The 56,893-nt window shown below is 72.2% G+C and carries 50 protein-coding genes, 1 tRNA gene and 2 rRNA genes (2 of these 53 only partly in view); 19 read left to right on the forward strand and 34 right to left on the reverse strand.

Annotation, left to right across the window (positions count from 1 at the left end; genetic code table 11):
* The 4 genes from NI25_RS10320 to miaA all read right to left on the reverse strand — a co-directional run.
* Positions 1-1,224 carry the 5' portion of a RelA/SpoT family protein gene (locus NI25_RS10320; RefSeq protein ID WP_061442181.1) on the reverse strand. Its footprint begins 954 nt before the window's first position, so 1,224 of the gene's 2,178 nt are visible here — the first part of the coding sequence; its start codon is at positions 1,222-1,224; its stop codon lies beyond the left edge, outside the window.
* 291 nt (positions 1,225-1,515) lie between these two features.
* Positions 1,516-2,409: a diaminopimelate epimerase gene (dapF, locus tag NI25_RS10325; RefSeq protein WP_061442182.1), complete on the reverse strand. Its 894-nt coding sequence runs from the start codon at positions 2,407-2,409 to the stop codon at positions 1,516-1,518.
* A gap of 69 nt (positions 2,410-2,478) precedes the next feature.
* On the reverse strand, positions 2,479-2,979 hold the full coding sequence (locus tag NI25_RS10330) for a hypothetical protein (protein WP_061442183.1): 501 nt from the start codon (positions 2,977-2,979) through the stop codon (positions 2,479-2,481).
* Between the two features lie 107 nt (positions 2,980-3,086).
* Positions 3,087-4,025 carry a tRNA (adenosine(37)-N6)-dimethylallyltransferase MiaA gene (gene miaA, locus NI25_RS10335; RefSeq protein ID WP_061442184.1) on the reverse strand — a complete coding sequence of 313 codons (939 nt, stop codon included), beginning with the start codon at positions 4,023-4,025 and terminating at the stop codon, positions 3,087-3,089.
* A gap of 182 nt (positions 4,026-4,207) precedes the next feature.
* Between miaA and NI25_RS10340 the strand changes: the two genes are divergently transcribed.
* Together NI25_RS10340 and NI25_RS10345 are read left to right on the forward strand one after the other, a co-directional pair.
* A complete protein-coding gene (locus NI25_RS10340) occupies positions 4,208-4,495 on the forward strand; it encodes a hypothetical protein (RefSeq protein ID WP_061442185.1) in 288 nt (95 codons plus the stop codon).
* 24 nt (positions 4,496-4,519) lie between these two features.
* On the forward strand, positions 4,520-4,819 hold the full coding sequence (locus tag NI25_RS10345) for an antitoxin (RefSeq protein WP_061442186.1): 300 nt from the start codon (positions 4,520-4,522) through the stop codon (positions 4,817-4,819).
* 233 nt (positions 4,820-5,052) lie between these two features.
* Here NI25_RS10345 and NI25_RS10350 read toward each other — a convergent pair whose 3' ends face one another.
* Positions 5,053-5,766, reverse strand: a complete 714-nt coding sequence (locus NI25_RS10350; protein WP_061442187.1) for a class III extradiol dioxygenase subunit B-like domain-containing protein — start codon at positions 5,764-5,766, stop codon at positions 5,053-5,055.
* 49 nt (positions 5,767-5,815) lie between these two features.
* Positions 5,816-7,333, reverse strand: coding sequence for a tRNA (N6-isopentenyl adenosine(37)-C2)-methylthiotransferase MiaB (gene miaB, locus NI25_RS10355; protein WP_061442188.1), 1,518 nt, complete (start codon positions 7,331-7,333; stop codon positions 5,816-5,818).
* A gap of 131 nt (positions 7,334-7,464) precedes the next feature.
* Between miaB and NI25_RS10360 the strand changes: the two genes are divergently transcribed.
* The gene (locus tag NI25_RS10360; RefSeq protein ID WP_078884584.1) at positions 7,465-8,640 is read left to right on the forward strand and encodes a cellulose-binding domain-containing protein; all 1,176 of its coding nucleotides are present in this window, start codon (positions 7,465-7,467) and stop codon (positions 8,638-8,640) included.
* A 355-nt stretch (positions 8,641-8,995) separates the two neighbouring features.
* Here NI25_RS10360 and NI25_RS10365 read toward each other — a convergent pair whose 3' ends face one another.
* Together NI25_RS10365 and NI25_RS10370 are read right to left on the reverse strand one after the other, a co-directional pair.
* Positions 8,996-9,655, reverse strand: coding sequence for a response regulator (locus NI25_RS10365; RefSeq protein WP_059297894.1), 660 nt, complete (start codon positions 9,653-9,655; stop codon positions 8,996-8,998).
* Positions 9,655-10,743, reverse strand: a complete 1,089-nt coding sequence (locus NI25_RS10370) for a HAMP domain-containing sensor histidine kinase (RefSeq protein WP_061442190.1) — start codon at positions 10,741-10,743, stop codon at positions 9,655-9,657. The genes NI25_RS10365 and NI25_RS10370 overlap by 1 nt, the downstream gene beginning before the upstream one ends.
* A 123-nt stretch (positions 10,744-10,866) precedes the next feature.
* Here NI25_RS10370 and NI25_RS10375 point away from each other — a divergent pair, with 123 nt between their 5' ends.
* Both NI25_RS10375 and NI25_RS10380 read left to right on the forward strand, forming a co-directional pair.
* Positions 10,867-11,352: a cation:proton antiporter regulatory subunit gene (locus tag NI25_RS10375; RefSeq protein ID WP_061442191.1), complete on the forward strand. Its 486-nt coding sequence runs from the start codon at positions 10,867-10,869 to the stop codon at positions 11,350-11,352.
* A gap of 4 nt (positions 11,353-11,356) precedes the next feature.
* Complete coding sequence (locus tag NI25_RS10380; RefSeq protein ID WP_061442192.1) at positions 11,357-12,589, forward strand: cation:proton antiporter; 1,233 nt, start codon at positions 11,357-11,359, stop codon at positions 12,587-12,589.
* A gap of 67 nt (positions 12,590-12,656) precedes the next feature.
* Here the strand turns inward: NI25_RS10380 and NI25_RS10385 are convergent, their stop codons facing one another.
* Positions 12,657-13,151, reverse strand: coding sequence for a MazG nucleotide pyrophosphohydrolase domain-containing protein (locus NI25_RS10385; RefSeq protein WP_078884585.1), 495 nt, complete (start codon positions 13,149-13,151; stop codon positions 12,657-12,659).
* A gap of 73 nt (positions 13,152-13,224) precedes the next feature.
* Here NI25_RS10385 and NI25_RS10390 point away from each other — a divergent pair, with 73 nt between their 5' ends.
* Entirely contained in the window at positions 13,225-14,220 is a 996-nt protein-coding gene (locus tag NI25_RS10390; protein WP_061442193.1) for a TAXI family TRAP transporter solute-binding subunit, read from the forward strand.
* Here NI25_RS10390 and NI25_RS10395 read toward each other — a convergent pair.
* Together NI25_RS10395 and NI25_RS10400 are read right to left on the reverse strand one after the other, a co-directional pair.
* Entirely contained in the window at positions 14,217-15,653 is a 1,437-nt protein-coding gene (locus NI25_RS10395) for a sensor histidine kinase (protein ID WP_061442194.1), read from the reverse strand. The genes NI25_RS10390 and NI25_RS10395 overlap by 4 nt on opposite strands.
* Positions 15,650-16,348, reverse strand: a complete 699-nt coding sequence (locus NI25_RS10400) for a response regulator transcription factor (RefSeq protein WP_061442195.1) — start codon at positions 16,346-16,348, stop codon at positions 15,650-15,652. The genes NI25_RS10395 and NI25_RS10400 overlap by 4 nt, the downstream gene beginning before the upstream one ends.
* Before the next feature lie 318 nt (positions 16,349-16,666).
* Between NI25_RS10400 and NI25_RS10405 the strand changes: the two genes are divergently transcribed.
* The 8 genes from NI25_RS10405 (at position 16,667) to NI25_RS10435 (ending at position 23,103) form a co-directional block, all read left to right on the forward strand.
* Positions 16,667-17,443, forward strand: a complete 777-nt coding sequence (locus tag NI25_RS10405) for an amino acid ABC transporter ATP-binding protein (RefSeq protein WP_061442196.1) — start codon at positions 16,667-16,669, stop codon at positions 17,441-17,443.
* A 136-nt stretch (positions 17,444-17,579) separates the two neighbouring features.
* The gene (locus NI25_RS10410; protein ID WP_061442197.1) at positions 17,580-18,419 is read left to right on the forward strand and encodes a glutamate ABC transporter substrate-binding protein; all 840 of its coding nucleotides are present in this window, start codon (positions 17,580-17,582) and stop codon (positions 18,417-18,419) included.
* An 84-nt stretch (positions 18,420-18,503) separates the two neighbouring features.
* A complete protein-coding gene (locus NI25_RS10415) occupies positions 18,504-19,172 on the forward strand; it encodes an amino acid ABC transporter permease (RefSeq protein WP_061442198.1) in 669 nt (222 codons plus the stop codon).
* Positions 19,169-20,056: an amino acid ABC transporter permease gene (locus tag NI25_RS10420; RefSeq protein WP_061442199.1), complete on the forward strand. Its 888-nt coding sequence runs from the start codon at positions 19,169-19,171 to the stop codon at positions 20,054-20,056. The genes NI25_RS10415 and NI25_RS10420 overlap by 4 nt, the downstream gene beginning before the upstream one ends.
* A gap of 186 nt (positions 20,057-20,242) precedes the next feature.
* On the forward strand, positions 20,243-21,865 hold the full coding sequence (locus tag NI25_RS10425; protein ID WP_061442200.1) for an FAD-dependent monooxygenase: 1,623 nt from the start codon (positions 20,243-20,245) through the stop codon (positions 21,863-21,865).
* A gap of 130 nt (positions 21,866-21,995) precedes the next feature.
* Positions 21,996-22,067, forward strand: a complete 72-nt coding sequence (locus NI25_RS40625; protein ID WP_309544753.1) for a putative leader peptide — start codon at positions 21,996-21,998, stop codon at positions 22,065-22,067.
* 77 nt (positions 22,068-22,144) lie between these two features.
* Positions 22,145-22,690 carry a cysteine dioxygenase gene (locus NI25_RS10430; RefSeq protein ID WP_061442201.1) on the forward strand — a complete coding sequence of 182 codons (546 nt, stop codon included), beginning with the start codon at positions 22,145-22,147 and terminating at the stop codon, positions 22,688-22,690.
* On the forward strand, positions 22,687-23,103 hold the full coding sequence (locus NI25_RS10435; protein WP_061442202.1) for a rhodanese-like domain-containing protein: 417 nt from the start codon (positions 22,687-22,689) through the stop codon (positions 23,101-23,103). The genes NI25_RS10430 and NI25_RS10435 overlap by 4 nt, the downstream gene beginning before the upstream one ends.
* Positions 23,104-23,209: 106 nt before the next feature.
* Here the strand turns inward: NI25_RS10435 and recX are convergent, their stop codons facing one another.
* A complete protein-coding gene (gene recX, locus NI25_RS10440; RefSeq protein WP_061442203.1) occupies positions 23,210-23,992 on the reverse strand; it encodes a recombination regulator RecX in 783 nt (260 codons plus the stop codon).
* Between the two features lie 3 nt (positions 23,993-23,995).
* Positions 23,996-25,120, reverse strand: a complete 1,125-nt coding sequence (recA, locus tag NI25_RS10445) for a recombinase RecA (protein WP_061442204.1) — start codon at positions 25,118-25,120, stop codon at positions 23,996-23,998.
* A 278-nt stretch (positions 25,121-25,398) separates the two neighbouring features.
* Between recA and NI25_RS10450 the strand changes: the two genes are divergently transcribed.
* Complete coding sequence (locus NI25_RS10450; RefSeq protein ID WP_061442205.1) at positions 25,399-25,599, forward strand: type II toxin-antitoxin system VapB family antitoxin; 201 nt, start codon at positions 25,399-25,401, stop codon at positions 25,597-25,599.
* Between the two features lie 25 nt (positions 25,600-25,624).
* Here NI25_RS10450 and NI25_RS10455 read toward each other — a convergent pair whose 3' ends face one another.
* A complete protein-coding gene (locus NI25_RS10455) occupies positions 25,625-26,797 on the reverse strand; it encodes an AI-2E family transporter (RefSeq protein WP_061446857.1) in 1,173 nt (390 codons plus the stop codon).
* A 171-nt stretch (positions 26,798-26,968) separates the two neighbouring features.
* On the reverse strand, positions 26,969-27,163 hold the full coding sequence (locus tag NI25_RS10460) for a DUF3046 domain-containing protein (RefSeq protein ID WP_031037914.1): 195 nt from the start codon (positions 27,161-27,163) through the stop codon (positions 26,969-26,971).
* An 81-nt stretch (positions 27,164-27,244) separates the two neighbouring features.
* Between NI25_RS10460 and NI25_RS10465 the strand changes: the two genes are divergently transcribed.
* On the forward strand, positions 27,245-28,222 hold the full coding sequence (locus NI25_RS10465; protein ID WP_061442206.1) for a hypothetical protein: 978 nt from the start codon (positions 27,245-27,247) through the stop codon (positions 28,220-28,222).
* Between the two features lie 47 nt (positions 28,223-28,269).
* On the opposite strand, the gene NI25_RS10470 is transcribed toward NI25_RS10465, so the two are convergent.
* The 3 genes from NI25_RS10470 to NI25_RS10480 are packed head-to-tail and all read right to left on the reverse strand — an operon-like array spanning position 28,270 to position 30,190.
* On the reverse strand, positions 28,270-28,578 hold the full coding sequence (locus NI25_RS10470) for an AzlD domain-containing protein (RefSeq protein WP_061442207.1): 309 nt from the start codon (positions 28,576-28,578) through the stop codon (positions 28,270-28,272).
* Entirely contained in the window at positions 28,575-29,327 is a 753-nt protein-coding gene (locus NI25_RS10475) for an AzlC family ABC transporter permease (protein WP_061442208.1), read from the reverse strand. Before NI25_RS10475 ends, NI25_RS10470 begins: the two co-directional genes overlap by 4 nt.
* Complete coding sequence (locus NI25_RS10480) at positions 29,324-30,190, reverse strand: AraC family transcriptional regulator (protein WP_061442209.1); 867 nt, start codon at positions 30,188-30,190, stop codon at positions 29,324-29,326. The genes NI25_RS10475 and NI25_RS10480 overlap by 4 nt, the downstream gene beginning before the upstream one ends.
* A gap of 273 nt (positions 30,191-30,463) precedes the next feature.
* Here NI25_RS10480 and NI25_RS10485 point away from each other — a divergent pair, with 273 nt between their 5' ends.
* On the forward strand, positions 30,464-35,545 hold the full coding sequence (locus NI25_RS10485; RefSeq protein WP_061442210.1) for an ATP-dependent helicase: 5,082 nt from the start codon (positions 30,464-30,466) through the stop codon (positions 35,543-35,545).
* Positions 35,546-35,563: 18 nt separating this feature from the next.
* A complete protein-coding gene (locus NI25_RS10490) occupies positions 35,564-36,418 on the forward strand; it encodes an Fpg/Nei family DNA glycosylase (RefSeq protein WP_061442211.1) in 855 nt (284 codons plus the stop codon).
* A gap of 46 nt (positions 36,419-36,464) precedes the next feature.
* Here the strand turns inward: NI25_RS10490 and NI25_RS10495 are convergent, their stop codons facing one another.
* The 12 genes from NI25_RS10495 to NI25_RS10550 form a co-directional block, all read right to left on the reverse strand.
* The gene (locus NI25_RS10495; protein ID WP_061442212.1) at positions 36,465-36,953 is read right to left on the reverse strand and encodes an SRPBCC family protein; all 489 of its coding nucleotides are present in this window, start codon (positions 36,951-36,953) and stop codon (positions 36,465-36,467) included.
* Positions 36,950-37,339: an ArsR/SmtB family transcription factor gene (locus tag NI25_RS10500; RefSeq protein WP_061442213.1), complete on the reverse strand. Its 390-nt coding sequence runs from the start codon at positions 37,337-37,339 to the stop codon at positions 36,950-36,952. Before NI25_RS10500 ends, NI25_RS10495 begins: the two co-directional genes overlap by 4 nt.
* A gap of 11 nt (positions 37,340-37,350) precedes the next feature.
* The gene (locus NI25_RS40125) at positions 37,351-37,668 is read right to left on the reverse strand and encodes a hypothetical protein (RefSeq protein ID WP_061442214.1); all 318 of its coding nucleotides are present in this window, start codon (positions 37,666-37,668) and stop codon (positions 37,351-37,353) included.
* 6 nt (positions 37,669-37,674) lie between these two features.
* A complete protein-coding gene (locus NI25_RS10510; RefSeq protein WP_061446858.1) occupies positions 37,675-38,145 on the reverse strand; it encodes a Dps family protein in 471 nt (156 codons plus the stop codon).
* 199 nt (positions 38,146-38,344) lie between these two features.
* Positions 38,345-38,725, reverse strand: a complete 381-nt coding sequence (locus tag NI25_RS10515; protein WP_007387871.1) for a helix-turn-helix domain-containing protein — start codon at positions 38,723-38,725, stop codon at positions 38,345-38,347.
* 109 nt (positions 38,726-38,834) lie between these two features.
* Positions 38,835-39,380 carry a CinA family protein gene (locus NI25_RS10520; RefSeq protein WP_061442215.1) on the reverse strand — a complete coding sequence of 182 codons (546 nt, stop codon included), beginning with the start codon at positions 39,378-39,380 and terminating at the stop codon, positions 38,835-38,837.
* Positions 39,377-40,192 carry a CDP-diacylglycerol--glycerol-3-phosphate 3-phosphatidyltransferase gene (pgsA, locus tag NI25_RS10525; protein WP_061442216.1) on the reverse strand — a complete coding sequence of 272 codons (816 nt, stop codon included), beginning with the start codon at positions 40,190-40,192 and terminating at the stop codon, positions 39,377-39,379. The genes NI25_RS10520 and pgsA overlap by 4 nt, the downstream gene beginning before the upstream one ends.
* Positions 40,189-41,670 carry a 30S ribosomal protein S12 methylthiotransferase RimO gene (gene rimO, locus NI25_RS10530; RefSeq protein ID WP_061442217.1) on the reverse strand — a complete coding sequence of 494 codons (1,482 nt, stop codon included), beginning with the start codon at positions 41,668-41,670 and terminating at the stop codon, positions 40,189-40,191. Before rimO ends, pgsA begins: the two co-directional genes overlap by 4 nt.
* A gap of 91 nt (positions 41,671-41,761) precedes the next feature.
* On the reverse strand, positions 41,762-42,625 hold the full coding sequence (locus NI25_RS10535) for a helix-turn-helix domain-containing protein (protein ID WP_061442218.1): 864 nt from the start codon (positions 42,623-42,625) through the stop codon (positions 41,762-41,764).
* Positions 42,626-42,910: 285 nt separating this feature from the next.
* Positions 42,911-45,664 carry a DNA translocase FtsK gene (locus tag NI25_RS10540; RefSeq protein ID WP_199560876.1) on the reverse strand — a complete coding sequence of 918 codons (2,754 nt, stop codon included), beginning with the start codon at positions 45,662-45,664 and terminating at the stop codon, positions 42,911-42,913.
* 191 nt (positions 45,665-45,855) lie between these two features.
* Entirely contained in the window at positions 45,856-46,530 is a 675-nt protein-coding gene (locus NI25_RS10545; protein WP_061442219.1) for a response regulator, read from the reverse strand.
* Positions 46,531-46,962: 432 nt separating this feature from the next.
* Complete coding sequence (locus NI25_RS10550; protein WP_061442220.1) at positions 46,963-52,449, reverse strand: HAMP domain-containing protein; 5,487 nt, start codon at positions 52,447-52,449, stop codon at positions 46,963-46,965.
* Positions 52,450-52,843: 394 nt separating this feature from the next.
* Between NI25_RS10550 and NI25_RS10555 the strand changes: the two genes are divergently transcribed.
* Positions 52,844-55,594 carry a SpoIIE family protein phosphatase gene (locus tag NI25_RS10555; protein ID WP_061442221.1) on the forward strand — a complete coding sequence of 917 codons (2,751 nt, stop codon included), beginning with the start codon at positions 52,844-52,846 and terminating at the stop codon, positions 55,592-55,594.
* Positions 55,595-55,686: 92 nt separating this feature from the next.
* On the opposite strand, the gene NI25_RS10560 is transcribed toward NI25_RS10555, so the two are convergent.
* The 4 genes from NI25_RS10560 to NI25_RS10575 form a co-directional block, all read right to left on the reverse strand.
* A tRNA-Thr gene (locus NI25_RS10560) sits at positions 55,687-55,759 on the reverse strand.
* 83 nt (positions 55,760-55,842) lie between these two features.
* Positions 55,843-56,505, reverse strand: coding sequence for a DegT/DnrJ/EryC1/StrS family aminotransferase (locus NI25_RS10565; RefSeq protein ID WP_061446860.1), 663 nt, complete (start codon positions 56,503-56,505; stop codon positions 55,843-55,845).
* Between the two features lie 113 nt (positions 56,506-56,618).
* A 5S ribosomal RNA gene (gene rrf / locus NI25_RS10570) occupies positions 56,619-56,735 on the reverse strand.
* Positions 56,736-56,820: 85 nt separating this feature from the next.
* A 23S ribosomal RNA gene (locus NI25_RS10575) occupies positions 56,821-56,893 on the reverse strand (it continues 3,050 nt past the right edge of the window).

A 56,893-nucleotide genomic window follows, 5' to 3' on the forward strand; every position in this document is an offset into this window, starting at 1 on the left:
GGCGCGCTCGCCGTCGCCCGCGCTCTGTTCCTCGGACGGCTGGGCGTACGGGTTGCCGAGCGCGACCACACCGGCCTCGGCGACCTTGTGCATCTGGTGGGTGCGGATGAGGACCTCGACGACCTGGCCGTCCTCCGCACGGGCCACCGCCGTGTGCAGCGACTGGTAGAGGTTGAACTTGGGAACGGCGATGAAGTCCTTGAACTCCGAGACGACCGGCGTCATACAGGTGTGCAGCTCACCGAGGACGGCGTAGCAGTCGGCGTCCTCCTGGACGAGTACCAGGAGGCGGCCGAAGTCCGCGCCGCGCAGCGTGCCGCGCTTGCGCGAGACGCGGTGCACGGAGACGAAGTGGCGCGGGCGGATGAGGACTTCGGCCTGGATGTCGGCCTCGCGCAGCACTCCGCGCACCTCGTCGGCGACCGCGGCGAGCGGGTCGTCCGTGCGGGCGGCGTTCTCGTGGACCAGCTCCCGGGTGTGCGCGTACTCCTCGGGGTGCATGACCGCGAAGACGAGGTCCTCCAGCTCGGACTTGAGCGCCTGCACGCCGAGCCGTTCGGCGAGCGGGATGAGGACGTCGCGGGTGACCTTGGCGATGCGTTCCTGCTTCTCGCGGCGCATGACGCCGAGGGTGCGCATGTTGTGCAGCCGGTCGGCGAGTTTGATCGACATCACCCGGACGTCGTTGCCGGTGGCGAGGAGCATCTTGCGGAAGGTCTCGGGCTCGGCGGCGGCGCCGTAGTCGACCTTCTCCAGTTTGGTGACGCCGTCGACGAGGTAGCGGACCTCGGCGCCGAACTCCTCGCCGACCTGGTCGAGCGTGACCTCGGTGTCCTCGACGGTGTCGTGGAGGAGGGAGGCGGTCAGGGTGGTGGTCTCGGCGCCGAGTTCGGCGAGGATCAGGGTGACGGCGAGGGGGTGGGTGATGTACGGCTCGCCGCTCTTGCGCATCTGGCCCCGGTGCGAGGACTCCGCCAGGACGTAGGCGCGGCGCAGCGGGTCGAGGTCGGCGTCGGGGTGGTGGGCGCGGTGGGCCTCGACCACGTGGCCGATGGCGTCGGGCAGCGCCCGGCTGCGGGTGGCGGAGCCGAGCAGGGCGGCGCGGCCCAGTCGGCGCAGGTCGATCCGGGGGCGGGCCTTCCTGCGGGGCGCCGGGGTCACGGCGCCGGTGGCCGCGGGCGGCACAGGGCCCGGGCTCGTCGGGTTCACGGCCTCCGCATTCATGGGCACCTCCGGCTGCGCGGACCGGCGGACGGGGAATCCCAGGGCGGACACGGCTCAGGGGATGGTGTCGGTCCCCCGTCCGGGCCGGTGCTTGATGCTATCGAGCCCATCACGTGCGGCCGACCGCCTCTCGCCGAGCGTGAAACGGATCACCCATTCGAGCGATGGTCCGAGGGTTTACGTTTTCGCACTGAGTGTCATGGACCGGGCTTCGGTTCACCGCGGTGGTGGTCACGTCAGTGGTGGTCACCGCGGTCGCGGTCACCGCGCGGTGGTTGACCGGGCTGTGGTTCAGGCGAGTACCCCTTCCAGCCAGGCGGAGTCGAACTCGCCCTCCGCCACGATCACCGCGGGGCCCGTCATCTCGATCTCGCCGTCGGGGCGCTCGGTGATCACCAGGGTGCCGCCGGGCACGTCGACGGTGTAGGTGACCGGGGTGCCGGTGACCGCCGGGTCGACGCCGTCCTGGCGGGCGGTGGCGACGGCGACGGCACAGGCGCCGGTGCCGCAGGAGCGGGTCTCCCCGGAGCCGCGCTCGTGCACCCGCATCGCCACGTGGGCGGGACCCCGGTCGACCACGAACTCGACGTTGACCCCGTCCGGGTAGGCGCCGGCGGGCTCGAAGGGCGGCGGAGCGTACAGGTCTCCGGCGTGGGCCAGGTCGGCGACGAAGGCGACCGCGTGCGGGTTGCCCATGTTCACGTTCCGCGCGGGCCAGGTGCGCTCGCCCACGCTCACCTCGACCTCGCCCTCGGGGAGCAGCGCGCGGCCCATGCCGACGGTGACGTCACCCTCGGCCGAGCCGCTGCCGGACCCCGCCTTGGCGATGTGCACGCGCTTGACTCCCCCGCGCGTCGCGATGGCCAGGTCGCCTTCGGAGACGTGCCCGGCGCGCTGGAGGTAGCGGGCGAAGACCCGCACGCCGTTGCCGCACATCTCGGCGACGGAGCCGTCGCCGTTGCGGTAGTCCATGAACCACTCCGCCTCGGCGGCCATGCCCCTGGCCTCGGGGTGGGCCGCGGAGCGCACCACGTGCAGCAGTCCGTCCCCGCCGAGACCCGCGCGGCGGTCGCACAGCGCGGCGACGGCGGCGGGGGGCAGGTCGAGGGCGTTCTCCGGGTCGGGAACGATCACGAAGTCGTTCTCGGTGCCGTGACCCTTGAGGAAGGCGATCCGCGTGCTCATTCCTCGATCGTACGGGGTGAGCACCCCGCGACGACGAGGGGCGGCCGGGCGCTCGGACGGGGCGGTCCGTCAGCTCCGCAGGCGGGCGACCCGCCACACGGCCAGGACGACGACCGCGGCGACCGCCAGGGCGTACACGAGGATCGTCCGCCACTCGGCACGGCGCTCCGATCCCCGCTGGGGCAGACCCGGCCAGGTGTAGCCGACCCGGCGGGCGGCCATCATGCCCCAGCCGGCCGCGCAGGAGCAGATCAGCAGGCCCAGCATCGCGATCACGGCGCCGCTGTCGCCGAAGTCGAAGGCGAGGGGGAAGGCGAACATCAGGGAGCCGACCGCGGCCAGACACACGATGGGGGCGAGCTGCCACAGCCGCAGCCGGCGCTGGGGACGCAGCTCGACCTCGACCTCGTCGCCGTACATCTCGTCGGGCTCGGGTCCGTCCGCGGTGACGCCCTCCGGCGTCTCGTCGGGACCGTCCGGGTTGAGGGCGCCGCCGTCCGGCTCCGGGCCGCCGCGGTCGGCGGTGCCGTGCTCGGTGCTCGGTGCGGTGTCGCGAGGGCCGGCCTCCATCGCCACGCGCCCTCCCAACTAGGACTCACTCGGTCGATCGAAGCTCGATGATGGCACGCCGCCGAAGGCCCCGATGACGGCCGGGGCGTCCCGATGCCATCACGTGATCAGGCTGTAACCGGTCGTTCGACCAACGACAGGGCGAGCCGCGGAAGTTCCGTGCGGTCCGCCACACCCCCACTCAGCCAGTGCACCCGCGGGTCGCGCCTGAACCACGAATCCTGACGGCGCGCGAAGCGCTTGGTGGCACGGACGGTTTCGTCGCGCGCCTCCTCCAGCGTGCATTCGCCGGCGAGGGCCGCGAGGACCTGCTGGTAGCCGAGCGCGCGCGACGCGGTGCGCCCCTCGCGCAACCCCTGCGCCTCCAGCGCCCGCACCTCGTCGACCAGACCCGCCTCCCACATCCGGTCGACGCGCCGGGCGATGCGCTCGTGCAGTTCGGGGCGTGCCACGTCGACGCCGATCTGCACGGTGTCGTAGACGGAGTCGTGGCCGGGGAGGTTGGCGGTGAAGGGCTTGCCGGTGATCTCGATCACCTCGAGGGCGCGCACGATGCGACGGCCGTTGCCGGCCAGGATGGCCCTCCCCGCCTCCGGGTCGGCCGCGGCGAGGCGGGCGTGCAGGGCACCCGAGCCGTACCGCGCCAGCTCCTCCTCGAGACGGGCCCTGACCTCGGGGTCGGTGCCGGGGAACTCCAGGTTGTCGACGGCACCGCGCACATAGAGGCCGGAGCCGCCGACGAGGACCGGCCAGCGCCCCTCGGCGAGCAGCGCGTCGATCCGTTCCCGCGCGAGGCGCTGGTACTCGGCGACGGACGCCGTGACCGTCACGTCCCAGACGTCCAGCAGATGGTGCGGGACGCCACCGCGTTCCCGGGGCGTCAGCTTGGCGGTGCCGATGTCCATCCCACGGTAGAGCTGCATGGAGTCGGCGTTGACGACCTCGCCGCCGAGCCGCTCGGCCAGGAAGACGCCCAGATCGGACTTTCCGGCCGCGGTGGGTCCGACTACGGCGATGACGCGGGGGGCGGGGGGTGCGCTGCTCACCGCTCCAGTCTCGCAAACCTCTCAGCCGGCCCTCGAACGAGTTACGTGACGGTCCGCGACCGGAGTCGTTGCCCGTTGCGAGGTTCCCGCTCCCCGGACCACCGGGTCATGGCCCCGGCCACGCAAACGGACGCACCGGACGCCGCGGGATTTCGCCCGCACGAGTAACGTATGGAGTTGATATGGGCGTTTTTGCACGGCTTTTTCGGAGGTCGAAGAACACCGAGGAGACGTCGGTCGCCGAGCCGCGGACCGACACCTCGGACACCCCGGACACCGAGGGTGCCGCGGAAGCGAGCACGGCCGAGGCGGCTGAGACGACCGACGCCGGTCCCCGGAACACGGCGGAGACCGACGACGCCGCCGGGGCCACCGCCGAGGGCGGCGACTCGGAGAGCGTCGGCATCCCCAAGCAGCAGTCGGCCGGGGAGGCCGTCGACAACGAGGCCGACAAGGGCGCCCGCACCTGACTGCCCCGCGAGGGAAGGCGAACCATGGGTCTCCTGGACAACTTGAAGGCCAGACTGGAACCGGCGAAGGGCAAGGTCTCCGACCTCGCGCAGCAGCACGGCGACAAGATCGACCGCGGTCTCGACAGGGTGGCGCGGACCGTCGACGAACGGACCAAGGGCAAGTACAGCGACCGCATCCAGACGGGCACCGGCAAGGCCAAGGGCGCCATGGACCGTCTCGCTCACAAGGATGCCGAGGGCGGCGAGGAGAGAGGCGGCGGCGCCCCCGGCGGAACGCCCGGCGGCACCACCCCTCCGGCGGGACCGCCTCCGGCTTCCTGACGGCGTCGGCACGTCGGCGCTTCAGCGCCTAGGCACGTGAGCAACTGGGCACGTGGGCGCGTGGGCAACGGTCCGGAGGCCGGATCGGGCCGGTCCGCCGCGTATGCCCGCGTGCCCACGGGCGCGTGAGCCTGCCCGTGGGGACGCCTTCGCGCCCGCGTGACCCGGCCCGCGCGGGACTGCACACTCCGCACGCGCGCGTGCCCACCCGGCGCTACGGCCACTCCCAGCCGCTAGGACCAAGTGGCCGCCACGTACCCGACCCCGTAGGGCGCGTCCTCGTAGAGCAGCGTGCCGGCGAGGTCCGTGCCCTCGGCCGCACCGGCCAGGACCTGCCAGGGCGCCCGGCCGGAAACCTTCAGCTCACGGGCCAGTGCGACGTCCAGGGCCAGGAGGGCGGCCGGGTCGGCCGCGCCCAGGGCCCGCCCCACCTCCGCGTCGAAGGGCGCCGCCCGCTCGTCGAGGTACCCGGGTGCCTTGAGCGTGCGGCAGGCGCTGGCGTCGCCCAGCACCAGCAGCGCGGTCCGTCCGGCCCGGGCGGCGATGTCCCGGCCCACGGCGGCACAGCGCTCGGCGGGCAGCGCTTCTCCCACCCCGATGCCCTCGACGGGGGCGTCGGTCCACCCGGCCCTGCCGAGCAGCCAGGCGCCCACGGCCAGTCCGTACGGCAGGACGGGACCGCGCGCGTCGCCGACGTCGGCGCCAAGGTACACGTCCAGCTCGACGCCGAAGCCGCGGAAGGAGCCCGGCGCACCCTGCGGGCAGACCTCGGGGCCGGCGGTGTCCGCGGGGCCGACGACCACGAGCCGGTCGGGCCGGGACGCGGCGAGCACGCCCAGCGCGTCCGCGCACGCGGCACGTGCGGCGTCCAGCTCGGGTGCGGCACCCGCGGCGACCTCCGGTACGAGGAGCGGCGGGCAGGGACAGACGGCGGCGGCGACAAGCATGATCGGCAGCGTATCCCCGTGCCGCCACCCCCGGCGGCACCCCCTGCGGTCAGTCGCAGCCGCAGCCGCCCGCCACGGCCGGCTGGGGCTCGGGAACGCCGATCTTCGGCAGCCCGAGGAGCACGCCGGCCGGCTTGGCCTGCTCGGCCGTGTTCCGCTTCTCCCAGGCGTCGCCCGCGCGCGTGCGGCGCACATCGAGCACCGCGCCCTCGGCGAGGAGATGATGCGGGGCGGCATAGGTGATCTCGACGGTCACCACGTCGCCGGGGCGCACCTCCTGCTCGGGCTTGGTGAAGTGCACGAGGCGGTTGTCGGGGGCACGGCCGGAGAGGCGGTGGGTGGTTCCGTCCTTGCGGCCCTCGCCCTCGGCGACCATGAGCTCCAGGGTGCGGCCGACCTGCTTCTTGTTCTCCTCCCAGGAGATCTCCTCCTGGAGGGCGACGAGGCGCTCGTAGCGCTCCTGGACGACCGCCTTGGGGATCTGGCCGTCCATCTCGGCGGCCGGGGTTCCGGGGCGCTTCGAGTACTGGAAGGTGAAGGCCTGGGCGAAGCGGGCCTCGCGCACCACGTGCAGGGTCTGCTGGAAGTCCTCCTCGGTCTCGCCGGGGAAGCCCACGATGATGTCGGTGGTGATCGCCGCGTGCGGGATGGCGGCCCGCACCTTCTCGATGATCCCCAGGTAGCGCTCCTGCCGGTACGAGCGGCGCATCGCCTTGAGCACCGGGTCGGAGCCGGACTGGAGCGGCATGTGCAGCTGCGGCATCACGTTCGGCGTCTCGGCCATGGCGGCGATGACGTCGTCGGTGAAGTCGCGCGGGTGCGGCGAGGTGAAGCGGACGCGCTCCAGGCCCTCGATGGTCCCGCAGGCGCGCAGCAGCTTGCTGAACGCCTCGCGGTCGCCGATGTCGGAGCCGTAGGCGTTGACGTTCTGCCCGAGCAGGGTGATCTCGCTGACGCCCTCGGCGACCAGGGCCTCGACCTCCGCGAGGATGTCGCCGGGACGGCGATCCTTCTCCTTGCCGCGCAGTGCGGGGACGATGCAGAAGGTGCACGTGTTGTTGCAGCCGACGGAGATGGAGACCCAGGCCGCGTAGGCGCTCTCGCGCCGGGTGGGCAGCGTGGACGGGAACGCCTCCAGGGACTCGGCGATCTCGACCTGCGCCTCTTCCTGCACGCGGGCGCGCTCGAGCAGCACCGGGAGCTTGCCGATGTTGTGGGTGCCGAAGACGACGTCCACCCAGGGGGCCCGCTTCACGATGGTGTCGCGGTCCTTCTGGGCCAGGCAGCCGCCGACCGCGATCTGCATGCCGGGGCGGCTCGCCTTCTTCGGGGCGAGGTGGCCGAGGTTGCCGTACAGCTTGTTGTCGGCGTTCTCCCGTACGGCGCAGGTGTTGAAGACGACGACGTCGGCGTCGCCGTCGGCACCCTCGGGGGCGCGGACGTAACCCGCGTCCTCCAGCAGACCGGACAATCGCTCGGAGTCGTGGACGTTCATCTGGCACCCGTAGGTGCGTACTTCGTAGGTGCGCGTGCCGCCCGCTGACTGGCTCCGGTCGATGCTGCTCATGGCAGTAAGGGTAGGCGGTCGCGGAGGCGGCGATCGCCGCCGCACGTATTGACAGTACACCGTCATACTCGGTGTGATGCATGGGAGCGCTCCCACACATCGACGTCCCTTCTCCTCACTGGAGGCACCCCGTGCTCACCCGAGTCCTGCGATTACCGCGCCGGCCCTGGACCGCCGTCGTGGCCGCCGTCGCGCTGGTCGTGTCGGTCCTGGCGGCCATGCCCGCGAGCGGTGCGGCGTCGGACGCCTGCCGCGTCGACTACACGGTCGACGCGTGGGCGGGCGGCTACACCGCCCAGGTCAGGATCACCAACCTCGGCCCCGCGGTCGGCGACTGGCGGCTGACCTGGACCTACACCGGCGATCAGCAGGTGACGTCGGCGTGGAACGCGACCGTCACCCAGACCGGCGCGTCCGTCGTCGCCGTCGACGCCGGCTGGAACGGCGCGATGGCCACGGGCGGCACCGCCGAGTTCGGGCTGCAGGGCACCTGGCGGTCCGCCGCCCCGGCGCCGGACGACTTCGCGCTCAACGGCCTGACGTGCGGCGGTGACGGCGGCACACCGCCCACGACGCCGCCGCCCACCACGCCCCCTCCGACCACTCCGCCGCCGTCCGCGGAGTGCGGTGACGCCGTGATCTGCTCGGGCTTCGAGGACCAGGCCGGTTCCGAGCCGTCCGGCGACTGGCGGTTCACCGCACCCGACTGTCAGGGCACGGGCTCGGTCGCCGTCGACTCGACGGTGGCGCACGAGGGCGGCAGGTCGCTCCGGGTGGACGGCCGGGCCGGCTACTGCAACCACGCCTTCGTCGCCCACACCGCGGACCTGTCGGCGGTCGGCCCGGTGATGTACGTACGCATGTGGGTACGGCACACCACCGCGCTGCCGGTCTCCCACGTCACCTTCGTGTCGATGCCGGACTCGGCCCAGGGCGGCCGGGCGCTGCGCGTGGGCGGCCAGAACGGCGCGCTGCAGTGGAACCGGGAGAGCGACGACGCCACCCTGCCCGCGCAGAGCCCGGCCGGGGTCGCGCTGAGCCGGCCGCTGGCGACGGACGGCTGGCAGTGCCTGCGGTTCGCGATCGACACGTCGGCCGGCCATCTGGACACCTGGCTCGGCGACGAGCAGGTTCCCGGCCTGCACGCCGACGGGGTGCCGACGCAGGACGTCGACCAGCAGTGGCTCGCCCGCGGCACCGCGCCCCGGCCGACCGCGCTGCGGCTGGGCTGGGAGAGCTACGCGACCGGCGACGACACGGTCTGGTTCGACGACGTGGCCGTGGGCTCCGCTCCGATCGGCTGCTGACGGGCGGCGGGGGCGCGGACGGGACCGCCGGGCGCGGCCCCCGGACGCCGCCCTCCGCCCGATGACGGCCCGCCCCCTCCCGGCCGCGCGGCCCACACCGCGGGCGCGGGGCGGGGCGCGGCTCACCACCTCCGGCGCGGGCGCGGGGCGGGAGCGCCGGGGACCGCTCCCCCGCGCGCTCCCCCGCCCGGCGCCACCGGCCCGTTCCGGCTGAGCCGCCCGCGCCCGCCGGACGACCGGCCCGAACGGGCACACTGCCGCGGGAACCGCGAGATCCGGGACAGCCCGGCTCACGGCCTCCGGCGCGGGCGCGACGCGGGAGGGCCGCGCCGCCCGACCTGGTGCGCGGACGCGGCTACGGCTCGATGAGCCCCGCGCGGATCGCGTACCGGGTGAGCTCCAGGCGGTCCCGCACCCCCAGTTTCTGCAGGAGGTTCGCGCGGTGGCGTTCGACGGTCTTGGCGCTGATGAACAGCAGCTCGCCGATCTCCTTGGAGGTGTGGCCCTCGGCGACCAGCTTGAGGATCTCCTCCTCGCGCTCGGTGATGGGCCGCTCGGGCAGACCCCCGCCGCCCTGCACGCGGTCGAGGTAGGAGCGGACCAGGGCCCGTTCGGCGCCGGGGTAGATGAACGGCTCGTCGCGCACGGCGGCCCGGCACGCCTCGACCAGGTCCCGGTCGGCGACGGACTTGAGCACGTATCCGCAGGCGCCCGCCTTGAGCGCCTCGAAGAAGTACTGCTCGTTGTCGTACATGGTCAGGATCAGGATGCGCAGCTCGGGCAGGCGGCGGGAGAGTTCGCGGGCCGCCTGGAGGCCGGTCATGCGGGGCATGGCGACGTCCAGGACGGCCAGGTCGACCTCGGTGGCCCGCGCGGCCGCGACCGCTTCGGCACCGTCACCGGCCTCCGCGACCACCGTGAGATCGGGTTCGCCGTCCAGGATGAGGCGGACGCCGCGGCGTACGAGGGTGTGGTCGTCGGCGAGCAGGACGCGGATCGGGGGCCGTGCTGACATCAGGGGCTGTCTCCGGTTCGGTCTGCGGAACGGTCCCCCGGCGGTGCGGGGACGCGCAGGCGTACGTCGGTGCCCCCTCCGGGGGCGGGTGCGAAGTTGATCTCGGCTCCTATCAGCAGGGCCCGCTCCCGCATCCCGCGGATGCCGGCGCCCTCGGGTGCCGTGCCGAGGCCGGTGCCGTTGTCGCGGACGAGGAGTTCGACACCCCCGCCCCCGTCCCCGGCCGGCGGCAGCGGGCGCAGTGTGAGCGCCGCGCGGTCCGCGGCGGCGTGGCGGGCGGTGTTGGTCAGGCCTTCCTGCGCGACCCGGTAGAGCACGAGTTCGGCCTCCGGGGCGAGCGGGGGCAGGTCGCCGGGGATGTGGTGCTGGACGGTCAGGCCGTGGTGGGTGAACTCGGCGGCGAGCGAGCGCAGGGCGCTGGCCAGGCCGAGTTCCTCCAGGACGCCGGGGCGCAGCCGGCGGGCGATGCGGCGGATCTCGTCGAGGCCGGCCCGGGTGGCCTCCTGGGCGAGGGACACCTCCTCGCGCAGTTCGCCGGGGACCCGGTCGGCGACGCGCTTGAGCTGGAGGAGGACGGCGGTGAGCGTCTGGCCGACCTCGTCGTGCAGCTCGCGGGCGATGCGGTGGCGTTCGCGTTCCTGGGCCTCCAGGGCCCGGCCGGCACCGGCGGCGCGTTCGGCCTGGAGCCGGTCCAGCATCGTGTTGTACGTCGCGATCAGCTGCGCCGCCTCGGCCGGTCCGGAGACCTCGGGACGGGTCCCCGGCACGAGCAGGTCGGCGGTGGCCATGGCCCGCCCCAGCCGGTGCAGCGGGGTGAGTCCGATGCGAAGCACGACCGCGTTGCCGGCGAGCAGTACCGAGAGGCCGGCCAGCAGGACGAGGGCCTCCCCGGCCAGCACGGGGGTGGACACGGTGACCGGTCCCAGCAGCAGTGCGGTGGCGACGACCAGGCCGGCGGCGTTGAGCGAGAAGATCCGCCAGAACAGCGACACGTTCCTCTTCCCGCTCCTCCCGGCCTTCTCGCACGACACCCCCGCGGCCAGCTTCACCGACCGCGACCGGCTGCGTATATCCGTCACGACACCCATATCGCCACCGTACGTGCGGATGGCAGCATGGCGAGGTCGCGGGCACGTCACCCACGTGCGCAAACGCAGCAAAAGCAGCAAGCCACGCGGCAGGCAAACGCAGGACGAATGAGGGGAAAGCACGTGTCAGCTCCACGCCTGAGGGCGACGCCGCTCCCGGGTATCGGGGTCCAGTACGACCTGGTGACCCGCGAGCACCGCCACCTGTCGGTGGTGGCCCACCGCGACGGGGCCCGCACGGTCAACGTGTACCGGTCCGACGACCCCGATTCCTGCGCCCACTCACTGCGGCTGACGGGCCCCGAGGCGGGCGCGCTGATCGACGCGCTGAAGCCCTCCCACCACAGCGCGAGCCTGCTCTACACCACCGATCTGGGGCTGGTCGCCGAGCGGATCGAGGTGGCCGCCACCTCCCGCTGGAACGGGCGGCTGCTGGGCGACACCCGGATGCGGACCGAGACGGGTGCCTCGATCGTGGCGGTGCTGCGGCGGGCCGAGGCGATCCCCTCCCCGGCGCCGGACTTCCGGCTCGTGGGTGGTGACACCTTGATCGTCATCGGCACCCGTGAGGGCGTCGACGCCGCCGCGGCGATACTCGGGCAGGAGTGAGCCGGTGCACTCCGCGGTTCTGCTGATCGAGTTCGGTTCCATCATCCTCGGGCTCGGGCTCCTCGGCCGGTTCGCCGGCCGCTACCGCCTGTCCCCCATCCCGCTGTACCTGCTGGCCGGTCTGGCCTTCGGCGAGGGCGGTCTGCTCCCGCTCGGTGCGAGCGAGGAGTTCGTCGCGACCGGCGCCGAGATCGGCGTCATCCTCCTGCTGCTGATGCTGGGCCTGGAGTACACGGCCAGCGACCTGGTCACCAACCTCAAGTCCCACTACCCGGCGGGCCTCGTCGACTGCGCGCTCAACGCCGTGCCGGGCGCGGTGGCCGCGCTGCTGATGGGCTGGGGCCCGGTGGCCGCCGTGGTCCTGGCCGGCGTGACGTGGATCTCGTCGTCCGGTGTGATCGCGAAGGTCCTCGGCGACCTGGGCCGGGTCGGCAACCGCGAGACTCCCGTGATCCTGAGCGTGCTGGTCCTGGAGGACCTGGCGATGGCGGTGTACCTGCCGATCGTCACGGCCCTGGTCGCCGGCGCCGGTCTGATGACCGGGAGCATCACCCTGGCGATCGCGCTGGCCGCGGCCGGTCTCGTACTCTTCGTCGCCGTGCGCTACGGGCGGCTCATCTCCCGCTTCGTCTCCAGCGACGACCCCGAGAAGCTGCTCCTGGTGGTGCTGGGCCTGACGATCCTCGTCGCCGGTGTGGCGCAGCAGCTCCAGGTGTCGGCGGCGGTGGGCGCCTTCCTGGTGGGCATCGCGCTGTCCGGGGAGGTCGCGGAGGGCGCGCACACGCTGCTGAGCCCGCTGCGGGACCTGTTCGCGGCGGTCTTCTTCGTCTTCTTCGGGCTGCACACGGATCCGGCCAGCATTCCGCCGGTCCTGCTGCCCGCGCTGGCGCTGGCGCTGCTGACCGCGTTGACGAAGATCGCCACCGGGTACTGGGCGGCGCGGCGGGCCGGGATCTCCGTCAAGGGCCGCTGGCGGGCGGGCGGCGCGCTGGTGGCGCGCGGCGAGTTCTCCATCGTGATCGCGGGCCTCGCCGTCTCGGCGGGCATCGAGCCGTCCCTGGGTCCGCTGGCCACGGCATACGTCCTCATCCTGGTCGTCCTCGGCCCCCTCACCGCACGCTTCACCGAGCCGCTGGCGATGCGCGTCTTCCGGCGCCGCGACAACCCCGACCGTCCCGGCGGCCCCGCGGAGGGGACGCCCCGGGCCGCGGAGGCGGAAGCCTCGGTCGGCGACTGACCCCGGCCCGGCCACGGCTCCCCCGCACGACCCCGGCACACGGTGCCGGGGTCGTCGTGCGCCTCGCTCAGGCGCCCGGCGTCGTCGCGGTCCCGGCCGTCGGAGGCGTCCACCCCTGCCGGCGCAGTACGCCCGAGACGTCCGGCGCCTCGTAGTGGTCGCCCTTGAGGACCTTGCCGTCGGCCCGGCGGCTGACGCGGCCGTCGGGGCCCAGCTTGGTCATGTTGGAGCGGTGGACCTCGGCGATCACCGCGTCCAGGTCGATGCCGTGCACGAGGGCCGTGCCGTAGGCGACGTAGACCACGTCGGCCAGCTCGTGCGCGAGCCGGTCGAGCGGGCCCCCGACCGAGACCTCGGCCACCTCGGCGGCCTCCTCGGCGAGCAGCTCGCCCCGGTGCGCGGCGAGGGCGGGCGGGACCTCGGTCGGAGTGCTGCGCGCGTCCAGGCCGAAGGCGAGGTGGAAGGCGCGGACCAGGTCGGCGGGCGACGTGCCGCTCCCTGCGGACGGCGTACCGCTCCCGGCGGGCTGGGTGCCGCTCTCGGCGGGCGGGGTGTTGCTCATGCCGACGACTGTAGCGACCGCCACTGACATGGGGCCCTGGTCAGGGTGGGTGCGGGCTGGCAGGATCGCCCCCATGTCCACGCTGCTCTCCCGTATCGGCAGGCGCCGGGCCGTCCAGGGGGCGGTCGCCGGTGCCGTCGTGCTCGGGCTGCTGCTGTGGTGGCTGCTGCCGCTGGGAGAGAAGCCGCCGAGCGGGTCGATCACGTTCAGCACGGGTACCCGCGCGGGCGTCTACCAGAAGTACGGCGAGCTGCTGCGCACCGAGCTGCGCAAGGACATGCCGGATCTGAACGTGCGGCTGATGACCAGCGCGGGTTCGCAGGAGAACGTCGAACGGGTGGCGTCCGGAGAGGCCGACTTCACGATCGCGGCGGCCGACGCGGTGGAGACGTACAAGCTGTCCGGCGGTCCGGGCGCCGAGGAACTGCGCGGGGTCACCCGGCTCTACGACGACTACGTGCAGCTCGTCGTACCGAGCGACTCGGACATCCAGTCCGTGGCCGACCTGCGCGGCAAGCGGGTGGCCATCGGGCTGCCCAACTCGGGGGTTCGGCTGATAGCGACCCGGCTGCTCAAGGCCGTGGGCATCGATCCGGAGACGGGCATCACGCCCCGGGCGGACGGGATCGACACCGGTCCCGGGCGCCTCGGCGACGAGCTCGACGCGTTCTTCTGGTCCGGCGGGGTGCCGACGGACGGCCTCGAGGAGATAGCGGAGAGTTCCGCGTTCCGGTTCGTGCCCATCGGCGAGGACCTGGTCACCGAGCTGCACGAGTCGGGCGGCGCGACCCGCTACTACCGCACCACCAACATGCCCGAGTCCGCCTACCCCACCGTGCAGAACGGTGCCGTGGTGCCCACCATGGCGGTCTCCAACCTGCTGGTGACCCGCGCGGACGTCGATCCGCGGCTCACCGAGTGGCTGACCCGGACCGTGCTCGACAGCCGCGACGGCATCGGAGCACACGTGCACTCCGCACAGCTGGTGGACCTGCGCACCGCGATCTACACCGACCCGCTGGAGCTGCACGAGGGCGCCCGGCGCTACTACCGGTCGGTCAAGCCCTAGGGACGCGGCTGCCGCGGCTCCACCGGGGCCGTGCCCGCCGTCCGGGGCACCCTGACCGTGACCCGAAGGCCGTGCGGCTCGTGGTGGCCGAAGGAGATCGAACCGTCGCCCGCCGCGAGCAGCGCCCGGCAGATGGACAGGCCCAGGCCGGAACCGTTGACGTTCTGGTGCCGCCCGCTGCGCCAGAAACGGTCCCCCACGCGCGCGAGCTCGTCGTCGGTGAGCCCGGGACCGTTGTCGGTGACGACGACGGTGGCGGCGTCCCCGGCGGAGGCGACCTCGACCCGCACCGTCTCGTCGGGCGGCGTGAACTTCACCGCGTTGTCGATGACCGCGTCCAGGGCGCTGGACAGGGCCACCGGGTCGGCCCAGCCCGTGGTCGGCGGGCAGTCGCCGACCAGTCGTACTCCCTTGGCCTCCGCCGTCGGCGCCCAGGCCGCCACCCGCTCGGCGGTCAGCGCGCCGACGTCGGTGACCTTGAGGTCGGCCTGGCTGTGCTCGGCCAGGGCCAGGTCGAGCAGGTCGTCCAGGACCCGGGCGAGCCGCTTGCCCTCGGTCTGGACGGAGGCGATCTCCTCGTTGCCCTCGGGCAGTTCGAGGGCGAGCAGCTCGATGCGGAGCAGCAGCGCGGCGAGCGGATTGCGCAGCTGGTGCGAGGCGTCGGCGACGAAGGCGCGCTGCTGCTCCAGCACGTCCTCCACGTGGTCGGCCATCTCGTTGAAGGACCCCGCCAGGCGCCGCAGTTCCGGTGGTCCCCCGGACGGTGCGACGCGGGACTTGAGCCGCCCGGTGGCGATGTCGTGGGTGGTGGCGTCGAGCACCCGTACCGGCCTGAGCACCCAGCCGGTCAGCCGCAGTGCGGCGCCGACGGCGAGCAGCATCGCGGCGAACTCCCCGGCGCCGATGAGCAGCCAGCCGCGCAGGGTGCTCGACCGCATGGAGTCCGTCGGCGACTCGGTGACCACGACCGCGACCACGTCGCCGTCCCGGATGACCGGGGAGGCCACCACCAGGCGGCCGTCCTGCCAGGGCCACACCTGCTCGGGGTCGTGGCTGCGGCGGCTGAGCAGCGCCTCGTCGAAGGAGTCGCGCACCTCGCCGGCCTGCGGCAGGAACCATGTCGTGGGCGCGTTGGCCATCGGGATGTGGTTGCGGTAGAAGACGCCCGCCTTGATGCCGTAGACCTCGTAGTAGCTGGTCAGCTCGGTCTGCAGGGTCGCCAGGCGTTCGTCCGTGTCCGTCCGGCGTGAGCCGCCCGACCCGTCCTCGGTGACGAACTGGGCGAGCGCGGCGAAGCGTGCGGTGTCGTCTATGCGGTCGATGACGACCTTCTGCTGCTCGGCGCGCGCGACGCTGACGCCGAGCGGCACACCGAGGGCGAGCAGTACGGCCGCCATCAGGACGATGAGCAGCGGCAGCAGGCGTGTGCTCACCCGGCCCCTTGGGCGGTGGGGGCGACGAGGCGGTAGCCGACGCCGCGGACGGTCTCGATCAGCGCGGGCATGTGGAGCTTGGAGCGCAGGGAGGCGACGTGCACCTCCAGGGTGCGCCCGGTCCCCTCCCAGCTGGTGCGCCAGACCTCGCTGATGATCTGCTCGCGGCGGAAGACCACGCCGGGGCGCTGGGCGAGGAGGGCGAGCAGGTCGAACTCCTTGCGGGTGAGCTGGACCACCGACCCGTTCACGCTCACCTGGCGGGTCGGCAGCTCGATGCGCACGGCCCCGAGGCGCACGACGGTCTCGGTGCTGCCGGTGGCGTCCTCGTGGACGGTGCGCCGGCTCACGGCGTGGATCCGGGCCAGCAGCTCCCCCGTGTCGTACGGCTTGACCACGTAGTCGTCGGCGCCGAGGTTGAGGCCGTGGATGCGGGAGCGGACGTCGGACCGCGCGGTGACCATGATCACCGGGGTGCTGGTGCGCTTGCGGATCTTGCCGCACACCTCGTATCCGTCCTGGTCGGGCAGGCCCAGGTCGAGCAGGACGACTCCGAAGCCGTCGACCTCGGGGACGAGCGCCTGGAGCGCCTCCTCGCCGCTGCGCGCATGGGTGACGTCGAAGCCGTGCCGTGCCAGGATCGCGGACAGGGCGGCGGCCACGTGGTTGTCGTCCTCGACGAGCAGCAGTCTCATCCGGGCTCCCTTCGGTTCATCGGCCGTACGCTCGGCGCGGGTAGGAATCGGGCGGGCAAGGGTTGCGGGCGGGTGGAACCACCGGCACGCGCGCGTGCGTCCTGTGCAGTGACTCCGATACAGGGGGACGGCGTCAAGAGGCTGCCGGTTGCGGCCGCTCGAAGTTATCCGGCCGATATGCGCCCAGCTCACAAGCGCTACGACTGGTGTCCGATCGCTACCGGATCGTGATGCTCAGATCTCGCTCAGATGTAGAGACGCGGCGTGGCCCGGGTCACTACTGTCCTCCGAAACCCAGGAGGACGGAGCCCGAGAGCGATGACCGAAGTATCGGTGGCCAAGGAAGACAAGGCTGCGACCGGCGATCTGGTCGTCCTGGACAGTGTCAACAAGCACTTCGGCGCGTTGCACGTGCTCCAGGACATCGACCTGACCATTCACCGCGGCGAGGTCGTCGTGGTCATCGGGCCCTCGGGGTCCGGCAAGTCCACTCTGTGCCGCACCATCAACCGGCTGGAGACCATCGACTCCGGTTCGATCACGATCGACGGCAAGCCGCTGCCGGCCGAGGGCAAGGAACTGGCCAGGCTGCGCGCCGACGTCGGCATGGTCTTCCAGTCCTTCAACCTCTTCGCGCACAAGACGGTGCTCGAGAACGTGACCCTGGGCCAGGTCAAGGTCCGCAAGGTCGACGCCAAGAAGGCCGAGGAGAAGGCCCGCGCCCTGCTCGACCGGGTCGGGGTGGGCGCCCAGGCGGACAAGTACCCCGCGCAGCTCTCCGGCGGTCAGCAGCAGCGTGTCGCCATCGCGCGGGCGCTGGCCATGGACCCGAAGGTCATGCTCTTCGACGAGCCGACGTCGGCCCTCGACCCCGAGATGATCAACGAGGTCCTCGAGGTCATGAAGCAGCTCGCCGAGGACGGCATGACCATGATCGTGGTCACGCACGAGATGGGCTTCGCCCGCTCGGCGGCCAACCGCGTGGTGTTCATGGCCGACGGCCGCATCGTCGAGGAGGCCACGCCGGACCAGTTCTTCAGCAATCCGCGCAGCGACCGTGCCAAGGACTTCCTGTCGAAGATCCTGCACCACTGAGACTTCGGAGCGGCTCCGGCGCCCCGCGCCGACCGCGCCGGCGGCCCGCTCCCGACGGCCGCACCCGATCGCCTGATCCTCTGATCGTCCGATCGCAGCTCGATTGCAGCTCGATCACAGCCAAAGGATGTTCCCCATGAAGCTTCGCAAGGTCTCCGCCGCCTCGGCCGCCGTGCTCGCCCTCGCCCTGACCGCCACCGCGTGCGGCGGCGACGACGGAGGCGACAGCGGTTCCTCCGGTGGTGGCGACAAGAAGATCACCATCGGTATCAAGTTCGACCAGCCCGGCCTCGGCCAGAAGACCCCGGACGGCTACGCGGGCTTCGACGTCGACGTCGCCACGTACGTCGCGAAGAAGCTCGGCTACACCGAGGACCAGATCGAGTGGAAGGAGTCGAAGAGCGCCGACCGCGAGACCATGCTGCAGCGCGGTGACGTCGACTTCATCGCCGCCACGTACTCGATCACCCCCGAGCGCTCGGAGAAGGTCGACTTCGCCGGCCCCTACCTGCTGGCCCACCAGGACGTGCTGCTCCGCGCCGACGACGACAAGATCAAGTCGCCGGAGGACCTGAACAACGCGAAGCTCTGCTCCGTCACCGGTTCGACCTCGGCCCAGAACATCAAGAAGAAGCTGGCTCCCAAGGCCCAGCTGCAGCCGTACCCGACGTACTCGGCCTGCCTGCCCGGTCTGCAGAACGGCGCCGTCGACGCGCTGACCACGGACGACTCGATTCTCGCCGGTTACGCCTCCCAGGCGCAGTTCAAGGGCAAGTTCAAGCTCGGCGGCTTCAAGCTGACGAACGAGAACTACGGGATCGGCGTCAAGAAGGGCAGCGACCTCAAGAACAAGATCAACGACGCGCTCGAGGCCATGGTCGCCGAGGGGGCCTGGGACAAGGCCGTCAAGGACAACTTCGGCCCGGCCAACTACAAGAACGAGCCGGCGCCGAAGATCGGCGACATCAAGAGCTGAGGCCGGGCCTGACGGGGTGCGCCGCCCCACGACAGGGGCGGCGCGCCGGATCGGGCGTCCCTACACGCGGAAGCGCGGGAGATCGTGTTCGACTTTCTCGACAAGTACGACCTGTTGGGAGCCTTCTGGACGACGGTGCAGCTCGCTGTGCTGTCGGCCGTCGGCTCCCTGATCTGGGGCACCATACTGGCCGCCATGCGGGTCGGCCCGGTGCCGTTGATGCGCGGCTTCGGAACCGCGTACGTGAACATCGTCCGGAACATCCCGCTGACCGTGATCATCCTGTTCGCGTCGCTGGGACTGAACCAGACGTTGGGGGTCACCCTCGGCGGAGGGAATGACTTCGAGACGATCAACTTCCGGCTCGCCGTGCTGGGTCTGGTCCTCTACACGTCGTCGTTCGTGTGCGAGGCGCTGCGCTCCGGCATCAACACGGTGCCCGTCGGCCAGGCGGAGGCGGCCCGGGCCCTCGGTCTGAGCTTCGGCCAGGTGCTCCGGCTGGTGGTTCTGCCGCAGGCGTTCCGCTCGTCCGTCGTTCCGCTGGCGAACGTGCTGATCGCCCTGATCAAGAACACCACGGTCGCCGCCGCCATCGGTGTGGCGGAGACGGCGCTGCTGATGAAGGAGATGATCGAGAACGAGGCCCAGCTGCTGCTCATCTCCGCGGTCATCGCTCTCGTGTTCGTGGTGTTGACGCTGCCGACCGGCCTGATCCTCGGCTGGGTGGGCAAGAAGGTGGCGGTGAAGCGATGAGCTCGGTCCTCTACGACGCCCAGGGCCCCCGCGCCAAGCGTCGCAACGTCCTCTTCACGGTCGTCTTCCTGGTCGCCCTGGCCGCCCTGCTGTGGTGGGTGTTCGGCACCCTCAACGACAAGGGTCAGCTGGAGTGGGCGCTGTGGAAGCCCTTCTTCACCGGCACCGAGGCGTGGTCGACGTACATCTGGCCGGGTCTGCAGAACACCCTGAAGGCCGCGGTGCTCGCGGTGGTCATCGCCCTGCCCCTCGGCGCGGCACTGGGCATCGCCCGGCTCTCCGACCACGCGTGGGTCCGGGTACCGGCCGCGGTCGTGGTCGAGTTCTTCCGGTCCATCCCCGTGCTGGTCCTGATGATCTTCGGGCTCGCGCTGTTCGCGGAGTACACCAACGTCAGCTCGGACGACCGCCCGCTGTACGCCGTCGTCACCGGCCTGGTGCTGTACAACGCCTCGGTCCTCGCCGAGATCGTCCGGTCCGGCATCCTCGCCCTCCCCAAGGGCCAGGCCGAGGGCGCCATGGCGATCGGGCTGCGCAAGGGCCAGGTCATGCGGCTGATCCTGCTGCCGCAGGCGGTCACCGCGATGCTGCCGGCCATCGTCAGCCAGCTCGTCGTGATCCTCAAGGACACCGCGCTCGGCGGCGCGATCCTCACGTTCCCGGAGCTGCTCGCGTCGGCCAACACCATGAGCGGCTACTACGGCGCCAACGTGATCGCGAGCTACACCGTGGTGGCCGTGATCTACATCGCGCTCAACTTCGCCCTCACCAGCTTCGCGGGCTGGCTGGAGCGCCGGCTGCGGCGGGCGAAGAAGTCGACCGGTGCGGTGCTCAAGGCGGACGACGTCGAGACCGCCGATGCCGGAACCGTCGGCAAGGTCTAGCAACACCTGACACTCGGTCATCTCGTATGACCATCAACGGAGGCCGTGGCGTGATCGCCACGGCCTCCGTCGCTTGACGCAAGCTGCGGCAATAGGTTGCATACGTTCTGTGACCGTGCACCCTGCTCAAACGTCCTGTTCACCCACGTCCCCCGGGACACCGCCACGGGCAGGGGGCGCCGCACCGTGGACCCGGTGATCATCACCGGAGCGGGGCCCGTCGGGCTCACGCTCGCCCTGGCGCTGGCGCGGCAGGAGGTGCCCTGCGTCGTCCTCGACGAGGGGCCGGGCAAGGACGAACCGCGCCCCGCGCGCACCGTCGTCCTGCGCGAGGAGGCCGTCGCGCTCGTCGAGCGGCTGACCGGCACACCGCTGACGGGGCTCGGCGCGCGTTGGGCCGGATGGCGGTCGATGCGGCGCAAGCAGGTGACGCGCGAGGTCGTGTTCGGCGACACCGACCCGGCCCCCCTGCACATCGCCCAGCACGAGCTGACCGGAGTCCTGCGCACGGCACTCGCCCGCGAACGGCTCGTCAAGATCTCCGTGGACAGCCGCCTGGACGGCATCGAACAGGAACGCTCCGGCGTCACGGCCCACACCCGCGGCCCCGCCGGCACCTGGTGGCGCGGCAGTTGGCTGGTCGGCTGCGACGGCCCCCGCTCCACCGTCCGCAAGCTCCAGGACATCCGCTTCCCCGGCCGTACGGCGGTGGAACGATACGCCGTAGCCGCGCTGCGCACCGAACTCCCGTGGCCCGACGAGGCGCTGCTCCACCGGATGCCGCCGTGGCGGACGACCGGGCCGTGGGCCGGCGAGGTGGTCGCCCGCCCGCTGCCGGACGGCGTGTGGCGCCTGGACTGGCTGCTGCCGCCCGGCAAGGACCTCGTCACGCCGGAGCTGCTGGTGAACCGCGTGCGCGAGACCCTCACCGGGTGGGCCGACGGCGCAACCCCGGCGTACGAGCTCCTCGACACCGGCGTCCACACGGTCCACCACCGTCTCGCCCGTCGCTGGCGGGTGAGACGCGTGCTGCTCGCCGGGGACGCGGCACACCTGCTGGGCGCGCTCGGCACGCAGGGTCTCGAAGAGGGACTCCTCGACGCCGACAACCTCGCGTGGAAGCTGGCCCTGGCCTGGCACCACGGGCCTCGCGAGGCGCTGCTCGACAGTTACCAGGAGGAGCGGCGGGCGGCGATCTCCGCGCGGCTGCGCGCCGCCGACCAGCTGCTTCCCCTGCTCCGCGGTGGCGGCGGGCTGCGCTCCTACGTCCCCGGCGCGGCCCGCGGCAACGACGCCCTGCTGACGGACGGTCACCTCGGACGCGGCACGCTGGGCTCGACGGGGTCCTACGCCGGTTCGCCGCTGGCGCCCGAGGGCGTCGCCGGGGAGGTGTCCGTCGGCACACCGCCGGGGACGCCCGTCACCGACGTGCGGGTCACGGCGGAGGACGGCACCTTCGTACGGCTCCGTGACCGGCTGGGGCGCGGGGCGCTGCTGGTGGTGCTGATCGCGCCGGGTACCGGGGTGTGGGAGCGCAAGCACTGGGTGACGGCCGGGGTCATGCCCCGACTGGCGGCCGCGGTGACGGCGCTGCCCCACCGCGCCGAGTTGCTGGTCGCCGAGAGCTATCCGGGCGCCGCGGCGCACACCGTGCTGCTGGTGCGGCCCGACGGTCACCTGGTCACGGCGCTGAACGGGGTGCGCCCGGCCGACCTCTACGCGGCTGCCGAGGCGGCGCTGGGCGGGGCGACGGCCGGGGCGGCATCGGAGGCCGAGGAGGGGGCGGGGGCGGCCGCCGGTTCCCGTTGAGCGGACCGTCGGCCGGCCGCCGTCGGGCCCGGTATCCGCTCCTCGGGTGTGCGGGCACTGTCCGCATGGTGACGCTGAGTTGACCGGCCCGCACCGTCATGGTCTACTCCGGACCGTGACCGACACCTGTGTGCGCCTGTGGCGGAGGGTCCATATGGACCTCGTCCGCTATGCGGGCTGCGTGTGTCGTCCGTCCTGCTGATTCGCCCTCTCCTTCGCGCCCGGCGCAGCTCCTGCCTGCCGCCGCGCGCTCCCTCGCGAACTCCCAGGACGGTACCCGTGTCCCTCCCCTCCTTCTCTTCCTCACCTTCTCCCGCCTCCGCTGCCACGTCTGCCCCGACGCAGGCCGAGCTTCTCGACTTCGTCCGTCGTGCGGCCGCCGACGCGGAACTGGTCGCCTCCCTGCCGCTCGACCCCGAGGGCCGCACATGGGTGCGGCTGGCCGGGCCCGGCGGCAGCGAGGCCTGGCTGATCGGCTGGCCGCCCGGCACGGGCACCGGCTGGCACGACCACGCCGAATCCGTGGGCGCCTTCGTCACGGCCGCGGGCGAACTCAAGGAGAACGCGCTCGCCGCCCGCCTGCCCGCCGACGGCTGGAAGACCCTCGAGCTGAGCGACGGTGTGGACCGGGAACGCCGACTGGCCGTCGGCCAAGGGCGCGCCTTCGGCCGGCACCACGTGCACGAGGTCCTCAACGAGTCGTCCGACCGCCACGCGGTCTCCGTGCACGCCTACTACCCGCCGCTGCCGCAGATCCGCCGCTACAGCCGCAGCGGGCAGACCCTGCGCCTGGAGCAGGTCGAGCGCCCCGGGGACTGGCAGTGAGCGGGCCCACCGGGATCGACGCCCTGCTGGAGCGCGTCCGCGCCGGATATCGGCGGATCGCGCCGGAGGAGGCGCACGACGCCGCGGAGGCCGGCACGGCGCTGCTGGTCGACATCCGGTACGCCGCTCTGCGCGAGGCGGACGGTCTGATCCCTGGCGCCCTGGTGGTCGAACGCAACGAGCTGGAGTGGCGGCTGGACCCGCAGGGCAGCCACCGTCTCCCCGAGGCGACGGATCACGACGTGCGGGTGGTCGTGGTGTGCAACGAGGGCTACGCCTCCAGTCTGGCGGCGGAGTCCCTGCACCGTCTGGGGCTGCACCGGGCCACCGATCTGATCGGTGGCTTCCAGGCCTGGCGCGCGGCGGGCCTGCCGGTGGCGGCGTCCGGCCCCGACAGCCGGCGGGTCCGGTAGCCCGATAGTCGGCGGGTCCGATGGGCGGCGGGCCCTGTAGACCGGCGCGCTCATCACCTGACCGGCCCGACCGCCCGGCCGCGGGTGCCCCGGGTCGGGCAGCGTCTCAGAACGCCTCGTCGCCGAGGTACTCCGTGTCCTCGCCCTCCTCCTCCAGTGCCTGGCGGACCACCCGCAGGGCCATGCCCTCGGGGTAGCCCTTGCGGGCCAGCATCCCGGCGAGGCGGCGCAGTCTCTTGTCGCGGTCGAGGCCCCGGGTGGCACGCAGCTTGCGGTCGACCAGGTCGCGCGCGGTCTCCTCCTCCTGCTCGGAGTCCAGCCGGGAGGCCGCCGCGTCGATGAGGGCGGCGTCGACGCCCTTGGTGCGCAGCTCTCTGGCGAGGGCGCGTCTGGCCAGCCCGCGGCCGTGGTGCCGGGACTCCACCCAGGCCTCGGCGAAGGCGCCGTCGTTGATCAGGCCGACCTCCTCGAACCTGGACAGCACCTCCTCCGCGGCCTCGTCGGGGATCTCCCGCTTGCGCAGGGCGTCGGCCAGTTGTCTGCGGGTGCGCGGGGTCCCGGTGAGCAGGCGCAGGCAGATCGCCCGTGCCTGCTCGACCGGGTCCCGCGGAGGCTCCCCCTTCTCGGCCCTCGACGAGGAAGTGGCACCTCCGTCCTCGGCCGACGGCTCCGCGCGCTCGCCCCGTCGGCGTCCGCGCGTGCCGCCCGCCCCTCGGCCCCGTCCGCCTCCGCGGCGCGCCTCGCCGTCACCGTGGTGCGCCCCGTCGTCCTCGCGGGGGCCCGTGGCGAAGGGGTCCGTCTCGTACGGGGCCGCAGCCGCCCCGTACGTGCCGTCGCCCGGTCCGGCGGAGCCGTCGGTGTACTCGGCCCAGTCGGTTCGTCGGGTCACGGGTCAGCTCTTGGCTGCCGCGGCCTTGGACTTGGTGGCCTTGGCGGTCGTGGGCGCGGGCACCGCGGGTGCGGCGTCGGCCGTGGCGGCGGGGGCGGCGTCCGCGCCGGGCTCGGTGGCCGGCTCCTCGGGACGCACGCCGACGCCCAGCTTCTCCTTGATCTTCTTCTCGATCTCGTTGGCCAGGTCGGGGTTGTCCTTGAGGAAGTTGCGCGCGTTCTCCTTGCCCTGGCCGAGCTGGTCGCCCTCGTACGTGTACCAGGCGCCGGCCTTGCGGACGAAGCCGTGCTCGACGCCCATGTCGATCAGGCCGCCTTCGCGGCTGATGCCCTGGCCGTAGAGGATGTCGAACTCGGCCTGCTTGAAGGGCGGCGCGACCTTGTTCTTGACGACCTTGCAGCGGGTGCGGTTGCCGACCGCCTCCGTGCCGTCCTTCAGCGTCTCGATGCGGCGGATGTCGATGCGCACCGAGGCGTAGAACTTCAGCGCCCGGCCACCGGTCGTGGTCTCCGGGGAACCGAACATCACACCGATCTTCTCGCGGAGCTGGTTGATGAAGATCGCGGTGGTCTTGGACTGGTTGAGCGCGCTGGTGATCTTCCGCAGGGCCTGGCTCATCAGGCGGGCCTGCAGACCGACGTGGCTGTCGCCCATCTCGCCCTCGATCTCCGCGCGCGGGACGAGCGCGGCGACGGAGTCGATGACGATGAGGTCGAGGGCGCCGGAGCGGACCAGCATGTCCACGATCTCCAGGGCCTGCTCGCCGTTGTCCGGCTGGGAGAGGATCAGGTTGTCGATGTCGACGCCGAGCTTCTTGGCGTACTCGGGGTCGAGGGCGTGCTCGGCGTCCACGAACGCGACCTGACCGCCGGCCTTCTGCGCGTTCGCCACGGCGTGCAGGGTCAGGGTCGTCTTGCCCGAGGACTCGGGGCCGTAGATCTCCACGACCCGGCCGCGCGGGATGCCGCCGACACCGAGGGCCACGTCGAGCGCGGTCGACCCGGTCGAGATGACCTCGATGGGCTCCCTCGACCGCTCGCCCATGCGCATGACCGCGCCCTTGCCGAACTGCCGTTCAATCTGTGCGAGCGCGGCGTCCAGGGCCTTCTCGCGGTCGGTTCCTGCCATGGGTTCCACCCGGTTTGCTTGATTCGATCGCTTCACGTCAAAGACGCTAATGCCTGCCACTGACAATGGGCCCCGATGCGGGTCCGGCCTGTGGATAACCCGGGTGCAACCTCACCCAAACCCACTCGAATCACCCGCCACGAGCCCTGCCCGAGCCTCCATAAGAATGGATGTTCGATTTTTGTGTCAAGCGCACCACACGGCACTTCCGAGCGTACGTCTCCCGGCCCGGCGGGCCGGGTGGTTGGATGCAGGGACGAGCCGGAAGAGGGGGCACCATGGCCAGGGTCAACATCAGTCTCGACGCCGAACTGGTGGTGGAAGTGATGGTTCTGGCCGGTATCGGCTCGCCGCAGGACGCCGTCGAGGCCGTGGTGCGCGACTACATCGCCCGCGGTCACCGCACCGAGACCCGCACCGAGTTCAAGGACCGCGGTCTGCGGGATGTCGACGCCAAGCCGCAGGAGCCCCAGGGCTGACCCCGTTCCCGCCGGCCCGCCGCCCTCACGAGGGCCCGCCGTCCCCGTCCCCTTCCGGGCCCTCCGGCCCCGGGCGGCCCTGCTCCGGACGCCGGGCCCACAGCTTGCGCAGCCGCGTGGACCGCGCGGGCCCCACCCGGCGGACCCGGCGCCCGTGCACCCGCGGATCGTCCGTGACGTCGTAGCGCTTGACGTACGCCCCGAGGAACGCCTGCAGCGTGGCGACCGCCGGGATGGCGATCAGCGCACCGACGGCACCGAGCAGGGCGGTGCCCGCGATGACGGAGCCGAAGGCGACCGCGGGGTGGATGTCCACGGTCTTGGACGTCAGCTTGGGCTGCAGCATGTAGTTCTCGAACTGCTGGTAGATCACCACGAAGACCAGCACCCACAGCGCGTACCAGGGGTTGACCGTGAACGCGATCAGCATGGGCAGGGCGCCCGCGAGATAGGTGCCGATGGTCGGGATGAACTGCGAGACCAGGCCCACCCACACGGCGAGCGCGGGGGCATAGGGCACCTCGAGGATCTCCAGGAGGATGTAGTGCGCGACGCCGGAGATCAGCGCCATCAGCCCGCGTGAGTACAGGTAGCCGCCGGTCTTGTCCACGGCGATCTCCCACGCGCGCAGGACCTCGGCCTGGCGGGCGGGCGGCAGGACGGAGCAGAGCGCGCGCCGCAGCCGGGGGCCGTCGGCGGCGAAGTAGAAGGAGAACAGCACGATCGTCAGCAGCTGGAAGAGGCCGCCGAGGACCTGGGCCGACACGTCCAGGACGCCCGTCGCGCTGTTCTGCACATAGTTGCGCAGCCAGTCCGAGCGGAGCAGGCCCTCCTGGATGTCGACCCGCCTCAGCTCGGTGTGGAAGTGGCCGTTGACCCAGTTGATGACGGAGTCCAGGTAGTCCGGGAACTCCTCGACCATCTTGACGATCTGGCCGGCCAGCATGGAGCCGAGCAGGGTGACGAACCCGGCGGCGGCGATCAGCACGGCGAGGAAGACGAGGAAGGTGGCGAACCCCCGGCGCATGCCGCGCCCGGCCATCCAGCTCACCGCGGGTTCGATGGCCAGGGCCAGGAAGAACGCGATGAGGACGTTGATCAGCAGCCCGGTGAGCTGGTGGAAGGCCCAGCTACCCAGCTGGAAGGCGGCGATGAGCGCGAGGGCCAGCACCATGGCGCGCGGGAGCCAGCGCGGCATGCGGGCGCCCGGCCCGGCGGGGGCGCCGTCGGCCGGGGGCCCGGTGGGCGGCACGGGGCCGGCCGGGGATGCGTGCCGGGCGGCCTGCCCGGTCTCGTCAGTGGAGGGCACGGAGCAAGTCTCACCCACATCGCCGACGGGCAGACCCCGCCGGGCGATCTTCGTGCGTCCTCACCGCTTCTCCCGCGGCACGTTCATGACGGTGCACACCACCCGCCACACGTCCTTGGCGTCCCAGCCGGCGTCCAGCGCCTCGTGCACCGTACGTCCGCCCAGCTCCGCCATCACGTGATCGCGCGCGAAGGTGTCGGCGTACCCCGGACCGAAGTGGTCCGTCATCCGCTCCCAGAAGACCGTCAACCGCATGCCACCAGTATCCCGCCCCTGAGAGTGGGCCTTGGGCCGGGACCACCTGACGGAACCGCTTTCCGGCCTACGGTCTGTCCCATGGCCGAAACCGGAGCGTCCGCACTCCCCGCGATCCCGCCACCCGCGACCCCCTGCACCCCCCGCACCCCCGACTCACGCTCACCGCTCGCCCGCGCGGAGCGCTTCGTGTGGCTCAACGCGCGCGTGCTGGAGCAGCGGCTGTTCGCGTACCACTTCCGCGGTGGCGACCCCGGCCCGGTGGAGACGGCGCTGGACGCCTACCGCAACGAGGACGGCGGGTACGGCCACGCGCTGGACCCCGACCTGCGCGGCCCGGTCAGTCAGCCGCTGCACACGGCACGCGCCCTGTGCGTCCTGGACGCCGTCGGCCGCTGCGGCGGGCAGCGGGCCGAGCGCGTGTGCCGCTACCTGACCTCCGCGTCCACCGCGGACGGTGCCCTGCCTCTGGTGCGGGCGGGCGGGGAGGCGGGTCCGGTCGCGCCCTTCCTTCCGGTCGTGGCCGATCCCCCCGGTGAGCTGCTCGCCACCGGTCCGGTGGTCGGCCTGTTGCACCGCAACGAGGTCTGGCACGCCTGGCTGTTCCGCGCCACCGACTTCTGCTGGCAGGCGGCGGAGTCACTGGAGTCGTCGCGCCCGGACGAGATCGAGGCCGCCGTGGCCTTCCTGGACACCGCTCCGGACCGTCCGCGCGCGCAGGCCGCGGCCGACCGGCTGGGCCGCCTGGTGCGCGAGCGGCGCCTCGCCGTACTGGATCCGGACGACCTCGGCGCGTCCCCGGCCTCCCCCGGCCATGCCCGGGGCGAGCACCGGTTCCCCCACGAGTACGCGCGGGATCCGCGTTCGCTCGCGCGCGCGTGGTTCACGGACGCCGAGATGGCCCGCTCCCTCGACTTCCTCGCGGCCGAGCAGGAGGACGACGGCGGCTGGCCCGTCCGCCGGCCGCGCTGGGCACCCGCCCCGGTGCTGGAGACCCGCGGCCGGGTGACGATCGAGGCCCTGCGCACGCTCCGGGCCCACGGCCGTCCCCTGGGCTGACCTGCCGGCCTGGGGCTCGAGGCCTGTTACCCGGGGCCTGGGGCAGCTCAGCCGCCCATGGCACGTACACCCGCGGTGACGACCACGGCGGCCGCGACGACGAGCAGGAACGGCGCACGCAGCAGCAGCGCGATGGCGGCCGCGGCGACTCCCGCCGCCCGCGCGTCCAGCACGAGCGCCTGTCCGTCGGCGAAGGTCTGCTGGGCGGTGAGCGCCGCGAGGAGGGCGACGGGCAGCAGCGCGGCGAGCCGCCGGACCAGGGGGCGTTCCAGGGCGCCCGCGGGCACCAGCAGCCCGAGAAGCTTGACGGCGTAGCAGCCCACCGCGGTGACGCCGATCGCGATCCATACGCTCATCGCTCTCCCGACTCCTCACCGGTTCCGGCGCCACGCGCGCGGCGTCCGCGCGCCCACAGGACGACGGGCGCCGCCAGCGCGGCCACCAGGACGGGCACGCCGGCGGGCAGCACGGGCAGCAGGCCGAGTCCCAGGAGGACGGCCACGGCGGCGACCGTGCGCTCGGTGGTGTCCTTGAGCATCGGCGCGAGCAGCGCGAGGAAGACCGCGGGGCCGGCCGCGTCGAGACCCCAGGCGTCGGTGTCCCCGATGGCCTCCGCGCCCAGCGCGCCGAGCAGGGTGGTGAGGTTCCACAGGACGTACAGGGTGAGTCCGGTGACGGTGAACCCGATGCGGACGGCGCGCCGCGTGGGCTGTGCGAGGGCCACGGCCGTCGTCTCGTCGATGACCCATTGCGCGGCGAACGGCCGCACCGCGCGCGGGAGGGCCAGCAGCTGCGACAGGCGCAGCCCGTAGAACGCGTTGCGCACGCCCAGGAAGAAGGCCCCCGCCGCCGCGGTGAGCGGATTGCCGCCGGCCGCGAGCGCGCCGACGAGCGCGAACTGGGACGCCCCGGTGAACACCAGGAGGCTGAGGGCGCAGGTCTGGGCGAGGGTGAGTCCGCTGCCGGCCGAGGTCACCCCGAAGGCGAACCCGGACAGTCCGACGGCGACTCCGACCCCGAGGGCGTCCCGCACGACGGCGGCGTCCGGCTTGCCGCCGGCGGCACCCGTTTCGGGAGCGTCGGAAAGGGCTGTCTGTTCGGTCACGCCTCGAACGGTAGGAGCGGCTTGCGCCGCGCGTCTTGTACGTTCTTGCGCTCCCGCTGGTAGGCGCCGGGCGGCACCCCGACGATGCGCGCGAAGTGCCGGTTGAGGTGCGGCTGGTCGGAGAACCCCACGGCGACGGCGGCCTCGGCAGGGGACGTCCCGGTGTCCAGCAGCCGCCGGGCCCGACGGACCCGGGCGTCCGTCAGCCAGGTGTGGGGCGGCATGCCGTAGGCGTCCCGGAAGGCCCGCAGCAGCGCGAACGGGCTGCTCCCCAGCTCCCCGGCGAGGCGCTCCAGGCTCGGCGGGTCGGCCATCCGTTCCTCCAGCACGGCACGCGCGCGTGCCGCCGTCCCGGCCCCGGCCGTACGCACCCGGCGCCGGGGCAGCGGGCCGCCGTTCAGCCGCAGCAGCCGGGTCACGGCCACGCGCAGCAGGGTGTCGGCGGCGAGCGCGTTCCCGTCGTCGGCGGCGCGCAGCACGCGGTGCACCAGTTCAACGGCGTACGGGTCGTCGAGCACCGGCCGGACGAACCCGGGCGTGCCGCGCAGGGTCGTCGTCTCGGCCGCGATCCGGGCGACCAGCTCGGGTGCCGGGTAGACGGCCCCGTACCGCCAGCCCTCCGGCACTCCGGCCCGTCCGGTGTGCGGGGTGTCCGGGTTGACCAGGGCGAGTGAGCCGGCTCCGGCGTACTGGTCGCTCCCGCCGTGGTGGAAGATCTCCACGCCGTCGGCGATGGCGGCGATGACGAAGTGCTCGTGCGTGTGGCGGACGAAGGTCTTCCGTATGTACTGGGCACGGAGCAGGTCGACGTCGGGCAGCTCCGCGTAACGCCAGTGCCGTGCCCGCTCACCCGATCCCGCCATGCCCCCATTCTCCGCCAACCGCGCCCGGCTGCCGGCGACGGCCGCGGCGCACCAGGCGCCCGGCCCGGCCGTGGGCCGGGCGCCTGGTGCACGGGGCAGGGGGTGTCCGACCCGGCCCGGGACCGGGTGTGCGAGGCCGGCCGCCCTTCACGAGCCGGGGGCGCGCGCCGGGTGGTCCGACCCGGTCGAGGGGGCAGGCCGTTCCGGAACCCCCCGCCCGCCCCGTACGCCCGGCGCGGGCCGATTGTCAGTGGCCGGGTGCACGATGGATCCATGGTCAGCTCCGCACACCGAGCCCTGGACGGCTTCTCCCCCGCGACCCGCGGATGGTTCACGGGGGCCTTCTCCGCGCCCACCTCCGCCCAGGCGGGCGCCTGGCAGGCCATCTCGCAGGGCTCGGACGTGCTGGTGGTCGCCCCCACGGGATCCGGCAAGACACTGGCCGCCTTCCTCGCCGCGCTGGACCAGCTGACCTCGACGCCCCCGCCCGCCGACCCCAAGAAGCGCTGCCGCGTCCTGTACGTCTCCCCGCTCAAGGCCCTGGCCGTCGACGTCGAGCGCAATCTCCGCAGCCCGCTGACCGGCATCCGCCAGGAGTCCGTGCGCCTCGGTCTGCCCGAGCCCGAGGTCAAGGTCGGCATCCGTTCCGGCGACACCCCGGCCGCCGAGCGCCGCGCCCTGTCCACCCGGCCGCCGGACATCCTGATCACCACCCCGGAGTCCCTGTTCCTGATGCTGACGTCGGCCACGCGCGAGGCGCTGACCGGCATCGAGACGGTGATCCTGGACGAGGTGCACGCGGTCGCGGGCACCAAGCGCGGCGCTCATCTCGCGCTCACCCTGGAGCGGCTGGACGAGCTGCTGCCGAAGCCCGCCCGCCGCATCGGTCTGTCGGCGACGGTCCGCCCGGTGGACGAGGTGGCCCGGTTCCTCGCTCCGCGCGGCCGGGTCGAGATCGTCCAGCCGGAGTCGGGCAAGCAGTTCGACCTGTCCGTCGTCGTCCCGGTCGAGGACCTCGGCGAGCTGGGCGGCTCCCCGGTCGCGGACGGCAACGAGGGAGCGGAGCGCCCCTCGATCTGGCCGCACGTCGAGGAGCGGATCACCGACCTGGTCCAGTCGCACCGCTCCACGATCGTCTTCGCCAATTCCCGGCGGCTGGCCGAGCGCCTGTGCAACCGGCTCAACGAGATCGCGTACGAGCGGGCCACCGGAGAGCCCCTGGACGAGCACCACTCCCCCGCGGAGCTGATGGGCGGTTCCGGTGCCGCCCAGGGAGCGCCGCCCGTGATCGCCCGCGCCCACCACGGCTCGGTCTCCAAGGAGCAGCGCGCCCTCGTCGAGGAGGACCTCAAGGCGGGCCGCCTGCCCGCCGTGGTCGCCACCTCCAGCCTGGAGCTGGGCATCGACATGGGCGCCGTCGACCTGGTCGTGCAGGTCGAGTCACCTCCCTCCGTCGCCTCCGGCCTCCAGCGCGTGGGCCGGGCGGGACACCAGGTCGGCGCGGTCTCCACCGGCGTGGTCTTCCCCAAGTACCGTGGCGACCTGGTGCAGTCGGCCGTGGTCACCGAGCGGATGCGCAGCGGAGCCATCGAGGCCCTGCGGATCCCCGCCAACCCGCTGGACGTGCTGGCCCAGCAGCTGGTGGCGATGACCGCGCTGGACACCTGGCAGGTCGACGACCTCCTGGCCACCGTCCGCCGCGCCGCCCCGTTCGCCTCCCTCCCGGAGTCGGCCTTCACCGCCGTCCTGGACATGCTCGCGGGCCGCTATCCCTCCGACGCCTTCGCCGAGCTGCGTCCGCGCGTGGTGTGGGACCGGGTCGCCGGCACGGTCACCGGCCGCCCGGGGGCGCAGCGGCTCGCGGTGACGTCCGGGGGCACGATCCCGGACCGCGGCCTCTTCGGGGTGTTCCTGGCCGGGGCCGATCCGAAGAAGGGCGGCGGCCGGGTCGGTGAGCTGGACGAGGAGATGGTGTACGAGTCCCGCGTGGGGGACGTCTTCACGCTCGGCACCAGCTCCTGGCGGATCGAGGACATCACCCGCGACCGGGTCCTGGTCTCCCCGGCGCCGGGCGTACCGGGCAGGCTGCCGTTCTGGAAGGGCGACCAGCTGGGCCGCCCGCTGGAGCTGGGCCGCGCGCTGGGCGCGTTCCTGCGCGAGGTCGGTTCCCTGTCCGAGGAGGACGCCCGGCTGCGTCTGGTCACCGCCGGCCTGGACGCCTGGGCCGCGGACAACGTGCTGGCGTACCTCGACGAGCAGCGCGAGGCCTGCGGCCACGTCCCCGACGACCGCACCATCGTCGTCGAGCGCTTCCGGGACGAGCTGGGCGACTGGCGGGTCGTCGTCCACTCCCCCTTCGGCGCCCAGGTCCACGCCCCCTGGGCCCTCGCCCTGGGCGCCCGGCTGACCGAGCGGTACGGCATGGACGCCCAGGTCATGCACGCCGACGACGGCATCGTGCTGCGCCTGCCGGACGCCGACCTGATGGGCTTGGACTTCCTCGACCAGGATCCCGCCAAGCCGGGCCTGGAGTACGACGCCGAGAAGGCACCGGTCGGCGCCGCCGACGTCGTCTTCGACAAGGGCGAGGTCGACCGGGTCGTCACCGACCAGGTGGGCGGCTCGGCACTGTTCGCCTCCCGGTTCCGCGAGTGTGCCGCCCGCGCGCTGCTGCTGCCGCGCCGCAGCCCCGGCAGGCGCACCCCGCTGTGGCAGCAGCGGCAGCGGGCGGCGCAGCTGCTGGAGGTGGCGAGCGAGTACGGCTCGTTCCCGATCGTCCTGGAGGCGGTCCGCGAGTGCCTCCAGGACGTCTTCGACGTACCGGGCCTGGTGGAGCTGATGGGGGACGTGGAGGCCCGCAAGGTCCGCCTGGTCGAGGTCACCACCCCGGAGCCCTCCCCGTTCGCCCGCTCCCTGCTCTTCGGCTACGTGGCCCAGTTCCTGTACGAGGGCGACTCACCGCTCGCCGAGCGCCGGGCCGCCGCGCTGTCGCTGGACTCGCGGCTGCTGGCCGAGCTGCTCGGCCAGGCGGAGCTGCGCGAACTGCTCGACGCCGAGGTGCTCACCGAGCTGGAGCGCGAGCTGCAGTGGCTCACCGAGGACCGCCGCGTCAAGGACTCCGAGGGCGTCGCCGACCTGCTGCGGGTGCTCGGCCCGCTGACGGACGCCGAGCTGGCCGAGCGGGGCGCCGAGCCGCAGTGGGCGCCCGAGCTGGCCGCGGCCCGCCGCGCGATCAGGGTGCGGATCGCCGGCGCCGACCACTGGGCGGCCATCGAGGACGCGGGCCGGTTGCGCGACGCGCTGGGCACCGCGCTGCCCGTCGGTGTGCCGGAGGCCTTCACGGAACCGGTCAAGGACCCGCTCGGCGATCTCCTGGCCCGTCATGCCCGCACCCACGGCCCCTTCACCTCGGTCACCGCGGCGGCCCGCTTCGGTCTGGGCGTCGCGGTCACCGAGGGCGCCCTCCAGCGGCTCGCCGGGGCGGGCCGGGTGGTGCAGGGCGAGTTCCATCCGGCCGGTATCGGCCAGGAGTGGTGCGACGCGACCGTACTGCGCAGGCTGCGCCGTCGTTCCCTGGCCGCGCTCCGGCACGAGCTGGAGCCGGTGGCGCCGGCCGCGCTCGGCCAGTTCCTCCCCCAGTGGCAGCACATCGGCAAGGGACACACGCTGCGCGGCATCGACGGGCTGGTCCGCGCCGTCGAGCAGTTGCAGGGCGCCTCCGTGCCCGCCTCCGCGCTGGAGAAGCTGGTCCTGCCCTCCCGGGTGGCGAACTACAACCCGGCCATGCTGGACGAGCTGACGGCCGCCGGTGAGGTGGTGTGGGCGGGGGCGGGTTCCCTGCCCGGCAAGGACGGCTGGGTCTCCCTCTACCTGGCGGACGCGGCTCCCCTGCTCCTGCCGCCCCCGCACCCGCTGGAGACGACCGCCCTGCACGAGTCCGTCCTGAGCACCCTCTCGGGCGGGTACGGCCTGTTCTTCCGCCAGATCGCCGACCAGGTCCGCGCCACGACCCACCCGGAGGCCACCGATCCGCAGCTGGCCGACGCGCTGTGGGACCTGGCCTGGTCCGGACGGCTGACCAACGACACGCTGGCGCCCCTGCGCTCCCTGCTGGGTTCCGGGCGCACCGCCGGCTCCACCGCCCACCGCGCCAAGCGCGCGGTGCCCCGGGGGCGGTACGGCTCGCTCACCGCCGCCGCCCGCCCGGCGTCCCGCACCGGCCCGCCGACGGTCGCGGGCCGCTGGTCGCTGCTGCCGGAGCGCGAGGCCGACGGGACGGTGCGGGCCCATGCCCTGGCCCGCACGCTCCTCGACCGGCACGGCGTGGTGACCCGCGGCGCGGTCGCCGCGGAGGGCGTGGAGGGCGGCTTCTCGGCGGTGTACCGGATCCTGGCCGCCTTCGAGGAGAGCGGCCAGGCCCGGCGCGGCTATGTCGTGGAGGGGCTGGGCGCGGCGCAGTTCGCCATGGAGGGGGCCGTGGACCGGTTGCGCGCGGTGGCGAACGCCCGTGAGCGCGGTGCCGACTCGCCCCCTCCGACGGACTCCACGGGCGACGTGTTCGACTCCGGCCCCGCATCCGGTGGCCCCGCCGGACCGGTCGCCGGTTCCCCCTTCGGCCCCTTCGGGGACTCGGGCAGCTTCGGCGGTCCCGGCGACTTCCGCGACTCCGCGTCCGGCAGCGGCCCCGGCGCCCCGGACCCCACCGGCGGCGCCGTCCCCGATCACCGGCGGGGTACCGGCCGCCCGGCCCCGGCGGGCCCCTTGGACGACTCCGACGACGTCTTCGCCGACCCCGACGGCCTGGGCCGTTCACCGTCCCGGGGCGACTACATCTCGCCGCGCGACTACGCCGAGCCGGGCGCCGGCGGTCCGCGCGGCGGCGGGCACGGGCACGGCGGCTACGGGGGCTCGCGCGGGCCGTACGACACCGGACTTTCCGGCCGGCGCGATCGCACCGCCGCCGGACCGCGGGCCGTCGTCCTGGCCGCAGCCGACCCGGCGAACGCCTACGGCGCGGCCCTCGGCTGGCCCGAGCCGCCGGCCGGTGCCACGCACAAGCCCGGTCGCAAGGCGGGCTCCCTGGTGGTCCTCGTCGGGGGCGAGCCCGCGCTCTACATGGAACGCGGCGGCAAGACCCTCCTGCTGTGGCCCTCCGACCCCGACCGGCTGCCCACCGAGGACCCGGGGCTGCGAGCGGCGGCGCAGGCCCTCGCGGAGGCCGCACGCGCCGGTTCCCTGGGCACGGTCACGGTGGAGCGGGTCAACGGCGCGGCGGCCCTGACCTCCCCCTTCGGGCCGCTGCTGGAGGGAGCGGGCTTCGTCGCCACTCCACGCGGTCTGCGCATCAGGGCGTGACCCTGTCACTCTTGAACCATGCCCGAAGGTGACACGGTCCTACAGGCCGCGCGACGGCTGCACGACGCCCTCGCGGGCAAGGTGCTGACGCGCAGCGACTTCCGCGTCCCCCGGTACGCCACGGTCGACCTGACCGGCCGCACCGTCCTGGACGTCACCCCGCGCGGCAAGCACCTGCTCACCCGTGTCGAGGGCGGCCTGACGGTGCACTCACACCTGCGCATGGACGGTTCCTGGAAGGTGTTCGCGCCCGGTCAGCGCTGGAGCGGCGGACCCGCGCACCAGATCAGGATCGTTCTCGCCACCGCCGACCGCACGGCCGTCGGCTACCGCCTCCCGGTGCTGGAGGTCCTGCGCACCGCCGACGAGCAGCGCGCCGTCGGCCATCTCGGCCCCGATCTGCTCGGCCCCGACTGGGACCCGGCGCGGGCGCTGGACAACCTGCGGGCGGATCCGGCCCGTCCGATCGGGGAGGCCCTGCTCGACCAGCGCAATCTGGCCGGCATCGGCAACGTCTACAAGTGCGAGCTCTGCTTCCTCCTCGGCGTCACCCCCTGGCTGCCGGTCGGGGACCTGCCCGCGGACCGCGCAGCGCGGCTCCCCGGGCTCGCGCGGGAACTCCTGGAGGCCAACCGCGACCGTCCGGTCCGCCGGACGACGGGCCTGCGCGGCCAGGACCTGTTCGTGTACGGCCGCGCGCCCCGCCCCTGCCTGCGCTGCGGCACGTCGGTCCGGGTGGCCGACCAGGGCGACGGCTCCCGCGAGCGCCCCACGTACTGGTGCCCGGCCTGCCAGGCGGGACCCGCGCCACGCCCGGGCGGCCCGGCGGACGCACGGGCACGGCACCGGTCGGCCCGCCGCGGAGGCCGCTGAGGAAACGGCCGGGGAGCCGTGGGAGCCGCGGGAGCCGCGGGACGGCTCAGCCGGCGGCGAGGATGGCGTCCATCTGGCCGGCCGCCTCGCGCATGCCCTCGTCCATGCCCATCGTCATGAGCTGGTCCATCTGCTCCCGGGTGTCGAAGACCGCCCGCATTTCCATGCGGGTGCCGCCGTCCCGCTCGGTGAGCGTCACGCGGTTCGCGGTCGTCGGCATCGCGGCGTTCGGCACCCCGTCCTCGTCGGCGAACCCGTCGGTGAACTCCAGCGACCGTGGTGCGTCGACCGTGGCCACCCGCCACCAGCCGCGGTACTTCTCGCCCTGCGGGCCGGTCATGAAGTACGTGACGTCCCCGCCGGGGGTCAGGTCGTGCTCCTCCACCGTCGCCGGGTGGGACGGCGGTCCCCACCAGCGTTCCAGCTGCCGGGGGTCGGCCCACAGCTGCCACACCCGTTCCGCGGGGGCGGCGAAGTCGGCGACCAGGGTGAGGGTCAGGTTGTCCGGATCCTTGTCCAGGCTGGTGACACTCATCGGCTCCGTCCTTCCGTCGATTGCTGCGCTTCGGATTCGGTTTCGGGTGCCTCGGCGAGCAGGCCGGACATGCGCTCCACGCGTCCGCGCCACGCGGCCTCGAGTCCGTCCAGGGCTCGGCGGGCCCGGCCCAGGGCGTCGGGATCGGCCCGCACGAGCTGTTCCCGTCCGCGGCGTTCCTTGACCACCAGGCCGGCCCGTTGCAGTACCGCGACGTGCTTCTGCACGGCGGCGAAGCTCATCGGGTAGGCCTCGGCCAGCCGTGACACCGACAGGTCCTCCCGCACACAGCGGCGCAGGATGTCGCGGCGGGTCGTGTCGGCCAGCGCCTGGAACAGGCGGTCCGTGCGCGCTTCCGCTTCTTCGACACCTTCATCTACAACCATTTGGTTGTATGTTACTCCCCCGGGCGTCCGCCGTGAAGGCCGGAGCCGCCCGGACGGGCCGGGTCCCACGTCGAGTCAGGCGCCGGGGCACGCCCTCGCGTCACGGCCCCGCGCAGAGCCCGCCGCCACCGTCCCGCACCCAGTGCCCCCACGGCCCGGCGCCGCGGCACACAGTGCACGGGCAGCACGCTCAGCCCCCAGCCGCCGACCGCGACCGCCCCTTCCAGTACCCCGGCACCGGGCTCCAGCGCCAGGCGCAGCACCGCCCACCACCACAGCGCACAGAGGCCCAGCGCGGCCGTCCGGCGGGCCGTGCGCGCCGCCGCCATCCCGTGTCATCCGTTCCCGGCCTGGAACATCCAGTGCTGCTTCTCGAGATCGGCCGTGATCTGGATGAAGATGTCCTGACTCACGGGATCGGGCTCGCCGCTCGCCGTGATCCGCTCGCGCATCCGCCCGATCACCGCACCCAGCGCGTCCACGATCGTCTGCACGGCGGCGGTGTCGTCGACCCAGCCCTCGGGGGTCACGTCGATCCCGCTGCCCACGGCGACGGTCGCGGCCCGTCCGTCCGGGGAGACGCCGAGCGCCGAGGCACGTTCCGCCACGGTGTCCGAGTGCGTACGGGCCGTGCCGACGAGTTCGTCCAGCTGGAGATGGACGGAGCGGAAGCGCGGGCCGACCACGTTCCAGTGGATCTGCTTCGCCACCAGGGCCAGGTCGACCAGGTCGACGAGGGCGCCCTGCAGCGCCTCGGAGACGGTCTTCAGGTCCGCGTCGGACAACGGGCTCTTCACGACGTACATCCACGCCTCCGTCGGTCGCCCCCCGGCCATCTCCTCCACGATGACCGCACCCGCCCGGACCGGCAAACCGGCGCCTGCACCGCCGACGGCGTGCACACTCACGCGCGGGACGCCCCCGGACACGCGAAAACCCCGACCGCGTCACTCCGGTCTCCCGGAGCGACCCCGGCCGGGGCCTCACACACACGTTCTCGGGCGCTCAGGCGGCGACGACGTCCACTGCCTCGGCGGGCGCCTTGATGGTCACCCGTTCCGGTGGCACACCGGTCACCGAGACGGAGCCCAGCATCGGACGCACCGGTGCCGGAACGGTCTCGCTGGGGGTGGCCGCAGCGGACTGGGCCAGCTCGGCGAGGGCGAGCTCGTCGCTCACTTCCCGCATGAGCTCGGACATCCGTACGTCCAGCGCGTCGCAGATGGCGGAGAGCAGCTCGGAAGAAGCCTCCTTCTGCCCCCGCTCCACCTCGGAGAGATAGCCGAGTGAGACTCGGGCGGACGAGGAGACTTCGCGCAGAGTACGGCCCTGGCGTTGGCGCTGCCGACGCAGCACGTCACCCAGCAGGCGACGGAGCAGAATCATCGGTGGCTCCCTCCTCGGACCGTGTAACCGCATCCTTCACGCCCCACCGTACCGCCTCGCGCCGCGGCCGTGCGGGGAGCGATGTCGTGTTCACTCAGGGCTGCAAACATCAAAACCCCCCGTTCCGTTCCGTATCCTGTGCCCGCTCATTCCCGGTCTGTTCGCTCGCAAGCTCCCTCAAAAGAAGTGCGAGTACGCTCCGTACACTCTCCATACGAATTTCCGCGCGGTCGCCGTTCAACCGCAGCGCCTCCACTTTTCCGCCATCGGCGCAACCCCGCCGCGCTCCCCGGGGTCCGTCCACGGCCACGAAGACCGTCCCCACGGGCTGTCCGTCCTGCGGGTCCGGGCCGGCGACACCCGTCGTCGCGATGCCCCAGTCGGCGCCCAGGCTCGCTCGTACACCTGCCGCCATCTGGGCGGCGACCTGCGGGTCCACCGCTCCGCGTGCTGCGAGCAGGTCGGCGTCGACGCCGAGCAGTTCCCGCTTCAGCACCGTCGCGTACGCGGTGACGGAGCCCCGGAAGGCCTTGGAGGCACCGGGGACCGCGGTGAGCGCGGCGGCGACCATCCCGCCGGTCAGTGACTCGGCGACCGCCAGGGTCTCGCCCCTGACGGTGAGTAGTCGCACCACGTCGGCGGCCGTGGAACTCAAGCTTCCGACTCCTTCGACGCATTCTTCAACGCCGCTCTGCGTTCGGCGATTCCCCGGCGGCGCAGCACAATGGCCTGCTTCACATAGTCCAGTCCGGTCGCCACGGTCAGGATCACCGCGGCGGCCATCACCCAGAACCTCAGGGTGGCCAGGGGACCCGTGAGCGCCAGGACGTACATGCCGACGGCGATGCCCTGGGTGAGGGTCTTCAGTTTGCCGCCCCGGCTGGCGGGGATGACGCCGTACCGGATGACCACGAAACGCAGGACGGTGATCCCGAGTTCCCGGCCGAGGATGACGGCCGTCACCCACCACGGCAGGTCGCCCAGCGCGGACAGGCAGATGAGCGCCGCCCCCATGATCGCCTTGTCGGCGATGGGGTCGGCGATCTTGCCGAAGTCGGTGACGAGGTTGTAGGTGCGCGCCAGATGCCCGTCGAAGAGGTCGGTGAACATGGCGACGGCGAAGGCGGCCCAGGCGAAGGAGCGCCAGGCCGGGTCGTATCCGCCGTTGCCGAGCATCAGCACCACGAAGACCGGCACGAGGAGCAGCCGGAACATCGTCAGCAGATTGGCGACGTTCCAGAGGCTCGCCTGGTTGACCGCGGCGGCCGCGATCTTGCCCCCGCGCCCGCCGGCACCGCCCTCGGTCGCGCCCCGCTCGGCCGTACCCCGCTCCGCCGCGTCCCGTTCCACGGTGCCCCCCGGAGTCGTACGCTCGGCCGGTCCGTGCGCCGGACCCACGGTGCCACGCGGCGCGGTCCTGCGCGCACTGGAGGAGCCGCCCGCCGCGGACGCCGGGACTCCGCTCATCTGCCGGCCTCCTCACTCCGCTCGGGCGAGCCCTGCAGCGGCTCGGCCACCAGGTCGACACCCTCCGTACCGACCACCTTCGCGTCGACCATACGACCGACACTCAGGCCTTCGCCGCTCGTGAGCAGCACCTGGCCGTCCGTCTCGGGCGCCTGGTGCTCCGCGCGGCCGCGGACGCCGTCGCCCTCGTCGGCGGGGTCCACGGACTCGACCAGTACCCGCACGGTCGCGCCGACGCGCTCGTCGGCGCGTTGCGAGACCAGTTCCTCGGCCAGCCGGGAGACACGTGCCAGTCGCTCGGCGACGACGTCCTCGTCCAGCTTGTCGCCGTAGGTCGCCGCCTCGGTGCCCTCCTCGTCGGAGTATCCGAAGACGCCGATGGCGTCGAGGCGGGCGTGGTTCAGGAACCGTTCCAGTTCTGCGAGGTCGGCCTCGGACTCGCCGGGGAAGCCGACGATGAAGTTGGAGCGGACACCGGCCTCGGGGGCCTTGCTCCGGATGGTGTCGAGGAGCTCCAGGAAGCGGTCGGTGTCGCCGAAGCGGCGCATCGCGCGCAGCACGTTCGGGGCGGAGTGCTGGAAGGAGAGGTCGAAGTAGGGCACGACCTTCTCGGTGGAGGTCAGCACGTCGATCAGCCCGGGGCGCATCTCGGCGGGCTGGAGGTAGCTGACCCGCACCCGCTCGATGCCGTCGACCTCGGCGAGGTTGGGCAGCAGCGACTCGAGGAGGCGGATGTCGCCGAGGTCCTTGCCGTAGGAGGTGTTGTTCTCGGAGACCAGCATGATCTCCTTGACGCCCTGCTCGGCCAGCCACCGCGTCTCGTTCAGCACGTCGCTGGGGCGGCGCGAGATGAAGGAGCCGCGGAAGGAGGGGATGGCGCAGAAGGAGCAGCGCCGGTCGCAGCCGGAGGCCAGCTTCACCGAGGCGACCGGGGAGCCGTCCAGGCGGCGGCGCAGGGGCGCGCGGGGCCCGGAGGCGGGGGCGACGCCCTCGGGGAGGTCGGCCGGGCCGTGTCCGGGCAGGGCGACCGAGGCGCCGGCCTCCTGCCGCTCGGCGGGGCTGATCGGCAGCAGCTTGCGCCGGTCGCGCGGGGTGTGGGCGGCGTGGATGCCGCCGCTGAGGATGGTCTGCAGGCGGTCGGAGATGTCGGCGTAGTCGTCGAAGCCGAGGACGCCGTCGGCCTCCGGGAGGGCGTCGGCCAGCTCCTTGCCGTACCGCTCGGCCATGCAGCCCACGGCCACGACGGCCTGCGTTCTTCCGTGGCCCTTGAGGTCGTTGGCCTCCAGGAGGGCGTCGACGGAGTCCTTCTTGGCGGCCTCGACGAAGCCGCACGTGTTCACGACGGCGACGTCCGCTTCCTCGGCGTCGTCGACGAGCTTCCAGCCGTCCGCCTCCAGACGGCCTGCGAGCTCCTCCGAGTCCACCTCGTTACGGGCGCAGCCAAGGGTGACGAGTGCGACGGTGCGGCTTTCAGGCATGGGCTCAAGACTACTTCGTCCCGCCGACAGCCCACGTCGACGGGGTTGGCCGACCCCGGCCGCCCCCGTGCCGAAGCACACGCCCGATCCGCTATCCGACCTGCGGATCGCCCTTCGTGTACGTCAGCCGCTCGACGGCGCCGGGCTGGAAGTCGTCCTCGATCTTCTTGCCGTTGACGTAGAGCTCTATGGCTCCGGCGTCACCGAGAACGAGGTTGACCTTCTCGTTGTCCTGGAAGGTCTTGGAGTCGCCCTGGTCGAGCAGTCCGTCGAAGAGCAGGCGGCCGTTGTGGTCCTTGGCGGAGATCCAGCTGCGCCCGTCGGTGGCGCTGACCTTGACGGTCACCTTGTCCGCGGGTGCGGCGGCGATGGCGCTGTCGCTCGGTTCCGGTTTCGGGTCGGCGGGCTTCTTGGGCTTGGCGCTCGGCGAGGCGGACTCGCCCGACGAGGGCTGGGCCCCCTCGGCGACGCTCGCTTCGTTGCCGCCGTCGTCGCCGCCCTTGACGAAGGTGAAGCCCACGAAGCCGATCACGGCGACGATGGCGGCGACCATGGCGGCGGTCCAGTTGGGTCCGCGCCGCTCGGGACGGATGCGCTCCGCCTCGAACAGGGGCGCGGTGGCGGTCGGCTCCGGGCGCCCGCCGTGCTGGGCCTCGTACTGCGCGAGCAGCTCGGCCGGGTCCAGCCCGACGGCCTTGGCGAGGGTGCGGATGTGGCCGCGCGCGTAGACGTCGCCGCCGCAGGGCGTGAAGTCGTCCGCCTCGATGGCGTGCACGATGGCGATGCGGACCCGGGTGGCGGTGGTGATGTCGTCGACGGTCAGCCCGGCGGCGATCCGTGCCTGCTGCAGGGCACGGCCGACGGAGGGCCGGGCTTCCTCGGAAACGTCTTCAGGGGCGTCGTGGGACACGTCTTCGATCGGACGCTCGTCTTCGGGGGAGTTGCCGTTGGACACGGGGGCGCCTTTCGAGCGTTTAGCCGCCTGTGCTGGGCGTTCAGTCTAGGAGGGGTGCCAAGGGGTGGGGCAACCGGGCGGTACGACCTTTACGCCATCGGAATGGCCCGGCACCCCGATGGTGGACTACCTGTTTGTCACTTCCCTCAACTTGACGTAGGGCATGGGGAAACGGTTGCTCAATGATCCCTAACGGGTGAGTCACGATCGGCCGCCCGGCCGCCGCGACCCTCCGCCGGAGGAATGCCGCGGGAACTCCGGCGGAACCGGTCGGCTACCCGTTCCCTAGCCTTCAGACTCCCCCCGGATCACCGCGAGCACTCCGTCCAGCTCGTCAGGCTTCACAAGAACGTCACGAGCCTTCGAACCCTCGCTCGGCCCGACGATGCTCCGCGACTCCATCAGGTCCATCAGCCGCCCGGCCTTGGCGAAGCCGACGCGCAGCTTGCGCTGGAGCATCGACGTCGACCCGAACTGCGTGGAGACGACCAGCTCGGCGGCCTGGCACAGCAGGTCGAGGTCGTCGCCGATGTCCTCGTCGATCTCCTTCTTCTGCTTGGTCCCGACGGTGACGTCGTCCCGGAAGACCGGCGCCATCTGGTCCTTGCAGTGCTGGACGACGAGCGCGACCTCCTCCTCCGTCACGAACGCGCCCTGCATGCGGGTCGGCTTGTTCGCACCCATCGGCAGGAAGAGACCGTCGCCCTTGCCGATCAGCTTCTCGGCGCCGGGCTGGTCGAGGATGACCCGGGAGTCGGCGAGCGAGGAGGTGGCGAAGGCGAGGCGGGAGGGCACGTTGGCCTTGATCAGACCGGTGACGACGTCCACGGAGGGCCGCTGGGTGGCGAGCACCAGGTGGATGCCGGCCGCGCGCGCGAGCTGCGTGATCCTGACGATCGCGTCCTCGACGTCCCGCGGCGCGACCATCATCAGGTCGGCCAGCTCGTCCACGATCACCAGCAGGTACGGGTACGGCTGGAGTTCGCGCTCGCTGCCCTCGGGGGGCTTGACCTTGCCCTCGCGCACCGCGCGGTTGAAGTCGTCGATGTGCCGGTAGCCGTAGGCGGCGAGGTCGTCGTAGCGCAGGTCCATCTCGCGCACGACCCACTGGAGCGCCTCGGCGGCCCGCTTCGGGTTGGTGATGATCGGGGTGATCAGGTGCGGGATGCCCTCGTACGCGGTCAGCTCGACGCGCTTGGGGTCGACCAGGATCATCCGGACGTCCTCGGGGGTCGCCCGCATCATGATCGAGGTGATCAGGCAGTTGATGCAGGACGACTTGCCGGAGCCGGTGGCGCCGGCGACCAGCATGTGCGGCATCTTCGCCAGCGAGTGCATGACGTAGCCGCCCTCGACGTCCTTGCCGAAGGCGACCAGCATCGGGTCGTCGTCCTCGGCGGACTCGGCCAGGCGCAGCACGTCGCCGAGGTTGACCATCTCCCGGTCGGTGTTGGGGATCTCGATGCCGACCGCGGACTTGCCGGGGATCGGGCTGATGATCCGCACGTCGGGGCTGGCGACGGCGTACGCGATGTTCTTGGTCAGCGCGGTGATCCGCTCGACCTTCACGGCGGGGCCCAGCTCGACCTCGTAGCGCGTGACCGTCGGGCCGCGGGTGAAGCCGGTGACGCGGGCGTCGACCTTGAATTCGGTGAAGACGGTGGTCAGCGAGTCGACTATGGCGTCGTTGGCGGCACTGCGCGCCTTGCCGGGGCCGCCGCGCGTGAGGAAGTCGAGCGACGGCAGGGAGTAGGTGATGTCGCCGGAGAGCTGGAGCTGCTCGGCGCGCGGCGGCAGGTCCCGCTCCTTGGGCAGCGGCGTCTTCGTCAGGTCCGGGACGCCGCCGCTCGCCGGTTCCTCCGCGGGCGCCTTGGCGGCGTCCTTCTTGAGCTTCCCCGGCTGCGGCCGCGCCGCCGGCACGGGCGTGGGCGTCGGGGTCGTGGTCTCGCGCTCCCCCGTGCTCACCCCCTGGGTGAGGTCGGCGACCAGCGGCGAGGGCGGCATCCCGTGCAGTACGGCCCCGTCGAGCGCGGCGGCCGCGGCGGCGGCGACGTCCACGGCGTCCATCGGCCGGTTCATCTCGGGCTGCGGCACGGCGGACCGCCGGGGCCTGCCGCGACGCCGGCTGAGCGCCTCCTGCTCGGCCGCGTCGGGGTCGTACGGCTCGGCGGCGGCCGGTGCCCCGCGCTTGCGGGACCGGGCGGGCAGCGCCTCGCGCCACTGCTCGTCGTAGCGTTCGTCGTCCTCGGTGTACCCGTCCGCCTGCGGGTCGTGGACGACGCCGAGCCGCACCCCGAGCAGCCGAAGCCGCTGCGGGATCGCGTTGACCGGGGTGGCGGTGACGACGAGCAGGCCGAAGACCGTGAGCAGCACCAGCAGCGGCACGGCCAGCACGTCGGTCATCGTGGCCGACAGCGGGGTCGCCGCTCCCCAGCCGATCAGCCCCCCGGCGTCCCTTATGGCCTGCATGCCGTCGCTGCGTGCCGGTGAGCCGCAGGCGATGTGCACCTGGCCGAGCACGCCGATGACGAGCGCGGACAGGCCGATCACGATCCGCCCGTTGGCCTCGGGCTTCTCCGGGTGCCGGATCAGGCGTACGGCGATGGCGCCGAGCAGCAGCGGCACGAGCAGGTCCAGGCGGCCGAAGGCGCCGGTCACGAGGATCTCGACGAGGTCGCCGACGGGGCCCTTGAGGTCGGCCCAGGTGCCCGCGGCGACGATCAGCGCGATGCCGAGCAGCAGCAGGGCGACGCCGTCCTTGCGGTGGGCGGGGTCGAGGTTCTTGGCGCCCTGCCCTATGCCGCGGAAGACGGCGCCGACGCCGTGCGCGAGCCCCAGCCAGAGCGCGCGCACCAGCCGGTAGACGCCTCCGGTGGGGTTCGGGGCCGGTTTGGGCGCGGGCTTCTTCGCCGCGGCCTTCTTGGCGGGCGCCTTCTTCGCGGGTGCCTTCTTCGCGGCGGCCTTCTTGGCGGGACCCTTCGCGGGAGCGGCCGCCTTCTTCGCGGGCTGCTTCTTGGCTGCGGAGGGACGTGAGGCCATGGGTGTGAGGTTACCGGGGGAGACGGCGGTCGACACGTGTGCCCACCGCTTCACCCGTTCGTGTCGCGTCCGAGCGACGGCGGAACTGACGGTTCCGGTACGGCGCCTGACCCTTCCTCACGGGCCGCCTCACGGACGGCCGTGGCCGCCGTACCGAGTCGTGAACGGCGATCCGGGCGTCGGCCGTGGCGTCAGTTGACGGCGGCCTGGCCTCCGGACGTGCCCGGCTCCAGGGCGTCCAGTGCCCGCCGCAACCCGGTGAGCTTGCGCTCCAGGTGGGCGGCCGTCGCCACCGCCGCCGCGTCCGTCGACTCGTCGCCCAACTGCTTGGACAGCGCCTCCGCCTGCTCCTCCACGGCCGCCAGCCGCGCCGACAGCTCGGCGAGCAGCCCGGCCGGCTCCTTGGTGTCGCCCGCCTCCGCCTTGCCGCTGCCCTCCAACTGGAGCCGCAGCAGCGCCGCCTGCTCCCGCAGCTGGCAGTTCTTCATGTACAGCTCGACGAAGACCGACACCTTGGCGCGCAGCACCCAGGGGTCGAAGGGCTTGGAGATGTAGTCCACCGCGCCCGCCGCGTACCCGCGGAAGGTGTGATGGGGGCCGTGGTTGATCGCGGTGAGGAAGATGATCGGGATGTCCCGGGTCCGCTCCCGCCGCTTGATGTGCGCGGCGGTCTCGAAACCGTCCATGCCCGGCATCTGGACGTCCAGCAGAATGACCGCGAAGTCGTCCGTGAGCAGTGCTTTGAGCGCTTCCTCCCCGGACGATGCCCGCACCAGCGTCTGATCGAGCGCCGAGAGGATCGCCTCCAGCGCAAGCAGATTCTCCGGCCGGTCATCGACCAGGAGGATCTTGGCCTTCTGCACCATGGCCCGCCCTCCTCGCCCCGGCGTGGGGCCTCCCCTGTCCACAGGACTTGGCACGGCACCGGCGGGTGCCGCCCCGGGGGACGGCTCCCTTGCGCCGCCCGTCCTCGTGCCGGTCATCGTAGCCGCACCCCGCCTGTCGCCACACCCTGTCACCGTGATGTCACTGTGCTCATAGCAGAAACGCGGCGGGGGACCAGAAGGTTCCCCGAATCCCGTGCTCCTACACGGCTTCGGGCACGCCGAGTCGGCGACTCCGCGTGAACCGAAGGTTCCCGCCGTGGCACACACTCCACGTTCGCACACCGCCCGAGCGAGCCGCACGGAAGGTGCCCGAACATGCGAGGACACCGTGCCCGAACGTACTACGGGCCCGGGGTCCGAACGTACCGGCCGCTTCCCGGCGGCTCCCCGGCCGCCGCCGGGACCCCTGGCTCACTCCTCGCGCATCCACTGCTGCATCACCGTCAGCAGGTGGTCGGGGTCGACCGGCTTCGTCACGTAGTCGGACGCACCCGACTCGATCGCCTTCTCCCGGTCGCCCTTCATCGCCTTCGCGGTCAGCGCGATGATCGGCAGACCGGCGAACTGGGGCATCCTGCGGATCGCCGTGGTCGTCGCGTACCCGTCCATCTCGGGCATCATGATGTCCATCAGGACGACCGCCACGTCCTCGTGCTGCTCCAGGACCTCGATGCCCTCCCGCCCGTTCTCGGCGTACAGCACGGACAGGCCGTGCTGCTCCAGGACGCTCGTGAGAGCGAAGACGTTGCGGATGTCGTCATCGACGATCAGCACCTTCTGCCCGCCGAACCTGATCCCCCGGCTCGACTGCGGCGCCGGCTCCTGTCCGGCGTCCGACTGCCGCTCCCGCACCTCGGGCAGCGCATCGGTAGCGGCCGACCGGCGGCGGCGCCGGAACAGCGCGGCCGCTCCGTTCTGCGAGTCCTGGTACGACGTCACCTCGGCCGGCGCCTCGGCCTCCGCCCCCGGCAGCTCGGCCACGGCCGCCGAGGACGCCGACGGCTCACCGCCCTCCACGGACGGCAGCGGCTGCTGGTAGCCGTGCGGCGGCAGCTCGCTGGGGTGCAGCGGCAGGTAGAGCGTGAACGTCGACCCGCGGCCCGGCTCGCTCTGCGCGTGGATCTCGCCGCCGAGCAGCTGCGCGATCTCCCGAGAGATGGACAGCCCGAGACCCGTACCGCCGTACTTGCGGCTGGTGGTGCCGTCGGCCTGCTTGAACGCCTCGAAGATCACCTGCATCTTGCTGGCCGCGATCCCGATGCCCGTGTCGCTCACGGAGAACGCGATCAGCTCGGCGTCCGGGTCGCTCATCGAGCCGGCCTCCAGCAACTGCTCCCGGATGGCCTGCGGCACCTCGTCCCGGGCGGGCCGGATGACCAGCTCGACCGAGCCCGAGTCGGTGAACTTCACCGCGTTGGACAGCAGGTTGCGCAGCACCTGGAGCAGCCGCTGCTCGTCGGTGTGCATGGTCGCGGGCAGCCCCGGCGACACCCGCACCGACAGGTCCAGGCCCTTCTCCGCGCTCAGCGGCCGGAAGGTTGCCTCCACGTAGTCCACGAGCTGGACGAGTGCGATGCGCGTCGGGGAGACGTCCATCTTCCCCGCGTCGACCTTCGACAGGTCGAGGATGTCGTTGATCAGCTGGAGCAGGTCGGAGCCCGCGCCGTGGATCGTCTCGGCGAACTCGACCTGCTTCGGGGTCAGGTTCGCGTCCGCGTTGTCGGCCAGCAACTTGGCCAGAATCAGCAGGGAGTTGAGCGGCGTACGCAGCTCGTGCGACATGTTGGCCAGGAACTCGCTCTTGTAGCGCATGGAGACCGCGAGCTGCTCCGCGCGCTCCTCCAGGACCTGCCGGGCCTCCTCGATCTCGGTGTTCTTCACCTCGATGTCGCGGTTCTGCTGGGCCAGCAGCTCGGCCTTCTCCTCCAGTTCGGCGTTGGACGACTGGAGCGCCTTCTGCCGCTGCTCCAACTCCTCGGAGCGGTCACGCAGTTGCTCGGTCAGCTCCTGCGACTGCTTCAGCAGCACCTCCGTCTTGGTGTTGACGGAGATGGTGTTGACGCTGGTCGCGATCATCTCGGCGATCTGGTTCAGGAAGTCCTTCTGGATGTGCGTGAACGGCGTGAACGACGCCAGCTCGATGACGCCGAGCACCTGCCCCTCGAACAGCACCGGAAGGACGATCACCTGCGCGGGCGGGGCCTCGCCGAGCCCGGAGGAGATCTTCAGATAGCCGGTCGGCGCGTTCTCCACGAGGATCGTGCGCTTCTCCTTGGCGGCCGTGCCGACCAGCGCCTCCCCCGGCCGGAACGAGGTCGGCATCGACCCCATCGAGTAGCCGTACGACCCGAGCATCCGCAGCTCGTACGCGTCGCCCTCGGCGCCCGCCTGCTCCTGCCCGTCGACCAGGGGCATCGCGAGGAAGAACGCCCCGTGCTGCGCGGAGACCACGGGCGTCAGCTCGCTCATGATCAGCGAGGCCACGTCCTGGAGGTCGCGGCGGCCCTGCATCAGACCGGAGATCCGGGCCAGATTGCCCTTGAGCCAGTCCTGCTCCTTGTTGGCGATCGTGGTGTCGCGCAGGTTGGCGATCATCTTGTTGATGTAGTCCTGCAGCTCCGAGATCTCGCCGGAGGCGTCCACGTCGATCTTCAGGTTCAGATCGCCGCGGGTCACCGCGGTCGCCACGCGCGCGATGGCCCGCACCTGCCGGGTCAGGTTCCCGGCCATCTCGTTCACGGACTCCGTCAGGTCGCGCCAGGTGCCGTCGACGTCCCGCACGCGTGCCTGCCCGCCGAGCTGTCCCTCGGTGCCCACCTCGCGGGCGACGCGGGTGACCTCCTCGGCGAAGGAGGAGAGCTGGTCGACCATCGTGTTGATGGTCGTCTTCAGCTCCAGGATCTCGCCGCGCGCGTCGATGTCGATCTTCTTGGTCAGGTCGCCCTTCGCGATCGCCGTGGTGACCATGGCGATGTTGCGCACCTGGCCGGTCAGGTTGGACGCCATCTGGTTCACCGACTCGGTGAGGTCCTTCCACGTCCCCGACACGCCCGGCACCTGTGCCTGGCCGCCCAGGATGCCGTCGGTGCCCACCTCGCGGGCCACCTTGGTCACCTGGTCGGCGAAGGAACGCAGCGTGCGCACCATGGTGTTGAAGGTGTCGGCGAGCTGCGCGACCTCGCCGCGCGCCTCGATCGTCACCGTCCGCGTCAGGTCGCCGTTGGCGACGGCCGCGGCCACCTGGGAGATGTTCCGCACCTGGACCGTGAGGTTCTTGGCCATCAGGTTGACGTTGTCGTTGAGGTCCTTCCAGATGCCCACGACGCCGGGCACACTCGCCTGACCACCGAGGATGCCCTCCGTGCCCACCTCACGGGCCACCCGCGTGACCTGCTCCGCGAACGACGACAGCTGGTCCACCATCGTGTTGACGGTGGTGACCAGCTCGAGGATCTCACCCTTGGCATCGACGGTGATCTTTTTCGACAGGTCGCCCTTGGCCACCGCGGTGGTGACCTCGGCGATGTTGCGCACCTGCATGGTCAGGTTGTTGGCCATGCCGTTCACGGACTGCGTGAGGTCCTTCCAGGTGCCGGAGACGCCCTGCACCTCCGCCTGGCCGCCGAGGATGCCCTCGGTGCCCACCTCGCGCGCGACGCGCGTGACCTCCTGGGCGAACGACGACAGCTGGTCCACCATCGTGTTCAGGGTGTTCTTCAGCTCCAGGATCTCCCCGCGAGCGTCCACGGTGATCTTCTGGGACAGGTCACCGCGCGCCACCGCCGTCGCGACCTGCGCGATGTTGCGCACCTGCGCGGTGAGATTGCCGGCCATGCCGTTCACGGAGTCGGTGAGGTCGCGCCACACGCCGGCGACCCCGGGCACCTGTGCCTGACCGCCGAGGCGGCCCTCGGTACCCACCTCGCGGGCCACGCGCGTGACCTGCTCGGCGAAGGACGACAGCTGGTCGACCATCGTGTTGATGGTGTTCTTCAGCTCCAGGATCTCGCCGCGCGCGTCCACGTCGATCTTCTGGGACAGGTCGCCGCGTGCCACGGCCGTCGTGACCTGGGCGATGTTGCGCACCTGGGAAGTCAGATTGCCGGCCATGGAGTTGACGGAGTCCGTCAGCTCCTTCCAGGTCCCCGACACCCCGTCGACGCGGGCCTGGCCGCCGAGGCGGCCCTCCGTGCCCACGTCCCGGGCCATCCGCGTCACCTGGTCGGCGAAGCTGGAGAGCTGGTCCACCATCGTGTTGACGGTGTTCTTCAGCTGGAGCATCTCGCCGGAGACGTCCACGGTGACCTTCTGCGACAGGTCGCCGTTGGCCACCGCCGTCGTCACCTGGGCGATGTTCCTCACCTGACCGGTGAGGTTGCGGAACGCGGTGTTGACGGAGTCGGTGAGGTCCTTCCACGTCCCGGCCGCCCCCGGCACCTGCGCCTGACCGCCCAGCTCGCCCTCGACGCCCACCTCGCGGGCCACCCGCGTGACCTCGGCACCGAAGGCGGAGAGCTGGTCCACCATCGTGTTGACGGTGTTCTTCAGCTCCAGCATCTCGCCGGCCACGTCCACCGTGACCTTCTGCGACAGGTCACCGCTCGCCACGGCGGTCGTCACCGCGGCGATGTCGCGGACCTGCGTGGTCAGGTTCCGGAAGACCGTGTTGACGGAGTCCGTCAGGTCCTTCCAGATACCGGCCGCGCCGGGCACGTTCGCCTGACCGCCGAGCTGTCCCTCGCCACCCGTCTCGTTCGCCACGCGCGTGACCTCGTCCGCGAAGATCCGCAGCGTCTCGGTCATCTGGTTGATCGTCTCGGCGAGCTGCGCGACTTCGCCGCGGGCCGGCACCGTCACCTTCTTCGACAGGTCGCCGTTGGCGACCGCCGTCGTCACGTGGGAGATCTCCCGCACCTGGGCCGTCAGGTTCCCCGCCATGGTGTTGACGGAATCGGTCAGCTCCTTCCACACCCCGGCCACACCCGGCACCCGCGCCTGACCGCCCAGCGCACCCTCGGTGCCCACCTCCCGGGCCACCCGCGTCACCTCGGACGAGAACGCGGAGAGCTGGTCCACCATCGTGTTGACGGTGTTCTTCAGCTCCAGCATCTCGCCGGCCACGTGCACGGTGACCTTCCGCGACAGGTCACCCTTGGCCACCGCCGTCGTGACCAGCGCGATGTCCCTCACCTGGGCGGTGAGCCGGTACGCCATCGTGTTGACGGAGTCCGTCAGGTCCTTCCAGGAACCGGACATACCGCGCACCCGGGCCTGACCGCCCAGCTTGCCCTCGGTGCCGACCTCGCTGGCCACCCGCGTGACCTCGTCCGTGAACGTCGACAACTGGTCGACCAGGTTGTTCACGGTCCGGCCGACCTTCAGGAACTCACCGCGCAGCGGCTGCCCGGTGCCCTCCTCGCTCTGCGTCCGCAGCTCCATGCGCGGCGACAGATCACCGTCCGCGACCGCCGACAACACCCGGCTGACCTCGGAGACCGGTCGCACCAGGTCGTCCACCAGCGCGTTCGAGTGGTCGATCGCGGCCGCCCAGGACCCCTCGCAGGCGCCGGTCTCCAGCCGCTCCGTGAGTTTTCCCTCACGTCCGACCACGCGCCGCACCCGCGCCAGCTCGCCCGTGAGGTGCAGATTGCGGTCGGCCACCTCGTTGAAGACCGCCGCGATCTCCGCCATCACGCCGTCGCCGGACACCGTGAGCCGCCTGCGGAAGTTTCCCTCCCGCATCGACACGAGGGCCGCGAGCAGCCGGTTCAGGGCCGCCGTGTCCACCGTCGTGGTGCCGCCCCGGGTACTGCCGCCCCGCGTTTTGCCCTGGTTGCTCAGGGACTGTCCGCCCTTCGCGCGCGTCTTCGTGGTCCGCGTCGCTGCGCCAGACTCCACTGTGTCCCTCCCGCAGGGGTCGACCGATACCGCTGTGCCCGGCCGCCCACGCTCGGCGGACCGGTTCCTGCCGCCTGTGATTCCCGTACTGCCGGGCACCGCGGCCCGGCACGCCGGACCGCTTCCAGGGGCTGCTGCCCACCCGACCGGGCACGCATTCACCTGCCCGGACCTTCATAAGCAGCTTGCCCAGTGTTTCACCCCGGCCGAACCAGGCCATAACAGTTCGGCAGCTTCGCACATCGTCCGCACACCCTCTGGGCGGAAACACTGCAGACCGGCATCCGGATGGACGGCGAAGGTAAGTAACCTTGCATGAGGCTGTCCAGCCGTACCGGTCCGTCCGGTCTGGGCGGTGGCACGGAGACGAGCGGGCATCGGAGGGGCGGCCGGAATGACCACCGGACTGATCCCGGGGGAGCAGCCCCCGGATCCCGGGCCGACGGGTGGGCTGCCGCAGCAGCGGCACGAGCCGGTCGGCCATGAGGCCGTGCACGGGGAGAGAGGGTCGAGGAGTTCTGTGATCACCGCGCGCGCGGCCGCCAGCTTCGAGCCCGTCGGGCGATCCGTGGCGAGCGCCCGGTCCTTCGTCCGCGACACCCTCCAGGGCTGGGGCCAGGCCGACATCGTCGACGACGCCGTGGTGCTCACCAGCGAACTGGTGACCAATGCCGTGGTCCACGCCGGCACCACCGCCGACGTCGTGTGCCTGCGCAGCGACGACGGCGTACGCATCGAGGTCGCCGACCACTATCCGGAGCGTGAGGTCCCGCTCCAGGGCTCCCCCGCCAACATGGGCAGCCTCGACCGCGAGGGCGGGCGCGGCCTCCAGTTGTGCGCGGCGCTGGCCGACCGCTGGGGCGTGGAGTACACGCCCACGCTCAAGAACGTCTGGTTCCACCTCCACCTGCCCGAGCGCCCGGTCGGCACCCGCGCCGCCGGCCCCTCCCTCCCGGCCGCTCTGCTGCCGCTCGCCGACGGCCGGGTCCGGGTCGCCGTCGTCCAGATCGACCGCACCGGCTCCGTCACGTCCTGGAACGAGGACGCCGAGGATCTCTTCGGCTACGCCCCCGACCAGGTCGTCGGCAAGCCGCTGACCGACCTCGCCGCCTGGCCGCACACCCCCGGCACCAGCACCGGCATCGCCGAGGCGCTCCAGCTCTCCCGCTGGGAGGGCAGCTACGGCATAAGGGGCGCCGACGGCCGCGTCACCCCGGTCTACGCCTCCCACCTCCGCGTCCGCGACGCCGACGGCGAGCCGTCCACGGTCTGCCTCCTGGTCCGCGACCACGAACGCGCGGTGCTGCAGACCCCGTTGCGCGTGCCGGCCGCCGACACCCCGTCCGCAGAGGGCCAGAGCACCGACCCCTTCGAGGTGTTCATCGGCTCTCCCGCCCCGGACGACCTCGACGGCCTGCTCCAGCGCACCGTCGAACGCGCCCGCGACATGCTCGACGCCGACGCCGCCTTCCTGCTCCTGGCCACCGACGACGAAACGGAGTTGGAGGTCCGCGCCTCGACCGGGCTGCCCTCCGCCCGCCAGCGTTTCGCCCGCGTCCCCGTCGAGGCGGGACCCGGCCGCTACGGCTCGGCGCGCATGCCCGCCGTCCACGACGACCTCGAAGCCGTCCCCGGCGCGGTTCCGCTGCTCAGCAGCACGGGCATGCGTTCGGTCGTCACCGTCCCGCTCAAGGTCGAGGGCCGCCTCACCGGCTCCCTCGGCGTCGCCGCCGAGGCCCCCGGCCGGTACTCCAACGAGGAGGCACTGCGCCTCCAGTTCGCCGCCGACCGCATCGCGCTGGCCGTCGAGTCGGCGCGCCTGGGCGAGCTGGAGCGGCTGCGCCGCGGCTCGCTCAGCTTCCTCGTCGAGGCCTCCGACCTCCTCGCCGGCACCCTGGACCGCGACCAGACGCTGGCCCTCATGGCCCAGATGACGGTCCCGACGCTGGCCACCTGGTGCGCCGTCTACACCATCGCCGACCAGTCCTCGGACCCGTACCTCTCCTACGTCCTGCACGAGGACGAGGAGTTGATCGACGGCATCAAGTCCCTGCTGTCGAAGATCGCGCCGCCCGACCCGGTCCCCACCCCGGGCGCCCGGGTCTGGACGGCTCCCGCCGAGATGGCCCACCAGGCGGCACTGCGCACCTCCATGCGCGACCTCGGACTCAGCGGCGGTACGCCCCAGCCGGTGAGCACCGGCATCGGTCCGACCCTCGCCACTGCCTCCGCCGTCGGCGGCGAGACCGTCGTCCTCCCGCTGGTCGCCCGCAACCGCGTCATCGGCATGCTCACGCTCGGCAAGCCCACCGACGACCACTTCCGCCAGGAGATCCTGGAACTCGCCGAGGACCTGTCCCGCCGGGCCGCCCTGGCGCTGGACAACGCACGCCTGTACTCGGAGCGCACGGCCATCAGCCAGTCCCTCCAGCGCAGCCTCCTGCCCCCGGAACTGCCCGTCATCGACGGCGTCGAGGTCGAGGTCATCTACCGCGCGGCCGGCGAGGGCAACGAGGTGGGCGGCGACTTCTACGACCTCTTCCCCATCAGCGACGACGCGTACGGCTTCGCCATCGGCGACGTCTGCGGTACGGGCCCCAACGCAGCGGCCGTCACCGGCCTGGCCCGGCACGCCCTGCGCCTGCTGGCCCGGGAGGGGCTGAGCGGCCCGGCGGTCCTGCAGCGCCTCAACTCCGCCATCCTGGACGAGGGCGCCCGCAGCCGCTTCCTCACACTGCTGTACGGCGAGATGCGCCCGCAGGAGGACGGCAGCGCGGAGCTGAAGGTGGTCTGCGCCGGCCATCCGCTGCCGCTCCGCCTGCGCCAGGACGGCACGGTCGAACCGGCCGCCGAACCGCAGCCGCTCCTCGGCGTCATCGAGGACCTGGAGCTGTACGAGCAGACGGTCACCCTCGACCCGGGCGACGTCCTGCTGTGCGTCACGGACGGCGTCACCGAACGCCGCGAGGGCACGCGCATGCTGGGCGACGACGGTCTCGCCGACGTCCTGACGACCTGCACGGGCCTGACGGCGGGTGCGGTGGCCGCGCGCATCATGCGCGCGGTGGAGCGGTTCGCGTCGGACGCCCCGTCCGACGACATGGCGATCCTCGCGATGCGCGTCCCGGAGCCCCACGCGGACTAGCGTGCCGGCCCCGGGACTTGGCCCGGCCCCGGCCGCTGATCGCGGCCATGCGAAAGGCCCCGCCCAAATCGGGCGGGGCCTTTCGCATGGCGAGCCCCCAAACGGAATCGAACCGTTGACCTTCTCCTTACCATGGAGACGCTCTGCCGACTGAGCTATAGGGGCCTGTCGCTTTTCGAGGTTTCCCTCGCGGCAACGGAATAGATCATACCCCGAACAAGCCGGTGCTCCCAACCACGGACGTTCCGTCAGTACGCGGGCTGCAGCAGTCCCCCGAGCGCATTGCAGGCGGACACGATCCGTTGCATGTCCCGCTTGGTCAGCGCGGCCTCGACAGGCAGCGCGAGCGTCTCGTCGACGGCCCGCTCGGTCTCCGGCAGCGACACGCAACGCCGGAATCCGGGCATCCGATGCACGGGCACCTTCACCGGCACCCGGCATTCCACTCCCCTCCCCCGCACCGCGCGCGCGAACGCGTCACGGTCCGGCCGCCCGTTCCCCGGCACCCGCACCACGTACTGCTGGTAGGTGTGCCCGTCGCCCCAGTCCGGAGTCCGCACGCCCCTCAACTTCCCGTCGAGGTAGGCCGCCCGCTGCCTGCGCCGCGCTATCTCGTCGTACGGCGCCTCGGACTCGCCCTGCTCCAGCACGAGCAGTCCGTGCCGTTGTCCGACCCGGTGCAGTGCGCCCATGTCCGCCGGCCGACCGAACCGGTGCACGACGACCATCGCCGCGGTCCGGGACGTCAGCGCCGCCTCCACCAAGGAGGGGTCCAGGCAGTACGTCACCGGGTCTATGTCGGCGAACACCGGCGAAGCGCCCACCAGGGCCACGGCCTCGGCGACTTCCACGTTCCCGAAGGCAGGTACGACGACCTCGTCACCGACGCCCACGCCGGCGGCCCTGAGCATTGCTGCAGTACCCATACGGGGATGGTCGGGGCGCAACGTGAACTCGAAGTGACGGAAAACAAAAAAGGGCTGGTCCCGGAACCGAAGTTCCGGGACCAGCCCTTCTAATAATTGTTCGGCGGCGTCCTACTCTCCCACAGGGTCCCCCCTGCAGTACCATCGGCGCTGTAAGGCTTAGCTTCCGGGTTCGGAATGTAACCGGGCGTTTCCCCTACGCTATGACCACCGAAACACTATGAAACAGACAACCAACCGGTAACCAACACGGTCTGATTGTTCGTGGTTCCAGAACCAACACAGTGGACGCGAGCAACTGAGGACAAGCCCTCGGCCTATTAGTACCGGTCACCTCCACACCTCACGGTGCTTCCAGATCCGGCCTATCAAC

This window comes from Streptomyces sp. CCM_MD2014 (assembly GCF_000772045.1).
In the GTDB taxonomy this organism is placed as follows: domain Bacteria; phylum Actinomycetota; class Actinomycetes; order Streptomycetales; family Streptomycetaceae; genus Streptomyces; species Streptomyces salinarius.

Excerpts from the sequence above, each read along its gene's own strand:
- dapF (WP_061442182.1), bottom strand. The coding sequence starts at position 2,409 with ATGAGCACGCGGATCGCCTTCCTCAAGGGTCACGGCACCGAGAACGAC.
- NI25_RS10330 (WP_061442183.1), bottom strand. The coding sequence starts at position 2,979 with ATGGAGGCCGGCCCTCGCGACACCGCACCGAGCACCGAGCACGGCACC.
- NI25_RS10340 (WP_061442185.1), top strand. The coding sequence starts at position 4,208 with ATGGGCGTTTTTGCACGGCTTTTTCGGAGGTCGAAGAACACCGAGGAG.
- NI25_RS10345 (WP_061442186.1), top strand. The coding sequence starts at position 4,520 with ATGGGTCTCCTGGACAACTTGAAGGCCAGACTGGAACCGGCGAAGGGC.
- NI25_RS10350 (WP_061442187.1), bottom strand. The coding sequence starts at position 5,766 with ATGCTTGTCGCCGCCGCCGTCTGTCCCTGCCCGCCGCTCCTCGTACCG.
- miaB (WP_061442188.1), bottom strand. The coding sequence starts at position 7,333 with ATGAGCAGCATCGACCGGAGCCAGTCAGCGGGCGGCACGCGCACCTAC.
- NI25_RS10365 (WP_059297894.1), bottom strand. The coding sequence starts at position 9,655 with ATGTCAGCACGGCCCCCGATCCGCGTCCTGCTCGCCGACGACCACACC.
- NI25_RS10370 (WP_061442190.1), bottom strand. The coding sequence starts at position 10,743 with ATGGGTGTCGTGACGGATATACGCAGCCGGTCGCGGTCGGTGAAGCTG.
- NI25_RS10385 (WP_078884585.1), bottom strand. The coding sequence starts at position 13,151 with ATGAGCAACACCCCGCCCGCCGAGAGCGGCACCCAGCCCGCCGGGAGC.
- NI25_RS10390 (WP_061442193.1), top strand. The coding sequence starts at position 13,225 with ATGTCCACGCTGCTCTCCCGTATCGGCAGGCGCCGGGCCGTCCAGGGG.
- NI25_RS10400 (WP_061442195.1), bottom strand. The coding sequence starts at position 16,348 with ATGAGACTGCTGCTCGTCGAGGACGACAACCACGTGGCCGCCGCCCTG.
- NI25_RS10405 (WP_061442196.1), top strand. The coding sequence starts at position 16,667 with ATGACCGAAGTATCGGTGGCCAAGGAAGACAAGGCTGCGACCGGCGAT.
- NI25_RS10410 (WP_061442197.1), top strand. The coding sequence starts at position 17,580 with ATGAAGCTTCGCAAGGTCTCCGCCGCCTCGGCCGCCGTGCTCGCCCTC.
- NI25_RS10420 (WP_061442199.1), top strand. The coding sequence starts at position 19,169 with ATGAGCTCGGTCCTCTACGACGCCCAGGGCCCCCGCGCCAAGCGTCGC.
- recA (WP_061442204.1), bottom strand. The coding sequence starts at position 25,120 with ATGGCAGGAACCGACCGCGAGAAGGCCCTGGACGCCGCGCTCGCACAG.
- NI25_RS10450 (WP_061442205.1), top strand. The coding sequence starts at position 25,399 with ATGGCCAGGGTCAACATCAGTCTCGACGCCGAACTGGTGGTGGAAGTG.
- NI25_RS10455 (WP_061446857.1), bottom strand. The coding sequence starts at position 26,797 with ATGCCGCGCTGGCTCCCGCGCGCCATGGTGCTGGCCCTCGCGCTCATC.
- NI25_RS10460 (WP_031037914.1), bottom strand. The coding sequence starts at position 27,163 with ATGCGGTTGACGGTCTTCTGGGAGCGGATGACGGACCACTTCGGTCCG.
- NI25_RS10465 (WP_061442206.1), top strand. The coding sequence starts at position 27,245 with ATGGCCGAAACCGGAGCGTCCGCACTCCCCGCGATCCCGCCACCCGCG.
- NI25_RS10470 (WP_061442207.1), bottom strand. The coding sequence starts at position 28,578 with ATGAGCGTATGGATCGCGATCGGCGTCACCGCGGTGGGCTGCTACGCC.
- NI25_RS10480 (WP_061442209.1), bottom strand. The coding sequence starts at position 30,190 with ATGGCGGGATCGGGTGAGCGGGCACGGCACTGGCGTTACGCGGAGCTG.
- NI25_RS10485 (WP_061442210.1), top strand. The coding sequence starts at position 30,464 with ATGGTCAGCTCCGCACACCGAGCCCTGGACGGCTTCTCCCCCGCGACC.
- NI25_RS10490 (WP_061442211.1), top strand. The coding sequence starts at position 35,564 with ATGCCCGAAGGTGACACGGTCCTACAGGCCGCGCGACGGCTGCACGAC.
- NI25_RS10495 (WP_061442212.1), bottom strand. The coding sequence starts at position 36,953 with ATGAGTGTCACCAGCCTGGACAAGGATCCGGACAACCTGACCCTCACC.
- NI25_RS10500 (WP_061442213.1), bottom strand. The coding sequence starts at position 37,339 with ATGGTTGTAGATGAAGGTGTCGAAGAAGCGGAAGCGCGCACGGACCGC.
- NI25_RS40125 (WP_061442214.1), bottom strand. The coding sequence starts at position 37,668 with ATGGCGGCGGCGCGCACGGCCCGCCGGACGGCCGCGCTGGGCCTCTGT.
- NI25_RS10510 (WP_061446858.1), bottom strand. The coding sequence starts at position 38,145 with ATGTACGTCGTGAAGAGCCCGTTGTCCGACGCGGACCTGAAGACCGTC.
- NI25_RS10515 (WP_007387871.1), bottom strand. The coding sequence starts at position 38,725 with ATGATTCTGCTCCGTCGCCTGCTGGGTGACGTGCTGCGTCGGCAGCGC.
- pgsA (WP_061442216.1), bottom strand. The coding sequence starts at position 40,192 with ATGAGCGGAGTCCCGGCGTCCGCGGCGGGCGGCTCCTCCAGTGCGCGC.
- rimO (WP_061442217.1), bottom strand. The coding sequence starts at position 41,670 with ATGCCTGAAAGCCGCACCGTCGCACTCGTCACCCTTGGCTGCGCCCGT.
- NI25_RS10540 (WP_199560876.1), bottom strand. The coding sequence starts at position 45,664 with ATGGCCTCACGTCCCTCCGCAGCCAAGAAGCAGCCCGCGAAGAAGGCG.
- NI25_RS10545 (WP_061442219.1), bottom strand. The coding sequence starts at position 46,530 with ATGGTGCAGAAGGCCAAGATCCTCCTGGTCGATGACCGGCCGGAGAAT.
- NI25_RS10555 (WP_061442221.1), top strand. The coding sequence starts at position 52,844 with ATGACCACCGGACTGATCCCGGGGGAGCAGCCCCCGGATCCCGGGCCG.
- NI25_RS10565 (WP_061446860.1), bottom strand. The coding sequence starts at position 56,505 with ATGCTCAGGGCCGCCGGCGTGGGCGTCGGTGACGAGGTCGTCGTACCT.